This is a genomic window from Nostoc sp. (assembly GCF_036917235.1).
In the GTDB taxonomy this organism is placed as follows: domain Bacteria; phylum Cyanobacteriota; class Cyanobacteriia; order Cyanobacteriales; family Nostocaceae; genus Nostoc.
Genome location: NZ_JBALDU010000058.1, coordinates 1 through 57,671, shown reverse-complemented (window position 1 = coordinate 57,671; position 57,671 = coordinate 1). Strand labels below are relative to the sequence as shown.

The following is a 57,671-nucleotide window of genomic DNA, read 5'->3' as shown; positions in this document are numbered from 1 at the left end:
TCTATTCGCCAAGAAATTGCCGAAATAGAAATTGGCAAGGTGGATATCCAAGATAACGTTTTGAAGAACGCACCCCACACCGCCGAAAGCCTCATCGCTGGAGAATGGCAGCATCCTTATTCTCGCGAACAAGCTGCTTATCCCGCGCCTTGGACTCGTGAGTATAAATTCTGGCCTGCTGTCGGTCGCATTGATGCAGCCTTTGGCGATCGCAATTTTGTTTGTTCTTGTCTGCCAATGGATGCTTATTAAACTGAAGTGAAGAGTTAGGAGTTAGGAATTAAACTCCTAACTCCTACATTCGATAAAAACTGATGATTTACCTGTTTCTATCTGTGATTGTCTGGTTCTGATACCTGGGAATTAGACATATTAGGCTTGTTGTATTTCTGGACGACCATCTTCAACCACAAATGAAGCCCGCTTACTAAGCGTGCCATTCGGGGTTGTGACGTTTGATAAAACTAGATAATCTGTCTTGCAGGTTGTGGGAGTCAGCGCACAGCGAACATACCCCCGTTGACCGTTGAAGAATTTAATGTGTGGGTTATCGGGTAAGTAAGCTTCAACATTTGGGCTGGTATCTGCCCCATCTCCACCGGAGGTTATTGAGGTACAGACAAATTCACTTCCGACCGTAGCAGATTTTGGGTTATTAAAGTCAGCCTTTAAATTTATTGCCCAATTGGAATGGATATCGCCTGATAAGACTACTGGATTAGATGGTTTGCGCTGTTCTAAAAAACGCATGAGGCGATCGCGGGAAGCCACATAACCATCCCACTTATCCATGCTGTAAGTTTCGCCAGGCCCTGCTTTTGTGTCTATCTGAGCAACTACAACTTGCTGGGCTAAAACGTTCCACTTAGCCTGTGAGTTATTTAAACCATCATATAGCCAATCTTCCTGACGCTTGCCAGTAATGGTTCCATTGGGATCTTCTCCACAAGGACGTTGTTTAGTACCATCACCGCAGGGCTGATCGGTGCGATATTGGCGGGTATCTAAGACATGGAAGGTCGCTAAGTTACCAAAAGAAAGCCGTCGGTAAAGTTGCATATCGGGGCCAACGGGACGCGATAAGGGGCGCAGTGGCATGTGTTCGTAGTAAGCCTGATAGGCAGCAGCCCTTCGTTGCAGGAAAATAGCCGGATCTTGATCTGGTTCAGTATCGACTTCTGAAATATAGTTGGCGTAGTTGTTTTCTACTTCGTGGTCATCCCAGGTAACAATCCAAGGAAATGCTGCATGGGCTGCTTGCAGATTGGTATCGGTTTTATAAAGGGCGTGACGGTTGCGATAATCTTCTAAAGTCAAAATTTCTGCACTGTTGTGCTTTCTGGGGCGATTATTTGAGATTCCTCCTTCGTAGATGTAGTCTCCAACATGAACTACTAAATCGAGGTCATCCTGGGCTAGATATTTGTAAGCAGTAAAGTACCCTTGCTCGTAGTGCTGACAGGATACAAGGGCAAAGTTTAATTTACTTAAATAGCTATTTGCTAAAGGTGCTGTACGAGTGCGACCAATAGGGCTAGCGTCTTGACCGACAAGAAAGCGATACCAGTACAAAGTATTAGATTGCAATCCTTCTACTACAACTCGCACTGAGTGAGCTAATTCTGGGGTTGCCAGTACCGTACCTCTGGAGACAATGCGCCTCATATCAGGATCGGTAGACACTTCCCAGCGAATTGGCACATTTACAGGTGGCATTCCACCTCCCTCTAAGGGTTCAGGAGCGAGACGAGTCCAAATCACTACGCTGGTAGAATCGGGATCGCCCGATGCGACACCTAATGTAAAAGGATAATTAGAAAATCTGCCTGTAGCGTAGACGCCTAGCGGCTTGTCGGCAGACATCGCTGTTTGATGAGAAAATTGGTTAGCGATCGCCAAACCAGATAATGCTCCTGCCCCAATAATTAAGTTGCGTCGTTTGATTCGACTGTGCAGGAACTGCTCAAAATTCCGGTAATCTACCATTCTCTACTCCTGGCTAACAGGTAAGTTAAAGTACAGCAACAGCTAACACAAAGAAGGTGGAGTAATCGTAGGATAATTTCGTAATTATTCCCTTATAGCAATTCTTTATTAACACCCATAGAAATAACCCCACCACCCTTGTTAAGGAGAGGTTGTGAGGGGTCTTAATGTGCAGCTTCATAGAAAATTGCCATTATCAAAATTAGATTTTAATTTCCAATTTTTCCCTCTGCTATCAATGTGTTAGATGTTGTTTTCCCACATAAAAGCCTACCAATAAGAGATTAATCCTTGGCAAAGAAATTGTTAATATCAGCTTAACCAAGGTTAGATTTTAATCTTTTTGATTGATGCTACCTTTCTCTTCATCATTGAGCCAAGGCTACAAGCAAAAATAACACCAACTAAAGGTGTAGGTTCAGGTACTTGTCTATAAGAAACTGTACCTGATATAAGTTCAGCATTGGGAGAATTTTTAGAGTAAATTGTAAAATCCTCACCAATAATTTCATAACTGATAGAACTGGAAGGATTAGCTTTATCATTAAACTGATAATCTAATCCAAAATACGTTTGTCCTGTTAAGGATGTGGTTTTAAAAACAAGAGGAAAATCTGCGTAATTTGCATCATCTTGTTTAGTGTAAATGGTAGAGTCGCCATCAAAGTTGAAAGAAAGTGACTTAATGGGAGCTTCGGGATTATAGTCATCGCTGAAGGTTGAGTCATCAAAGCTAAAAAAGCCATTCCCCTTTGTTAATGGACTATCAACGGTGAAAGCGTAATTAAGAATTGCAGCAGATGCAGATTTTACATCTACGGTAGCAAAACCTAAAGCAATAGTAGCAGCAACCAATAAATTTGGAACCAATTTCATCTCAATTTTCCTTACCATCAACTTCTGTAAGCAATGCAATTACAAGCTACAAAAATAGCTTTTCTCTAACTTACTTATTTTCCAAATTGAAATTCATAACTATTAGATCCAGTTATGAAATCAATATTTTTCTCTTCAATTAAGAAGCAAACAACTGCCCAAATTGTTTTGAGACACCCTATTTTAAAATTAGGAGTTTAAGCAGACTTTAATCAAAGGTAAAATTGAAGAAGAATTCAGAAGTCAGAATCGGCTTACGCCCCGCTGCGCTAACAGGAGTCAGAATCAAGACGCCCGATGATATCATGTTCGCTTGATTACTTATTAAACCCGAAGAACCCCACCCCGCCAAAGCTACGCTTCGTCTCCCCTCCCGAAGAGCGGGGAGGGGATTAAGGGGAGCCAGCGCGGTCTTCTCCCAAGGGGAGACGCCAAGGGCGATGGGGGTTTTCCCCATGAGCGACTGGCGTGTGGGGTGCAATGACTGTGGAAATCAGAACTAATTATGCGAACATGATATGACTTGCCAACGTTGCGCAATCAGTCGGGGATTCAGACCCGCGACTGATTTAAGACCACTAAATTTTCACTTTTACAGGGATAATTCTCATTTAGGAGGGGAGAAAGTGATAGCAAACCGTCCCTTGCCTGTTAAAGAAGGGCGAGGGGAAATTATCAATTACATTACTAAATTCTCAATAAAACAGGTTTTTCCGTTGCGATGCCTACGGCGAGTGAGTAACGCCTACGCATAGTGTACCAGAGGTAATCGCATTTCAAAATAGCCTATTCCTGTTTTTAGTTTTAATACTTAGTCTTAACTGAATTGTATTGCCTCTAATTCTTCCCTTACAGATAAAGGCTGATACCCCAATGCAAAAGCTTTGGAACTATCCAAAGAAACATCTGTTGGTCTAGGTGCTGCCATTTTCACATCTTGTTGGCGGCAGGATTTAAGTCTAGTGGCGGGAAGCTGAAATACTTCTACTAATATCTGTCCAAAATCATAACGTGAAAGCCGCTCTTTGCCACCTAAGTGAATGATGCCGTTAACTTTTTCTAACGCTAATAAAAGTCCTTTGGCAGCAGTTGTTCCACTTACGGGTGTGCGAAATTCATCTATAAATAAACTTAGTTCTTCTTCGGCTTGTAAAGTTTGAATAAATGGCTGAATAAAGCTTTTCGCTGTGGGTGTTGCTGCACCAAACATCAACGGCATTCGACATACTGCGGTCATGGGATACCTTTCTAGCATATCTGCTTCTGCGATCGCCTTTTGCTCACCGTAAAGATTTACAGGACACACGGCATCTGTTTCTTGATATGGAGCATTTAAGCCATCAAAAACTAAGTCGGTTGAGGTAAAAGCACAAGGAATAGAGTTATCCGCGCAAATTCCGGCAATATTGCAGGATGCGATGACGTTAATTGCGTGCGATTCTTTGGGGTTGCTTTGACAAAAATTTGGTTGCGAATGTGCAGCAGTATGAATAACTGCTTCTGGTTTGACATCATTAAAGATACTTTTCAATTCCTGAAAATTTGTTAAGTTCGCTTTTAAGATTTTCATGCCAGGAATTTCTAAAGGATGGGATAAATAAGTGCCATAAATCTCCCATTCTTGTTTGGCAAGCTGGCAAAGATGCCATCCTAAAAAACCACTTGCTCCGGTGATTAACAATTTTTTCATGTCTAATTGTAAACCGCTCAAAAAAAAATCCTTTCTACAGCAGGCTTATATTCTACCCTGAGTGCTGGCGATCGAATACTATTGGATTAATTCCTGAAATTGCTTTTCACTACGCACTTTGCTAAAGTCTGGGTCAGTTTTTGCTAATTTCTTGTATTTATCAGGAACAAGCTTGATTGCTTTGTCTAGGTTATCAATTGCTAATTCTAGATTGCTTTGTAAAGCATAAGAGCAAGCTTTGTTGTAATATGCTTGGTGCAAATCTTGCTTGATGGCGATCGCTCTATTATAAGATGCGATCGCATCTTGGTAGCGGTGTAGCTTTGTCAGAGCTATGCCTCGGTTAATTAAGGCTTCATATTTGTCGGGTTTGATCGCGATCGCTCGATCATAGGATGCAAAAGCATCTTGGTAGCGTTGCAATGATGTTAAGGCGATGCCACGATTATACCAAGCTTCATATTTGTCGGGTTTGATTGCGATCGCTCTATCATAGGATGCAAGAGCATCTTGATAGCGTTGCAACGATGTTAAGGCGATGCCACGGTTAATCCAAGCTTCAGGACTCTCAACTTTGATGGCGATCGCTTTATCATAAGCTTTTATGGCATCTTCATAATTTTGTCTATCTAATAAATTGTTACCTTGATGAAAGTAATCTTCTGCTTTTTGCGTAGCCTTCGCTTCTATAAAAAGTTGGGTTACATTGGTTTCTTGGACAACCTGTGTAGTATTTTCTGCCGATGAGTTTGCCCCACCACTACAGCCAAATGCCAAGAAAGCTATCAAGCCAGATGCAACGAAGCAGTGCCGAAAAACCATGCTGTACCTACAAAAATTATTAGATGATGTGTAAGAATTCAGGAGTCAGAATTCAGAATAGTTAAAGAATTAGGAGAAAATTTGATACATAAATGTACTAATCATGCTGCATTCCTTTTAAATTCTGACTTCTGACTTCTGGGTGCTGAATTCTTACGATGATGTTAAAATTTGTTAGTTTTTTGAGTATTCTCAAAATACACTAGTTTTTACCCATTAATTTACTTATATTTATTTTCCCAAAGAGCCTTGTTGACGATGCACAAAACTTTATTAAAATCAAGCGCGTATAATATTATCATATTAAATACACATAAAGCAATCGCTTGTAACCTACTTTACTCAAAAAACAATTATTTGTGTTGCTATATATATTGCGTAACTGTGACTCGTCGTAAACATCGCACTCGTGTAGTAATTCACCCTGATAAAAACTTTATTCAATCCGCCAATGCCGACGATATAAATCAGTCAGGATCGTAGAAAGTGAGTCATAGGGTTGATAACAGAAGTAATCTCAGAATAGCTAGATTTCCCAATCTTTCTCTCTATTAATTAGTTTTATTTTCCTGAAAATAAAATTTAAATTACCCTCTACATTATTGATAAATCGTAGAAGAAATTTATATTAAATATATGGCGATTCATAGATTTGATATTACTTACAAGTTTAGCGATAGTAAAACATTATTCAGATAAATTGCTGCTGAGAGGCTCATGCCATGAGCTAATTTCTAGCATTAAAGTTGGATATTTTGTATTCATTATTTTCTATTAAGGATCTAAAACTATGTCTATTTTCTCCCCTGATGGTCGCACAAAAGTTAGCAACACCACAACTTTTCCGTTTAGTGCTGTAGGAAAAATGAGAATACATTGGAAAGGCCCAGATGGGGTTATTGATACTGCCGATGATATTATCCTCAACGGCTCTGGTGCTATGATTTCTCCCTACCACTTTTTAACATCAGGGCACTCTGTGTATGACACGAGATATGGGGGTTGGGCAGATAAAATTGAGGTGATGCTTGGTTCTAAAGGAAATATCATTGCTGGTACAAACCGGGCTGACTACGAGTACTATGGTGAAGCCAAATCTGTTAATACACGTTCTTTTGAAGGATGGATTCAAGGAGATCAGACGAAAAGCGAAACTTTTCAATACGATATAGGATTGGTTACTCTTGACCGCAATATTGGAAACTTCACTGGCTGGTTTAACTATGGATATGACGATAATCTCAGCAGTGGAACTTTAATGAATGTTACTGGATACTCTTCTGATAAGTTTGATTCCAATAACGATGGGAAATTTGATAACTATGATATGTGGACTCAGAGTGGAAAAATTACAAGTACAACTGACTCGATCTTGCGTAGTAATGAACTAGATATCTTACCTGGAAATAGTGGAGGCCCTCTCTGGCTTAATAATTCCAACACAAATAAACCAACTATTTATGGAGTAGCTTCAAATGAGGCAACCACCAACGCAACTCCGCTTTACAACGAGTTTGCCCGAATTACAAGCACTCGATATAATGAGATTCAAAACTGGATCGACGAAGACACTACTACACGCAAACCCACTGACAAAGCTGATTTAGTAGATTCTGATGTGTGGTTTAACACCACTCTTGGAAGTTTTAGTAATAACATTATTAAAAATGGGGAAAATTTCAGCATCACAGTTTATCCTCGCAACAATGGTACAGCCGCGACAGGTAATTTCTCGGCTTCTTTTTACGCTTCTACTGATGCCAATGTCACTGATAGTATTGGCTCTCATTACTTAATAGGTAATACAACTATTTCTTCGATTAATCCATTCAATTCGGGAACAGCGACTTGGAACGGTGCGTTTCCTGATATCCCAATTGGAAATTACTACGTTATTTCATTTCTAGATCCAACTAATTCAATCCAAGAGTTTGATGAGAGTCTAAGCAGCAACCAAAAGGTATTTAGAACTTTACTCACTGTTACCGATAGTGCGCCCATTTCGACACCTCTGACTGTTTCATCAACCGTTAGCTCTCCTTTAACAGCCCGTGAAGAAAATCTCACCACAGGTGCCAATATTAATGAAACTGGTAATAATCAGCTAAATGGTGAAAATAGCAATGACATCCTTATAGGGGGAAGTGGTAACGATACTTTCGTTGGAGGTTTAGGTAATGATACCCTAACAGGAGGAACTGGATCTGATGTTTTTATTATTAATACCCCTGCTGAGGGAATTGATAACATAACAGATTTTTCGTCTTTAGATGACACGATTTATGTTTCTAAAATAGGGTTTGGAGGTGGACTTAGTGAGGGTATACTTCAAGCCACGCAATTTTTGATCGGTTCAGTAGCACAAGATAGCAGCGAGCACTTTATCTACAACAATAATACAGGGGGTTTATTTTTTGATGCTGATGGTACAGGCGCATCCGGTCAAATCCAAGTTGCTCAACTAGGAATTGGTCTAGCCATGACTAATAGAAATATTTTCGTGATTGCCTGATAAATAAAGACGCGATAAATCGCGTCTCTACATGAGGGTTTTGGGTTGATCTGAACTGTATTACTCTATTTTATCTGTGCAAAGCTTAATTAATGCCAAACACTGACTCGACAGTTGACTTAATCGAATCCCGCGCATCCTTCAAAGTTTGGCTAATTGGGTGTTTTGCCTGCAAAAATACCCGCGCACAATTGCGTCCCGGCATTCCCGAAATTGAACCACCTGGATGAGTCCCTGCACCAGTCAAAAATAGATTATCAATTGGCGTTTTGTAATTGGCTATTTCTGGCAAGGGACGGAAAAATATCATCTGATCTAAAGTCATGTCAACATGATAATAATTTCCTTTGTACGCACCTAATCTTTCTCCTAGTTCTGCTGGACTTTCTACCCGACGGGCGATAGTTGCATTTTTGACATTGGGTGCATAGTCTGCCAATTTATCAATCACCCGATCTGCGACTTTGTTTTTCAATTCATCCGTCCAACCAGTACCTTTTAAACCAGTACCTTCTGCACCCGCAATTTGATAAGGGGCAAAAAACTCAATCCATACAGTGTGTTTACCTGGTGGTGCTAATGTGGGGTCTAAATAACTAGGCATAACCACATACATTGATGGGTCAGCATCAGGAATTTCTCCCAAAGTGCATTTACTATGAGCCTGTTCTACATGAGCCACAGAATCAGCAATCAAGATAGAACCAACGAGATATTCATCTTTGTGAGCGTGGTGTGGAAAGCGCAGTGGTTCGTCTAAAGCTAAATCTATTTTGAGGATGGTTTCGTTGTTGTTAACGATGCGGCGTTCTAATCTTTCCCATAAATTGGGGTCGGCTGCGTTAACATCACTTTTATCTGTCATTTGTAAGAACAACCGCTTGGCATCAATATTAGAAATAACCCCGTGTTTAGCGCGATATTCTTTACCACCAGCAACCCGCACACCTACAGCTTTGCCATCATCAATTAAAACTTTTTCAACATGTTGGTCTGTGAGAATAACGCCACCTTTACTTGTGACCAAATTCACCAAAGCTTGCACAAGTGCGCCAGTTCCGCCGCGAGGTCTGGCCATCCCTGGATTATGACGCATTGCCATCATAATTGCACCAATGGCAAGGGTTTTTTGTGATGGCGGCGCACCAAGTTCTGCTGATAGTCTGGCTAGTGGTGCTTTTAGAAATTCTTCATCAAACCACTCGTTAAGTAAATCTTCAGCACTGGTTAACATCGTGCGAATGAAATCCAGCGTTTTGTTAGGGGAACCAATAACTGAAACTAAATCTTTTATTTTGGTGATGTCGTAGTTACCAAGGATGTCTATAACTGATTTTGGCGGTGCATTAAACATAGGAATCATTGCACCTAGCGCTCGCTGCCAAAAATCTACAAATTCTGCATATTTTTTGGCATCACGTTCATTGTAACGGGCGATTTCTGCACAAGTCTTTTCTACCGACTTATGTCCTAAAAAATACTTACCATCAGGATGAGGACAGAAAACAACTGGATCGCACTCCAAATAATGCAAGCCGTATTTTTCCAGTTCTAATTCTTCAACAACTGGCCCTAAGTGAATAAATTCATGGTCAATAGCACACAAATTGAATTTAAATCCAGGAGCTTCTTGGGGTAAGCATTCTTCAGTTGTAGCTGCGCCACCTGGTACAGAACGCTTTTCTAGTAACAGAACGCTATAACCAGCTTTTAGCAAATAAGCTGCACAAACTAGCCCATTATGTCCAGCACCGATTAGGACAACATCATACTCTTGCATAGTTGGAATTTAGAAATAATCAGTAACTTTCCAAAGTTTAGAAAAATTTTATTACATTGACATCATCCTTCGGTAACAAAAATTATCTTTAAATAGTGTCAATCCTACTAAGGAGAGATTAAAGTTGATAATGAGGGTATTTGTTTTACCTGAGCTTCTAACATAAGTATTAAAGTACCTTTTTGTACTTCTATATCTTTGATAGAAAACGATATATCCTCCCATTTAAAAGATGGTATATTCATCAGTTCTTTAGCTTTCTGCATGAATGCTGTAATTAATTCTATGGACATCCCCTCTCCCTCAGTGCAGTTAAAACCCTCTAGCATAGCGGGTTGTGAATTAGTGCGTGGACGAGCGATCGCAGTGTAAGCTAAAGGGCGAGTATTTCCCATTTCCTTTAACAGCACCTTTCCCCTAGATTCTATTTTGCCATTACCAGGTAATAATACCTGAATTTCTTCTGGCTCAAAACTGACAATTTCCCCATCTACATTCAACTCAAAGTTTTGCATCTGGCTACGAACAAACTCTGAGGTCAAGGCGCGGTTAATATCTACTTCTGTGAGTAGAACCCGAATGATCGTATTTACTGGCTCATTAAGTTCTATTTGACCAAAAAGAGCGCTAAAGGGATTGATGGCTATACTATCTGTTTGCAGTCTTATTTCCTGTATGCGGATGTCTTCTTTAATGACTAATCCTTGACCTGCAACTGAAACTCCATCCGACTGTCCCTGAAGTATTTTTAACAGATCGGTTTTTACATCTATTTCTATTTGTTCTACTTCATCTAGCTGATTGGATATTTGTTTTTCAGCTTCTTGGGATAGAAATTGTTCTTCTAACCGATGCTCATCAGGCATGAATTATTAATTCTCCTAAATGTCCTCTTACTCGTAACTGTAAAGGCTAATTCTGGAGAGTAAATCTATATTGGGGTATAGGTAATTTGTGATTTGATTTATAAATAGGGCTGCGATATTGAAGCAGCGATCGCAATTGTTCTCTCCTCTATCTCCTTCTCATGCAGAGTATGGGAATGCCCCTCGTTGAGGCTCTGCCTCCGGTCTGGCATTGAGTCTCTGACTCAATGAATGCATTCCCAGTGGGAGACTGGGAACGAGGAAAAACGAGGAAAAATTTGCTGTTGCGCTTGGGGGTTGCTGACAATCACCAAAGGAGGTAGATTGTTGTCTAATCTGAGAGTAAAAATCTCGCCATAGCTTTTGGCACAAGCCTCCATAAATGACATCGGATTAACAATCCAGTGCAGCATCTGTACAACTGCTGGAGTTTGCGGCCCATTTGGGAATTTCATAAATTTTTTTCCTACTTAATATTTTTTTTCTACTTCAACTAATTGAAATCTTGGTTGCGTGACCATTTAAAGTACTTATTCTAACGTTGCAAAAAAGCAATAAACTGTTACAACCTCGAAGATGTAAAATTTTGGTTAAATTCAACGTGCATCTACAGTTTCACCTCATCGTCAAAAGGTACTCAGCATGACTGCAATCTCCGCAAAGGCATCTTCAGCGCTTCCCAATTTTTCGGAAGGGATTCAATATTTTGGTGAAGCTTTACCAGATTTTGAAACTTATGGTGCAACACCTGCTATTGAGTCGGGCAAAATCGCGATCGCATCTCCCACAGATAAAGCAGCTGTATATCAAACTTTACTGGCTGCCGATGCCTTACGCTACCTGACTTTGCAAGTTACCGCTAGCAAAGCTTCTGGGCATCCCGGCGGATTCGCCAGTCAAGCAGAAGCTTACGCATCTCTTGTCATGCTGGGATACAAGAACATTATTACTGAAGTGGGACACCATGCCCCCGGATTTTATAGTGCCATGTTCTTGGATCGTTCGCTAGAGGACATGGAAATTTTTACAGTCCAACAATTGCGCGATCGCTTCCGAGAAAAGCACGGATTATTAGGACACCTTTCCGGTTTCATTCCCGGTATTCTTGCACCTGCGGGGCCTTTGGGACAAGGGCAACACTTTGCAATGGCGGCTGCACTGTTGCACAAAGATAAGTTGTTCCCCTTTACAGTTGGGGATGGTGGATTGGGTGAGCCTTATATTGTAAGTGCGATCGCACATTTTCATACTGCTTTTCCTGCTGTCACCAACTTCTTGCCGGTGTTGGTGTGGAACGGTTACAGCCAAGAACATCACAGCATGGTTTCTCTCAAAACCAATGAACAGATGCAAGCATATTGGCAAGGTAACGGTTTTGATGAAGTGGTGTTAGTGGATGCCAAAGATTTTGACGATCGAGATCAACCAGGGGATTACGTTGATAGTACCGCCTTTTCCTTTGAGAAACGCCTAGCATTCACTCAAGCAGTACTTTCCGGTGTGGATAAAGCAGCGCGATCGGCATTGGGTGGTAAACTTACCGTCTTCATTATTAAACAACTTAAAGGTGCAGGAGTCCACGCGCGGGGAGCAAAATCTCACAACCTTTATCCTAAAGATACGCTAGATGCGCCGCATATTATCAGTGCATTGCAAACCCGTGCTTTATCTGCGGAAGCTTGGCAATTAGTCAGAACAAATGCCGAACGCGCCGGTGGTGGCCCAGCAGCAAAAACTGTGGTGACAGAATTTGAATTTCCATTACCAGAATTAGGCGAATTACCTTTAGAAGAATATGCAGTTGGAGGTGAAGCCAAAGTTTCCACAACCGCAATGGGACGATTGGTAGGAATAGTTGGAAATAAAGATCGAAATTTCCTCGTCACCAACGCCGATGGTAATGAAGCATCGGGAATTGCCAACATCAACCAAGCATTAAAGATTATCCATCCCACAACCGACGACTTATATAATCAAGCGCCAAACGGACAAGTTTATGAACCATTGAGTGAAGATGCTTGTGCCGGTTTAGCTGCGGGTTTAGCGTTAATGGGTGCGAGAACTTTGTGGTGTTCTTACGAATCTTTTGCCATCAACGGATTACCAATTTGGCAAACTGTAACCCAATCAATGGCAGAATTGCGCCGTCAAACTCCTTCGACTATTACTTTATTCACAGCAGGTGCATTAGAGCAAGGGCGTAACGGTTGGACTCACCAACGTCCAGAAATTGAAGCTTACTTTGCTTCGTTGATGCGAAATGGAAATGTTTTTCCATTATTTCCCCCCGATGCTAATAGTATTCAAGCTTGTTATGACTGGGCATTGAAAACTAAGAATAAGGGAATTGTAATTACAGCAAGTAAATCGCCGTTACCAATTCGCACAACTTTAGAAGAAACTCGTCAAGGGTTACGCGATGGTGCAGTGTTATTACATGAAATTGCTGGTGATAAACAAGTTGTATTTGCTGTAATTGGCGATATGACATTAATACCAGTATTTGAAGCTGCGGCTTTCTTAGAAACTGAAGGTATTGGTGCGAAGATAGTTTCTGTGATCAATCCTCGGCAATTGTATCGTAGCCATGATACTGCATGGGATACCTGTTCTGAACCCGAAGGCGGTTTCCTAGATGATGCGAAATTTGCCGAATTATTTGATGGTGATGCGCTAATTGCGGTGACAGGTGGTGCTGCGGGGATGCTAGAACCGATTCTGTTGCGGAGTACGGCCAAGCGCGACACCTTTGCATGGAAGCGTGGGGAGACTACAGCCAGTGCTGGTGAGTTGATGGCGTTTAATGGATTGACAGCTGAAGCGTTGACGAAACGTGCGATCGCATTAGTGCATTAAGGCTGCGTAGGCGTAGCCAGCCGTAGGCATCGTCTTTTATTTTATCGCAAATATACGTATGGGAATGCTGAAAAATTGCGTTTAATGCGTATATTTGCGTTTTTTTATGAGAACTTCTAAGGCATTGAGATTAGTTTATAAATAAATGTGGTTAGATTTGCTGAAATTCTTTAACATTAACAGGTTTTTAAGTCACAAAAGCTGCTTTTTAAGTCGCAAAAGCTACTTTTTAAGTCACAAAAGCTACTTTTCAAGTCGCAAAAGCTGCTTTTTAAGTCACAAAAGCTACTTTTCAAGTCACAAAAGCTACTTTTCGAGTCGCAAAAGCTGCTTTTCAAGTCACAAAAGCTAGTTTACGAGTTCAAAACTTGATTCACAAGCCAGGATGAAACCGATATTTTTATGGAAAACATGGCGTTTAATGGATTCACTGTGGAAGCTTGACGAAAAGTGCGATCGCATTAGTGCATTAAGAATTTTCAAACCGCAGAACGCAGTTAAACGCGGAGACTTTGGCGTTTAATTGCGTAGATTTGCGGTTTTTATTTTGTAGCTTTTGATGTTTCTATAAAATATAATTCAAAATATATATTTTTTATTTATTCATGGGTGTCTCATTTTGCTAGAGAAAATCAAAATATCTGAATTACCATCAGTTTATTTATTGGACAAAGATCGTCTTCCTAATTGTGCAGCTATTTACTTTGTATTTGACAGTAAAGGTCAAATCATTTATATAGGTAGAACTATTAATTTAGTTGAAAGATGGAAAGCACATCATAGATTTAATCAGCTAAAAAGATTTAATCGGAAAAATACTCTTAGTATTAGTTGGTTGATTTGTAGTAGTGATATAGAAAATTTATCAAATCTCGAAAATGAGTTTATCAAGTTATACAAACCACCCCTTAATTGGTCTAAAGTAGTAGTACCCATTAGAAAAATAACTCCAGCCGAAACTGCTTTGCAGCAAAGTCTTCAGCAGCTAGCCAAGTTCAATGTTATGATAGTTGGTTTTGATCCGATATCAGATGGACAACCACCAACCATATATTTAGTATATCCTGTTTATGGGATGAAAGGATTATCTGGAAGTATTAGAACTGCATTAAAAAACATTAATAAAAAGGCTAGTTCATTAAAGTGGAGAGAATATAAAACTTATCCTAAATCTTACGGTAGATTCGGTTTATGGGAGACTGAATACAACGGTTTAAGAATAGATTTATCTCCATTTGATAGTCTAGTTTACTTCATGGAACATTCAAACCGTCAGACTCTAGCTGGAATAGAAATTATGGCATTTAGTAGGGAACAGCTAGAATTAATTTTAGATAAAAAAGAAGAAACCGACGAGAATACATCAGGTTTAGAAGCATTAGAAGATGATCCTATTCCAGTAGAAAATATTTATAAAAATCAACCTTTAAATGGTAGTTATAAAAATAAAGTTGAAGTTGAACCTTGGGAGGAATTAGAACCAATGTCTGAAGGTGAAGTTAGAGTAATGACTCGTCAGTTTGTTTATGTGGATGATATAGAAATAGAAGTATGTACTAACGACAATGGAAAGCATTTTGTTAGACATAATGTTTACTGGTGGATAATGCACAATCATAAAAATCCTAATCGTCAGTATGATTGTATAATAGAAAATACCAAAAATTCAGTTGATAGACTACCTACTATCAGATGGTCTGGTTATAAATTTAGATTTGAGATGATTAGGTTTAGTGAAGATGATGTAGAAGTTGAGAGTATACTATTTCCACTAGCTATGTTTGAAGACCTCATGAAAGACAAGTCAAGGTTTAATAGTCAAGCTCTAGAACGAATTTTAAAGGGTGAGTATAAATCAACTGACTATGATAGAGGAAGTGTAAAACTATTTATATGGCTACAATCTAATTTTATATCTTCGCTGCTTCAAACCAATAACAGTTAAACAAATACAGCCATTACAGGAATCAGTTGGTTTTTATTCCATAGACAAATCACTTGCTGCTTCCACACAACCAATGTATTTTTGAGCCAGAGTCAAAGCCGAAACCCGTGAATTTTTATCTTGAGAAGATAACTCTTGCTTTTGCATTTTCACAAGTAAAAATTCTACAAAATCTAACGCCTCTTGTTGCTTATCAGGAGGTAATATTCTTACCTTGTCTATAATAATTTCTTCAATGCTTATTTTCTCTAGCCTTTCGCATCAACTAAATATATTTTAAACTTTAAAGTATTATTTTGCTGTATGCCTTTAGCTGCGACTTCAATCATTAGGCACTTGAGAGGATAAATTTAGGAAGTATACATCGCACTGTTTACATTAATTTATCAAGCGCGATCGCGCAATTTCTCTTCTACCAATGGGACGCACTTGTATACTGTGAAGTGAAACAATTGCCACAGTCTCGCCATCCAATGTGACAAATTCAACCTCATATCCCTTGCCACCCTGATGTACTAAAACAACTGTACCTATATCACCCTCTTCTAAACTATATTCTGGGATATTACTAGTCAGAATAACTCTATCAAGTTCTTGAATCATTCTTCTCTCCGTTTCAGTGGGTATGAAGTAACAAACTTAGGAATAGTTTCCTCTATTTCAATAAACCAAGCCGAACGAATCAAAGGGTTTCTACCATCCGGTGAAAGCAGTGTACCTTCTACAGCATATCGAGTTCCAAATGGTGAATCTTCAATTTTTGTAACATCGTTATCAGCAACATGATTTAGTAATGCTTTAGCAAGAGTTTCCCAATCCTCTACTGAAAAACCAAACGCAGTAAAAAATTTTTCCTTGCTGCTTCCATCGGGGTGAGTTAGCGACAACAGATACTCAGTAATTTTTCGCCGTGGCACAACTGCTAGTTCGTAATTCGGCAGTTTCAACCCGCCTCTCCTACATTCTTATTTTCTCTAGCGTCTCGCATAAACTAAATATATTTTAAACTTTAAAGTATTATTTGACTGTATGTCTTTAGCCACGACTTCAATCGTTCGGCACTAAAGAGGATAAATTTAGGACGTATACATCGCACTATTCACATTAATTTATCAGGCGCGATCGCGTCACCTCAGCCAAGTTTAAAATTAGTTTATAATAGGATCATCCCGAAAAATTTCCTCAATTTAGAAGTTAATTATGCTTATAAAATTTGAAGAGATATATAAAGATATTGATACTTTACCAGAAGAAGCTCAAATATTGCTACTAGATTTTATTCAGTTACTCAAAAAGCGTTATCCTCAACCAGAATCAGAAAATCATAGTCAAGAAAAAAGTCTCTATGAAAAGTTTGATGAAATTGGATTAATTGGTTGTTGTTCTGTTGACGAAAATTTATCAACAACCTATAAAGAAGTTTTATCTAATACATTAGACAATAAATATGATCGTAGTTGATACAGGATTTTGGTTAGCTCTTATTGATAAAAAAGATACTCACCACGAAAGAGCAAAACAAGCTTTAAAACAATATAACGAACCTTTAATTACAACATGGTCTGTTGTTACAGAAACTTGTTATCTTTTGCTAACTCGCAAGGGAGTTGACGCTGAAATTATTTTTCTAAATAGTCTGCAACAAGAATTATTTACGATTTTTAATTTAGAACTTCAGCATACTGCTCGAATTATTGAATTAATGAAAAAATATGCTGATCTTCCAATGGATTTGGCTGATGCTTCCCTAGTAATTTTAGCAGAGCATTTAGGGCATGGACGCATTTTCTCAGTAGATCAGCGTGACTTTAATACCTATCGTTGGAAGCAAAGTTATCCTTTTGAAAAGCTTCTATGTTGCAGAAAATTACACTTTAGTAACAAACAATACTCGTCACTACAGCCGCATTTCTAATTTGCAGTTGGAAAACTGGATTTAACCTAAAAATATTAAGTATTTTAAACTTTTGATTTAATTGCTTGCTGTGATGCTTGTAAAGTCTGAGGCAAACTCCAGTCGGGACGCAAGCTAGCGGCGTTGCGTAAATAAATATGATGAATTGAGGCGGAGGCTGGCAGATAAGCATGGATTAAAAAGCGAATGCAGCGCTGTAAGCTGCCTTCGACGTGCATTTGCTGTACATCCAACATGGCCACATTATCCCAACCAGGACGTGCTCTTGCGATCGCAGCTGGAAAAACTGCATCCAAATCGCGTGTCACAGAAAAAGTCACACTAATAATGTCCTTTAGCTGGAATTGATTCCGGTTTTCCAGTTCATTTAGTAGTTCTGTAACTACCTCTTGGATTGTCTCAACAGTATTTTCTGAAGCGGTTGTTGCTCCGCGAATAGCCCGCATTTGCCAGTCCACGCCAAAATCCTCCTTAAAACACAAAAGTAAGGAATTAGGAGTTGAGAATGAGAAGTTAAGATTTTTAACTCATAACTCCTCACTCATAAACGCCAGTTGCTCCACTTGGGGAAACCCCAAGACCGCACTGGCTCCTCCTAACTCATATTTAGGGTCGATATAACCACAGAGGTAAACCACTAGTAGACATTTCAAATTCGAGCCAATCAATACCAGCCCCAATTCCTGATGAAAATTGACGACTCCCTGGTATAAAACGACTCAATAAGGGTTTACGTTCTTCTAGGGTATAGCAGAGAGTTTTTTCTGGATCGAGACCAACCAGTTCTGCTGTCCAACGACGGGCATCTTCTTCTGTGCCCAGGCGGTCTACAACACCCAAAGCTAGGGCTTGCTGTCCAGTAAAAATCCGACCATCGGCGAAACTTTTCACAGCTTCTACCGTTAAAGAACGGCCATCAGCTACCGTTTCGACAAACTGCTGATAACTTGTGTCAATCAACTCTTGCAGGATGTGTTCTTCTGGTTCGGTCAGTTGCCGATCGAAAGCCAAAATGTCTTTGTAAGGGCCTGACTTAATTACCTGGAAGGAAACACCGATTTTTTCTAGCAAGCGTTCCAAGTTATTCCCACGCAGAATCACACCAATACTACCCGTAATCGTACCTGGGTTAGCAACGATGTGTTCGGCTCCCACGCCGATGTAGACTCCTCCAGAAGCCGAAATATTGCCAAAGCTAGCGACGATTTTGATTTTTTCGCGCAAACGCTTCAGGGCACTGTAGATTTCTTGAGAATCTCCGACTGTACCGCCAGGACTATCGATACGTAACAATAATGCCGGAAACTTTTTTTCTTCTACAGTTTTCAGCGCTTCTAGGACGCGTTTGCGAGTAGCACTGGCGATCGCACCAGTAATTTCAATCCGCGCAATTTGTTTTCTAAACTTGGGCTTAAACGGCCAAACCATGAGCTGTCAACATACCTCGTAATAAATTCAATATAAGATCCCCGACGGTCAGACGACCTGCTTTCCTCTGTTAAGAAACATGAGTAGGCATTGCGATCGTCAGAATTTTAAGGAAATTTTTATATTTTTCAGTGAGTTTTATTTGATATTCTCGGTTAATACTAATCAAATCCTCAAAGATAACAGCTAGCATAAAATGCCAAACTCTAGTTTAGCGTTAACCTGATGATTTAGAAAGACTATTTTAGCTATTTTGCAAAATTAAAAGCTCTCAATGCCTTGTTGTTCTGGCTTTTTGAATGTTTGAGGACTGGTTTTACTAAGGTCGCACACGTTTACTAGTTGTCAGTAATTAATAACTAATAACTAATGAATATATAAATATTTAATCAATTACTTCGACACTCAATTTAATTAATACAAATTCATTCAGCAACACTAATCTCTATTTAGGTTAAGACTAGTACCGCAAGGCGGAAGTCAAAAGTTAACACTGAGCGACTTGCCTTGACTTGTGCGGAAAGGAGTCGAAGTGTCAAAAGTCAAAAGTGTTATGGAATAAGCTCTTTAAAGATTTTAAATGGTTGCTCTATTTCCGCTGTGTTGTACTAATAGTACTTTCACTCTGGGAAATATCACTTTTTCCTGTCTTCTACAGCCCAATAATTTCCTGATGAAGCGATTCCACTACTCAAGAACCTATACGTAATATTTGATACCGATAATATGCGAACATATCAAACAGTGCGCCAACGAAACTAAAGGTCAAGCTAATTACAAATAATCCGCGTAGGGGAGTTCCACTGCCGAAGGTGGCGAGAAAATGCATAATCTGAGTTGCGATCGCCTCGGTTAAGTTTTGTAAGCCAGGGATGTTACCGATGAGGGATAGAAAAAGGAATCCGCCGCCAACGAGGAACATGGGAACGACAAAACTAAAAATGATTGTAAGTAGTAGGGAGCGGAGAAAGTTAGTAAAAATAGCCATTTAAGACAAACTCCGTGAGTAGAGGTGACAAAAGCAAGATAGCGGTTTGTCATTTTCTACAATACGAGCGATCGCCCCAGAGCAGCGAATCTGTCAAAAATCTTAAGTTTTCATTAAAATAAACAGATAGCAGTTACAGCCTATGCTCGGAATATATAAAGAAACTTTAAATCTACAAAAGCCTTGCACAATAGAGATTATAGCCAAGTCTACTACTTATTTATTGCTTTGCAGCACGTTTAAGAATAGCTTTATTTTCTGAGAACATCTTTAATTTAAGTTAATATTCGGCCTTCTTTGGGGAGTGGGGAGATGAGAGCAGAGGGGCAGAGGAGCAGGGGAGCAGGGGGGAATTATTGAACAAGTCTCTCCCTTGTCTCCCCGTCTACCTTGTCTCTTCTTAATGCCCAATGCCCAATTCCCCATTCCCCATTCCCCATTCCCATGACTTCCGCTATTCTTAAGGCAGTTACCCAGTTAGCTACAGAACATTGAACCAGACTACATCCAAATCCAGTTTAGGGGAATGGAGTCAGCGTTTGCTGGCAGCGATTTTTCTGGGTGGGCAAGTACTAGTTCACCTATTGAGAGGCAAAATCCATCGGCGTAACACCTTAGAACAAATGGCAGCAGTTGGGCCAGATTCCTTATTTATTGCCCTATTGACGGCTATTTTCGTTGGTGCGGTGTTTACCATTCAGGTGGCGCGGGAATTTATCAACTTTGGCGCCGGAAACATTATCGGCGGAGTGCTTTCTATAGCGTTGACACGAGAACTCTCTCCTGTGTTGACAGCAGTGGTTTTGGCGGGACGAGTCGGTTCTGCCTTTGCAGCAGAAATCGGTACCATGCGAGTCTCAGAGCAAATCGATGCTATGTTGATGTTAAAAACAGACCCAATAGATTATCTAGTTATTCCCCGCGTTATTGCTTGCTGTTTAATGTTACCAATTTTAACCCTCCTATCTTTGATAACGGGGATGTTCGGAGGATTCATCATTGCGACAAATGTCTACAACCTATCTGATACAGTATTTCTAGACTCAGCCCGTAACTTTCTTGGTATCTGGGATATTTTAAGCGCCATGATTAAGGCGTGTTGTTTTGGCATTTTAATCGCTGTAATTGGTTGCAGTTGGGGGTTGACGACAACAGGAGGTGCTAAAGGTGTAGGACAGTCAACTACAACTGCTGTTGTGACTGCCTTGCTGATTATATTTGTGAGCAACTTCTTTCTTTCTTGGTTAATGTTTCAGGGGACTGGTAGTGCATTCATAGGGCTATAGAAGTTATGAGTTATGAGTTATGAGTTAAAACTCCTCACTCCTAATTCTTAACTTCTAACTCCTGACTCCTAAAATAGGAGAGATGCCTACTAAACAAAGCAGGATTTAAGACTGTGACCAGTTCATTTGCTTCTAACTCCACATCAACTGTGGAACTCAAGCCTAGTTACAATATACCCATCGTGTTGGTGATTGCCGCGATTCCACTACTGTTGGTACAACCTTGGGTAGGCTCAGTTTTCACGCTGTTTGGTTTGTTTCTCATGTTTCAGGCGTTAACGTTGCGTTTGCAATTTACCGTTACCGACTTAGATATTTACAGAGGCGAAAAATTGATTCGGCGCTTTCCCTACCAGGAATGGCAAAACTGGCGGATATTTTGGAATAGAGTCCCCATTTTGTTTTACTTTAAAGAAATTAAAAGTATTCACTTTTTGCCGATTTTATTTGACCCTAACACCTTGAAAACTTGCTTAGAACAACGTTGTCCGCGTATTTAGTGCTGAGTGCCATCTGTGCTGAGTCGTTTTGATATAGACTCAGAACTCAGCACTCATGCTCAGGACTTTTATGGCAGGTCAATTGTAATATTTCTGAAAGCTATTTATTCGCATCATAGGAATTACACTATTGTTTATGAACCCAGAGGCATCTCAAACCCCAGAACCAATTGATGAGCGGTTGGCAGAGAAACTAGAAGAGAACAATGCAGTTGAACATCCAGTAAATCCATCAGTTGAGTCAGTGGTAGATACAAAAGCCATTAGCTCATCAGAGGACTACACAAATTTTGAGCCACTCATTTCCAATGCAGAAGTGGTAGATTCTACAGTAGAGCTAACAGAAAATTCAAATGGCGAGTTTGTAGCACAGTTAGAAGCGGAAAATGTCGCGCTGGGGTCGGAAATAGGAACGGTAAATAATTCATTATATGCAGAAGCAGAGCAGCGAGTGGCAGAGTTGCAAAGCGCTGAAGCATCTCTTAAGGAAGAAATAGCCAAGCTGCAAGCTTCTTATGAAAACCTGCAAGCACAGGTGAGTGAAACTCAAACCTCACTGGGACGAATTGTACAAGAGTCACTTTTGCAGTTGGAACAACGCAAGCAAACTCTGCAAATTTCTGTCGAACAACTAGAACGCCGTCAAGAACGTATCCGCAACGAGATGCGAACCACTTTTGCTGGTACATCCCAAGACTTGGCAATTCGGGTGCAGGGTTTTAAAGACTATCTCACGGGTAGTTTACAAGATTTGGCTGTTGCCGCTGAACAGTTGCAACTGACCCCAACTGTGGTAGAACGAGAAAAACCAGCTGTAAAAGAGGCTAAACCAGTTGAATCCCAGCCTGGAATACCCCAATTTGCCCAACAGCAGTTTCAAGATACTACCAAGCAAATTCGCCGCCTAATTGACCAATACCGCAATAAACCAGATTACTACGGCCCACCCTGGCAACTACGCCGTACCTTTGAACCAATCCACGCTGAACGAATCTCTAACTGGTTTTTTACCCAAGGAGGAAGGGGTGGTTTGCGGACAATGGGTAGCCGCTTACAAAATATTCTGATTGCCTCAGCTGCAATTTCGATATTACACAAGCTTTATGGCGATCGCGTCCGTACTTTAGTCTTAGCTAATACACCGGAGCGATTAGGCGAATGGCGGCGTGGCTTGCAAGATTGTCTAGGAATCGGTCGCCCAGATTTCGGCCCAGACCGGGGTGTGGTATTATTTGAGGCATCTGACGCTCTCGCTCAAAAAGCAGACCGATTGACGAAAGCCAATCAATTGCCTTTGATTATTATTGACGATTCAGAAGAACAAATTAGTCTGTCACTGCTGCAATTTCCCCTGTGGTTAGTCTTTGCTCCTGACCCCAAAATAGTGAGAAACTATGATGATGACTTTTAAATAAGTCATTGGTCATTGGTCAAGAGGTATTACTCTTGACTTTTTTAAATTTTGAATTTTGAATTTTATTATGGCTATTTGGTTAACTCTGTGCGGAGCAATTGTGGTCATAGCCTACCTGCTAGGTTCTTTTCCCACTGGCTACATTGCTGTGAAACAGTTAAAAGGTATTGATATTAGGGCAGTTGGTTCCGGTTCCACTGGCGCAACTAATGTACTAAGAACCTTGGGCAAAGGGCCAGGAGCATTGGTTTTAGTACTTGATTCCTTAAAGGGAGTATTAGCGATCGCTCTAGTTTATTGGTTATTCAACTTTGAACCAATTAAAAATTATATCCCTACAACGGTAGATGCACAACTGTGGCAACCGTGGCTGGTAACAATATCTGGGTTAGCTGCCATCCTGGGACATAGTAAATCAATTTTTTTAGGTTTTACTGGTGGTAAATCCGTTGCTATCAGTTTGGGGATTTTGTTGGCAATGAGTTGGCAGGTAGGTTTAGCAACAGCGGGTGTATTTGCCGCCGTTGTGGCGATATCGCGGATTGTCTCTTTGAGTTCAATTGCAGGTGCGATCGCAGTTCCCATTTTCATGGTAATTTTGCATCAACCCTTACCCTATATTCTGTTTGGGATTGCCGGTGGATTGTATGTGATTTTGCGCCATCGCACTAATATTGAACGACTGTTTGCGGGAACGGAGCCGAAAATTGGGCAACCTGTAGCGACAGAACCCGAACAAACTGCATGAATAGGTAATCGGGAGCCAAACTCAAAACTCTTCTCTCAGAAGAGGAGAGCTTCTTCGAGTATTAATGTTTTAGGCTTACGAACGAACATTGCCTTTAATTAAACGGTGGAAAAGACGGCAAGGCCACAAAAAAGCTCCACAAATACTGACTGAGGCGATGGCGGCCACAACTCGCCAACTTGAACTAGACCCAGTGTTAGACTCTGAAGGATAAGCTTGTGTGTTTTTAGCTAATTCTGGCATTGAATGAGATAGCTGACTGGCTGTACTCACCCCTTCAATCGCTGCTCCAATTAGATAAGCTACTAGGGCAATTACTAGCCAGTTATTCATAATATTCCACTGTTTAAACTCTGAGCGTATGCTTGGCAGCGAGCAATAATTTTATTTTTCGGACTAATGATTGCCGCTTTGCTCTCAAGATAATCGGCCTTCAGCCGTATCGCGAATTAGGGGCAGTTTAGATTTTATATAAGTATTAAGGGTGCTATCTGCCTGGGCATCAAGCCCCTGCTTCGCTTTTAACTGCTGGAGAAGCAATTGCACTAAAGCAGCATCGTCAAACTGGAGCAGAGTGTTGACCTGGGTAGACTCGATTACAGCCCAAAGCTGTTGCATCATTTTCGCTGTCACCATGAGTCTGTAACCTCTTAAGCTTTTCTTTATATTTACACGGATTTAGAAATTGTGGTTAGTTTTTATCTGAAGATTTATAAAGATATAGGCGTAAAAATGCCTGAGTCAGTTAAATCAGTTGAGTTATAGCGTTTTATCAATTGATTGAACTAGAGGACTAGCCCACAGCTTATCTTAACCGTGCTATGTAATGAAAGAAAACTACCCAAAGACTTAAATCCTCCCTAACCGTTTTTTATAGTGAGAGAATTATAGCAAGGCTTGCGATCGGCCACAATGCAGACATACGTAGGCATCAACGCTTTTTGTCGAGGGGAAACTTCTGTGGTTATTGGGTAATTTTGCTAGAACTTTATTGTAAAACTTTCGCACAAGCTCCTTCCTGACCAGAAGGATCGGGAAAAATTGCTAAGGTGTGATATTCAGGATTATCTGTTTTATATATCACTCGAAAAGTATACAACTTGTTTTTACCTTGCGCTTCGGTAACAACTGTTAAAAGTGTATTGCTAGTGGGAGGAAGTCCAGGAATGTCCAGTTTTTGAATTCGTCTGAGTTGAATTACATTTGCTGAGGAGTTTTTACAATCTCCTGAACTACTATTAGCTTCTTGACCAAACTGCATACATACTGGCCCATCAAAATCCATAGTTACCTGTGATGGGTCATTTAACCAAACTTTTTTAATTATTTCTCCAGCCGGAATAAAACTTAAGTTTGTTCCTTGTTGATACCAGATATCAACCGTCGGTACTAGTCCCCCTAAACCTTGTGCTTGACAGGAAAAGATGGAACGCAGAACGGCGTTATTAGCTACGGCGCGACCTACCAACCAGAACATAGCAACCGAGAAAATTAAGGAAGCTATAGGTAGGAAATAAGAACGTTTTAGATTATTTCCTGACAATTTGATATTCTTTTTCATGGTTGCAAATATCTAAAATTGGTATAAATATTACCCCTTAAAACTGAGTTGCTTGATTAACATATATTTCAATATTTGTGCCTGCTGGCAAAAACCAAACACCACCTTGTTGAGACATTTGGGCGATCGCCTGTTGATTACGTTGGGCAATTTGGGGTACTACAGAGTTCATACCACCTTCTGCAACCCCAGCTAAAAGGTTGCGTTTGTTCTCAGTGATAGTAGTATAACCAAGGGGGTATCTAGTGCCGTTGGTGCCGTTGGTGCCGTTGGTGTCGTTGGTGCCGTTGTCGATAGGATTGCCGTTAGAGTCGAGGCCGCCAGTGCTATAGAAAGGCACAACTTTGGTATCAGGGCGATTTACTAACTCTGCTGCTTTAGCAATACCTCCCAAAACGAATAGTCCTGCATCCATCGAGGCTATAGACGAACTTTGACCAGGAAATTTATTTGCGATTAAAGGCTTACCTTGGGTACCGCGAAGAATAATTGAATTGCTGGGTAAGCTTCGTTCTGTGGGGTTGCCATTATTTTGCGAGATAACTTTGACTACGTTCATCTGCAAAAGACCTTGTTCAGAAAGCGAACCAATTTCAGCTAGGAATTCGGTGTTTGCAGGTAGAGCGATCGCACCATCGGTAGATTTTAGTGCTTCTTTCAATCGGATCACAAATACGTTTTTCGCTTCATCTGCATCTCCACCACCACCACCTGACTTATTACTAGTTTCTCCAAATATTGCTGTCGCCAACACAGCTTTGGCACTACTCCCAACTGCTACAGATTTCTGTCCCTGTGGTTGGGCTTGACTGACCGCAGGATTGTCCTGTTGTGGGGTTTGTTCGGGATTGGGATTTGTCGCCTCTTGCTGCGGCGGCGCATTGGTTGCAGGTTCCAAAGTAGCTATATTACTAGTAGGTTGATTGCTAGCATTAACTTGACCATAGCTACCCAATTTTGCTAACCTTGCCCACTCTTCAAATGGGCTTGGTGGAGTTGGTGGAGTTACATTAACTACTGGTTGAGTGGGGTTCACAACTGGTGGCTGGGGTGATAGCGAAGGTTGAGAAGCAGGTACTCTAATGATGCGCTCAACTGTCACTGTCCGAGGCACGTAAGCTGTTGGTGGGGGTGTTGGAATCACTTTCTGTCTAACTGACGGTTGTTGTAAGGCTACTGTCGGCGTTGATTTGGCAATTCTCAGCTGTTGTTGGGCAGCTTTCACCATCTGTGCTTGTTCAGTCAGAGCTAATTTCGTTTTGAGAGTATCTACTTGGGCTTCCATCTGTTGAGATATGGATTCATCAGTAGGCTGTTCTTGCACTGGTGGAGAAACAATATTTTTTGGCTTTTGATTGCTGCTACTCATCAATTGGGACAAAAACACACCACCCACCAAAACGATCGCTAAGGTAGCAGCCCCTACCAAGCCTAACTTGGCAAAGGGATTAGATGAGAGTGCTTGCTTAGTCTGAACTTCTTGTGGTTGAGAAAGAGGCTCTGGCGGCGTTGCAGAGTCTTCCGATCCTTCGGTGTCACTAGAAGAAGATTCTTCTTCAAAGCCGACCAACCTTGACATCCGCGATTCCCAATCTACAGATTCTACTTCTGGTTGGCGATCGTCGGTAGTTAGAGTAAATCCATTTTGGGGAGGCGTTTGGGCAGGAATTGAGTATCGGGTCATGGTAGAGCCTTGTTTGGATTTCCAGAACAATTATTATCTTTAATTTCACATATATTATAAATTTCTAATCTGGCTTCTCCAAGGCGGTAAGCTGCAAACTGCGACGGTAGTGCTGCATTTGGTAGTGAAGTTACAGGTTGATCTATTGCTCTAACTAAAATTTGTTTATTAAAGGAAACTGATTTACCTAATTTATCATAACTGTTAAAAATTAATTGATTGGCAAGTATCTCTACTTTCCATTTTCCATTACTTATTGCTTTCGGTTGAGAAACTTTTTGGATTACTAAGACATTCTCGGCTCCTCTATTAACATTTTCAAATTGGCTATCTGGATTTAAATTAGTAATTTCTGATTTAAGTTTTTCTTTAAAATCATCAGCTACCAGTTGGGAGGTAATTTCCCAGACTTGGGTTGGTGGCTGTTGTTGTGACCAAGTAAGCATTAAACTCATAGTTTCACCCACAAAGCGCCGAATAGTCTCTGGTTGCCGCTCTAAATTGGGTTGGGGGTCTACCGTTATAGAATGACCATCAACAAGTTGCACTAAACTTTGAGGTGTGAGTTGTCGACCTAACTGTTGTAACATAGACCCGTGAAATATTAGTAACAGCAAGGTAAATAGGTGTAAACCAAACGTTCCTACTGCCAAAAGGGGTAAGGGACTATTTTTCTTATTTTCTGGTTTGAGTAATTGCATTAATAATTGATCGTATAAATTGAACTATCTTTAACATAAAAAAGCGATTATCTGATAAAACTATCAGATGTTTGTCCAGTTCCGCATGGTTTTGATTTATCTTCGTTCGGGTTGTAGTCATTTAGCAAACATAAGTTACGAATTTCATAAATTTCTAGTCTATCTGCGCGGACACTATAAATTGCTTTTTGCAGGTCGGTGCTATTGCTGGCTTGGGGATTAGCGAAATAATCTGCTGCACGTACCAGGAAATCTTTATTAAAAGGAGTTATAAGTCTTGCACCACCAACTCGATTTTTTTGAATTAAGTCGGCTACCATACCCACTTGCCACTTCCCTGGTGCAATTTGTTTTGGCGGATAAACTCTCTTAATTACTAGTTGTGAAGTCATCGCTTGGTTGGGATTTTCCGAGAAAACTTCTGGCGGTGTCATTTCTGCAACTGTGCTTAAGAAACCTTTACGAAAGTCTTCTGATAAGGCAAAACTAGCTACCCAACTGCTGGTACTAATTTTTTGGCTACCACCTTGAGGTGTGTTAATAAGTATTCCTAAATCTGATTTGGGGCTTGCGACTTCTTCAATAGTCTGTGGTGGTAAGGTTCCAGACCAGCTAAACATTGATATCATCGTTTTGCTAATAAATTGGCGAATTGCTTCTGGTTCTCTTGCTAAATCATCAATATTAGCTACCGGTTTGCCATTGATTAATTGTACAAAGTTGGGAGGTTTTCTCAAACTGAGTTGGCGAATATTTAGCCCTTGTAATAAGAATAAAAATAAAACTAATATATGTAAACTGAAGGTTGCGATCGCAAAAAATGTCAAAACACTTCCCGTTCTTTGTCTTTTTTCTAGTAAACGCACCATTTCCTCACCTCTTCCTGCAAAAACTTCAGCTATTATATATGATGTTTTGCACATACTTACTAGTTACAGGTGTTGTAACTAGTTTATTAATGTTTAATTTTTAATTTTTAATTTTCTATATCCTCTCCTTTACTAAAGAAGCCGTACTGCTGATAGCGCTGAAAACTGCAAAACCACCAGCAGCAGCTACAAGTAAAGATAAAATTGGTGCTAAAATTCCCAGAAAAATTATGAACCACATTAAATCTGGATCGACATTAGCATTTTGACCTGGGCCATTGACAATCACTGCGGCAGTTAGCACAGCGATAATATTGAATGAAATTTTGGCGATTCCAATAGATAAAAATCCAGTCAGCCATGCAAAAATCGGTTTACCAGCTACAGGTAGCAAAGATCCACCTACTGCTATTGGCCCTAAAGCTGCTATTAACAACATAGTAGCCTCTATCAAATTCTGGAAGGCATATTGTAAGGAAACTAAAAAGTTTTTGATGCTCGTTTGGACTGTAGAACCTAACAGAGAATTAAAAGAGGTTTCTGATACAATGCCAGTGCCATATCTAATATTATCTACTTTTGTTTGTAGTCTATTTATCCAGCTTTTATTTCCATAAGTATTTCTATATTTCTGCCAGAGAACGTTAACTTTTTCAGCAGCTTTCACAAAACATTGACTTTGTTGTTCGCCAGTAAGAGATTGACAAGGACGTAGTAAAGAACCAGCTATTTCTTCAGCAACACTCATATTCAGTGCTTGCTGATATATTTTATCCGCATCTGCTGATACCACTACTTGCTGATTCACAGTGTTTAAAAAATTCCGCACTCCCAGTGTCAGATTAGAAAGTATACTTCCATTGCCTGAATTACTTAAAAGTACTACCACAATAAAAGGCCAAATTAAAGCTGATATAGGACGGCTGTATTCGTAGGATATTAAGTCTTTGAGGAATTGTATCATAAAAAATAACAAGGTTCCTACAGCAAAAAAAATACCCAGATTTGTCAGCGCTCCATACAAATTATTACTAGTGTTATTTTGTAATAAATCCAGCCATTGTTTGTCCCAACCTTCGGCAATACTTTGGGAAGTTGCAGCACCAGTATCAAGAATCTGATCGATGCCTACTTGGGCAAAAATTAGTTTAATAGCAAGTTGCATTTTAAGTTTATCGGCTGTTTTCTTCGATTTAGTAGGATACGTTAGGAAGGTAACGCCCTCTACCAAACTTTTTTTAGATTTTTTGTTGGCTTGTCATCAGTTTAAGGATTTTAAAAGTTTTTTGGAAAGTTAAAGTTTTTTTAGCTTCAAATCCTTATTATTAACGTTTCTGCCAAACAAATCTAGTTGAGAAGTTGCTCGTAAAAGTCGCGCAGCTTCTGTAGATGTTTCTACTCTGCGAGCGCGATTAGCTTCTTCCGCTTGCTGAGAAATATTTGCTAAATTTAAATTGGAATATTGCAAAGCCTGATTTGTTTGTAATGTTTGACCAAATGTTTCAGCTACAATTTTTATTTGTTCCTGTTGAATTTTCATCATTTGCACTTGACTAACACCTAGCAATTCCGCCAACCCAGAAATAGCACTTACTGTTGGATCGGTTTTTCCAGCTACATTAATACCGCTTTTAATTTGTTGGATAAATGCATCATTGCTAGTCTCTGTTGCCTGGGCTAATGTCTCAATATCTTCTAGACTTTTCTCTGTATTTTCTAACTTCGTTTTTGTCCGAATTTGTCCATTTTTACCAAGAATACCTACCGCTACCCCACGGGTAATTATACGATTAAGTTCATTGCTAACTAAATTTCCCCGCACTGCTGAATTATTTTCAAAACGACTTGATTTAGAATCTGAATTATAAGAGTAGTTAATTGAATCATCACGAATTTTTTGCCCCGCAGCGACGGGGTTAGGTATTTTCAAATCTCCGTTAGCATTATTAATAGCAATTCGACCCTGACCTTGTTCTAAAGGGTTTAAGGTATCCTTCAAATTATATTGAAAGTAATCTTGCATATCTTTAGAATATGATTGGAAGTCAGTCCAAACCTGACCTAATCCGCCCGTCTGAATTTGTGCAATTGCTGGTAGTATTGCAAGGGATAGCAAGATGAAAGTAAAAATGGTAGTTTTTCGCATCTGTGCCTAAAAAAGGTAGACTACATTATTATAGTGAGATAAAAATTTAGCTTTTGAACCATGCTAATTTAGATTTTGGATTTTGGATAATAGAATTAGTTTTTCGGTTCAACCCCCGACGCTATTCTAAAATCTAAAATCTCTAAGCTGCAACGCAGTAATGGGTGCAGTAAATCTAAAATACGTTGGGAACTAGCTAACATTACGCTATCGGAAATCTAAAATCCAAACTTGTTTGATTCACTATTAACGACTTACATAACTCGATTAACTACTACGCAGATTCGCCACTAATTGACGTGCAAAGGCAGAAATTGCTTCATATTTATCACTGTGAAGTTGCATCATTTGGCTACGTGCAGTTTGTTCATAAGGGTTATTAGCAACTGCTGCCAATTGTTCGTAACCTGGGTAGTAACGGCAGAATGTATAAATACCGTTATCATCTAGTAGCCATTGGCTATAAACACCTTCTTTGCGGGGAAAAAAGCTTTCTGAGGCATTACGAGAAATAACTTGGCGGGGATATTTCAAGATGTCTGCAAAACTATCCACTGCAACTGGCTGAATGCGTCCAATCAACCGTGTTGTCAGGTTTTGCAATATTTTCGATGCAGCTTTAGATTTAGCAATGGTGTCAGGATCTTGTCCTGATAGGATGACTCTGATACCGGCTTTAGCACCGTTGGCACAAATTCTACCAACTAAGTCAGAAATTTGCTCGAACTCAAACAAAATTGGTGCTTCGTCGATAAAGAATATGGAAGCTGGACTACCTAATGCGCGTCGGAGTGCGGCTGAATAAGCACTCAAGGAGAGTACGGCTGCATCTTCACTATCTGATAAGTTTCTGAGAGCAAAAACTAAAAGTTGTGCATCGGTAGGAAAGCTGGATGGTGCAGAAATGGCTTGTCCGACGCGGCTAGAAAGCCAAAAGCGTAAGCGTAACTGAATTTGACTGAGGGCGTCTTCGACTCTTCCAGTTAAAGTACTTAGCTGCAAGTGTTCTGGCGAGCAGAAAAAGAGAAAATCTTTTAAAGTGGGGGTTTTTTGCCAAGCAAGAGTGCCAAATCCCCCCGCCATCGCCTGTCGATATCGTTCTTTGATGCCCTCATCTCTAAAAAAGGCTTCTAAAGCGAGGTTGAGCAGCGATCGCACGGTTTGCGATAAAATTTGACTTTCAGTGGACGATCCTAAAACCATTGTCATTAACGCTGATTCCAGGAAGGCGGTATAATCGTTAAAGCGATCGCGCTGCTGTTCTGCTTCTAGCGATCGTAAATCTGGCTGTTCAAATAAGTTATTCGATTGTTTGGAAATATCAAAATAGGCTCCATTCCTCTCCATAAACTCTGTGTAGTCAGTGAAAGTAGATGTCCCATCAGGTTTCGGGAAATCTAATGCCACAACTGGAATCCCATGCGCTAAAGCCTGGGTTAAAATCCCTGACACCAACACCGATTTACCAGCACGAGTTGTCGCAAACAAAGCTAAATTTTTGTGCTGATTAAATAAATCTAAATGTATGGGTGTTCCGCCTTCTTCAGCAATCAACTCAAAGCCTTGTTTGTCACCTTTTTTGGTTAAAACTAGAGGCATTAATCCCGGAACTTCACTTGTTAAGTATAGCTGGCGACGGTTGAAGGGTGTTGCTAATAAACCCTCCCAAACTATTGGTAGAGTTTGCAGCCAAATTTTCCAGGCATATTCAGTTTCCCTAATTACTCTGGCTGGACGTTGAAAACAGTTTTCAATATATCTTGTCGCCTCATCTAATTTTTCTAAAGTTGGACGATGTACTAAAATAGCGACACTCGTATAAATCGGGACTGCACCTTCAAATAACTGCTCTTGCGCTGCTACCGACTTCTTCAACTTTAATTGAGCGTTGACATCAATAGTTTTACTTTTTTCTTGAGCCATGATGGTTGTCATGTTTGACTGCTTCAGCACTCGTTGCAGAGTAGTTTTTACCAATGCTGGATTGGCAGCAGTCAACTCACAAAAAATTTCTGTATCTACTACTGTTTCTCTGGCCAACAGTTCCCATAAATAGCGCAGTTGAGACGATTTATTAACCCAACCACCGGGTTTTTCCAGAAATGACAGTGCGCCAATATAACGATTATTAACATTAACCCAGCGGCGATCGGCACAAGGTACACTAGATTCCATCAGCAAAGTTGTGCCGTGGATATTGTCTAGAAGTAATTTAGTACTAGCTAAATCTGAATTAACTTGTTCGTGTAATCCTTCTTCATCTAAAGTCATTAACTGGGGAATAGCTATTGGCTGCGTATCATTAAACCTTTTCCAGATTTCCCCCCAAAGTTCATCAGCAGTCAAAGGTTTGACATCCAATCCCATCTTGTTAGATAAGATTTGCTCCCAGCGGAGAAAACCCTGGTTGTAAGCATTTGTAATCAGGGTTTCGATACGTTGATTTTCTACTTCTAAAAGATCGCCTTTAAATTTCAACCACCAGGATTCAGCTTTGACTAAAAGCTTTTCTATCCAATCATCTGCGTGTTGCGAGTTAGATTCAATGGTGTAAGTTACATAAATCCGCAAAAATTTAGGTTTACGAATCCCAGAAATAGTCAGTTCTTTAATTCTGGCTCTTTCCGCCATCAACAAATATTTTATGTCTCGCGATGGTGCATTTTTGATTAATGTAGCTAACTCTTTTTGGCGCTCTTTATCCGAACTAAAAGAACCCAAGTGTAGCGTCATCCTTTCACCACTAGGAATGTCTTTTAATCCGGCTTCAATGTTATTAAAAAGTGTATCAATTTGTTCAGGTCTTAAGGTAGTATGAATTCCTTTACAATCAAAACCAAAAACAAAGCAGAACCGATCTTTTTGAGTACCTTTTGTCAACAGGTAAGCGCCAATATCACGTCCATTCATTGCAACACGCAGCATTGTCGCCAAGTGCAAGGCATCTTCAAATGGTGTTAATCTACCTTCATTTCCGGCGATGCCGACGCTTTGTTTTCCGATTTTTTGCTTCATGGTTTACTTCCAATAAGCTTTGATAACGAGCAAAGCCTCTTGTCCAAGCGGGAACGCCAATAAATTTGCTTAAAAAACTCCAACTCCTACCACCAGTTAAAATCCACCAAGTTCCTATTCCCCAACCAGTCATTAGTACTGTCCACAACCATTTTTGAAACTCTTCTTCAAAAAGACCTCCAAAAATCCCATTGATAATAAAATAGGAGGCTAAGGCTATTACCGTCCAAGGAAGAATTTGATCGGCAGGAATTGGTCCTAATGAAGGTTGGCTTCCCAGAACCTGATTGACTGGACGAAATTCTTGTTCCCGCTCTTGAGACATTTGAAATATTTTAATTATCTACTGCTATCGCCGATTACAAACCGTGTGAGTACATCAGCAATGGTAACAGCAACAACCACTAATAGGGGAGTTCTGGCGATGCTTTGCCAATCTTCATCTTTACGCACTGCATTAATCACACCAACTAGGGAGATTGCAATATAAAGTAAGTAAATTGCCCGTAACACATTAAATATCAGGCTTACTGGTGTGTCGCTAGCACCAGCGTTGTTTGTTGTTAAGGTTTTTTTGAAAAACTTTTCAGCTTCCCCAAAAAACTGTGCTTGTGCGGGGGCTGCAAACCAGTCTAACCAATATAAACTCAGAACGATCGCTGCTGCTAAAATTTGTAATAATATTAGCGATCGCTTTGGTAAATTCACTTGCTGACCAATTTGCTGGGTGATGACTGCAATTAAACTACCAACAAGTAAACAAAAGAGCAAGATCGGACTTTTGAGACTGATAACGCTAACCAATACAGCACAAGCAATCAAAAAAGGTACAGATTCAAGCAGAATAGTCAGACAGGATTTAAATGCCAGTCTTAACTTGTGAGATTCTTTCGCCGCACTAACAGTTAAAGCTTTGAAAAAGTTTCTCTCGTGAGAACTTTGTCTAAACATTTGCTAATTTTCCTATGGTGTACTATAATTTGCCCTTGTTTGTATCAAATTTTACAACTACTACAATTCAACATACTTTAACATCATTTCATTATTAATCAAATTATCAACCTGTAGTAAAGTTCTATATTCTACATCAGTATTCTGAAGTTAAGTTAACATGATATTAAGATTTATCTAAAACTAAATTTCTCTGATTTGAGAAGCTGGATTGCAAATATCGAGATTAAACTGCTAGATTCCTCTGGACTTTGAGAATTTTCTCAATCTTCTCATACAGATAGCCTCTATCAACCAACTTCAAAGCCTTGACTTTCTCTACCTCACAGGTATCTGAGCGAACTGCTATAAATATTTCAGACTTATATGTAGACCGTAGGCTTGCTCTTAGTGCAGACTAAGGCTAATTTTGGCTCTTTAGGGTTCTTCGGAGCGAACATGATATGAAAGAGTATTGAGTCACCAAAATTCAAATATCTGTCTTGAAAAGTTTACATCGATTGTAGAAAAATGGTAGACGTTCAAATGTACGTTTTACCATTTTCTACACGCCGATTAGATTTGGAACTAGATTACAAACTTAAACACAGTTCCTAGATTAGAACTACCACCAAAAGAGGCAGTACCGTAAAAGGAACCATTTGAAATCTGAATTAGTGTGGACTCTGGCGTTGCCCCATTAGTACCATTAAAACTAATTAAGCCGGTGATGGTTGCCCCAGTCAGCTGATAGATAACTCCTTTGTTACTTGCCCCACCAGCAGAAGCTGTGCCATAGAAATTACCATTGCTTGCTTTGATGAGGGCAGCCGTTGGGTTGGCCCCATTGGTGCCATTAAAACTGGCAATTAAAACGGGTGTACCGCCACCTACCTGAACCTTGAATATAGCTCCTTTATTGTTGACTCCACCCAGTTTAGTAGTGCCATAGAGAAATCCATCAAATTCAATTAATCCAGACTGTGGATTGGCCCCATTGGTGCCACTAAAGCTATATGAACTCAATATTCCTGCGGGAGTTAACTTGAATACAACTCCTTTAGCACTTGCTCCACCGCCAGAGGCGCTGCCGTAGTAGTTTCCATCGGTAGCCAGTTGCAATCTTGCTAATGGAGTTGCTCCATCAGTACCGCTGAAGCTTCTAATGGTGGTGAGTGCTCCGGTGGTGGGCGAAACCTTGAATATAGTTCCTTTATTATTGGCCCCACCTGTAGAGCTTGTCCCCCACAAATTGCCATCAGTACCTGTAATCAGTCGGCCTGCTGGGTTAGCCCCATTAGTGCCTGTGAAATTTGTAAGAGTTGTCAGGGTTGTAAAAGCTGTTTTCGCCAACTTAAACACACTGCCGAGGTCACTTGTACCACCTGTAAAGGTTGCCCCATATAAATTGCCATCGGCTGCTTGGAATAATCTAGCAACTGGATTAGTCCCCTTGTTGATTCCAGAGGTTCCGGTGAAGTTTATCAGTGTAGTCAGAGTAGTGAAAGCAGTAGGAGTTAACTTGAATGCAGTTCCTTTGCCAGAAGTGCCACCAGCAGAAGTAGTTCCATAAAGATTGCCATCAGTACCGTTGCCTTTAAGTACACCAGCTCTTGGTGTAGCTCCGTTAGTGCCGTTGAAATTTACAACAGTAGTCAATGTTGCAGCAAAGGCTTGTTGGAAGGGTAGTACTAATGAAGAAGCCAAAACAGTCAAAGAAGTAAAAATCAATACCCTATTTTTGGTCTGGTGTTGTTTGTACAGATTAATCTTGTTCATTGAATACCTCAAAAAAGGTTTGTTTAGTTTAGTGGAGACGGAATAGTAGGTAGTTGTGACGGATTTTGTGATGGATGCTACTCATGACTAATACCAATTTGAAAAATGATTGCTACAAAGTAGGTTAGGAAGCCACTGCTGTCGAAGGGTTTCCCAGCTTTTCTGCGTTTAAGCAAGCTACGCCTAACCTCTGCCTTTGGGTGAAGGGAGAAGCAATTGGCGCTAAAAGGACGAAACCCAAAGCCCCAACATCTTGTATATGTTGAGTTTTATCCCGTAATCTACGAGATATTGCTACGACTCAATCTACGTATTGAGCGCATTTTTATCTAAAATTGGTATAATTTGTCAGATCAGGCATTAACGAGAAAATGCCTTAAATGTTGGTATAGCCCTATTTGAAAAGGACTCAGAAAGCCTGTTTTACATACACCACAAAAACCGTACTAGCACTGAGTCAATAACGTGAATGGCACGATTAATGATTTCGTTCGGTAGCATAAACCATTATTTATGTTTTGGATGTCGTGAAAAACACAAAAAACAGTGAAAAATCCACGATTTTGACAGAATATAGTCACAAGACTCGACTCAAAAACTTTCATATAGTGGTTTTTTTGTCAATCAATTAGTAAACTCTATTAAATACTGATTAAAACCTCTAAAAAATCTTAATAAGCAAAATCACATATTAAGTGAAAGGTTTTTATTTTTCTCTGAAGAAAGTAATACAAAATGCTATAAAAACCACTTTTAAAACACCTCTAAATTGCCAAAATATATTTAAGCTTTTTAATCATTTCATAATGTAATCATGACTTAAGCTTTACCTTCACATTCTACTATTTATTTCGTTGGCAAATTTAACAGCTATTACCTGTAGCAGTTATAAAAAAAATCGTGGGTTCATAAATTTCTTTACTTCGCACTTAGCGGGAGTTTGTAATAAACTACTGCATATCTACATTAAAGAAATTGATCTCCATAACTCAGATAAAATTGCCATCCTCAATAAGTAAGTGGGTAAAATTAAACATGGCTTTTTAAAAGTAAATAAGAGACTAATAATGGTAATTGAAGGATATTACCTAATAACTGCTCTCTTATAGTAAAGCCACTGAATATTTAGACAAACTTACTTTATGAATATAGAGTTTTTAACTAGCAAACAATCATGTATTAGAGTGGATATGCAATAGCTTAATGCCCTCTAATCCTTGAAAAGCTTGCCTTGATTTTGCTCTATTTTTTTCAGATTTTTGTGCCAATTTGTAATTTATTAATAACCTTTAGGATGCTAATTATTTATGCAGACATAGGGTTGTTTGTAATCGTCAATTTGATACTTGATTTTGATTTTATAGGCGTTGAACCGGAAATTAATTTGAAGGAGCTTGACATGACTTTTTATCCTAATCGTCAATTAACCTATTTAGCAAGTTCAATTTCTGTACTTGCCATAGCAACTGGTTTAGTAGTAGGTCAATCTGCTACTCATAAATCTCTAGCTCAGACCTCTACCACTCCTCCACAAACTGGAGTAACTTCCATAAATGGTGCAGGTGCAAGCAGTATAACTACTTTGTTTATAGGTACAGGAACTACCTCTCCTTTTGATCCGAAAGGCTCATGGTTTAACACTTACGGTGTTGGAAATCCTTCAAGCCTCAATCCTCCCGGCCCAGTAAATGCGGCTGTCACATTCAGATATGCTTCGGTTGGTAGTGGTAAGGGCTTAACAGCTTTTTTCACTCAAACCGTACCAGATGGTAGTCCTACTATCAATCGCCCTGTCTCTTTTGCAGCTAGTGACGACCCCGTAGTAGGAACAGAAAAAGTTAGTGGCAGTCCCAATAACGCTGGCACGCCCGCAAATGCATACGTCCAAGTACCTGCAACCACCGTTGGAATCGCCTTAGCTTATAACCCCACTGGTCTAAACGTGCCAGTTGGTGGAATTAAGCTTTCACGAGCTACTTACCTTGGTATTCTTCAAGGCAACATCATAAATTGGAATGATGCCAAAATCAAAGCAGATAACGGCGGCGCAACAATAGCAAATAAGCCCATCGTTCTAGTGTATCGTAGCGACGATAGCGGTACTACTTTTGCTTTAAGCAGTCATCTCAAGGCGGCATTTCCTACATGGAACAGAGGAGCTGGTAAAAAAAGTATTGTTGGCTCTGTACCCTCAACAATACCAGCCGATACAGTTATTTGGCCAGTTGGTTCCAAAGGTGCTACAGGAGGTGGAGGTGTAGCCACCACGATCGCTACCACTCCTGGTGCAATTGGTTATGTGGATAGTGCTACGCAGTTAGCTAAGAATCTGAAAGCTGCTCTCTTGCAGAACAAGGCAGGTACTTACAATGCCATTTCACCAACTACAATTTCAAATGCTTTTGTCGGTGCGAGTGACCAAGATGCAAATGCTCAACGAATTAAACTCGTAGTTACCGATCCAACAGCTGCAAATGCTTATCCCATTGTTACCGCAACTTACGTGCTATTTTATAATAAATACGCAGACGCTAAAGTAGCAGCTGGTATTAAAGGATTGATCGGTTGGGCTTTCGGAACAGCCGGGGACACTATCGCTAAAAATCGGGGATATGCTCCTCTTCCCGCTGCCATTAAAACTCTGTCTCAAAATGTTGTGAATACTTACGTCAAACCATAATTGGGTGAATACTGTTTTTGGTATTATCCTCCCTTGTATCCTTTAAATTTTTACATATCTTGACAAAGATATGAAAGTTATACCCCAGGATTATATTTATAATCTTGGGGATTTATTAAGGCGATGATTTTATCTCAATAAGTGCTAATAATGCTCTGATTTAGCAAATTTCAGGCATTCTTAGTATTAATAGTCAAGCGTTTTAGAAGTTTATCTCATTCAACTAGAGATAGGAAATTGAGTACCGTTGAAGTTTATAAGTTGATGGGTATAAATATTTAGATAGTTTGCGATCGCGATCGCTTTTAGGCATTCACCAATGCTGTCAGGTAGAGCGATCGCAGAATTTGGCGTCAACTATGTTATGATTTTATTATGTTGAGAAATATTTTCGGTTATATAACTGACTATATAGACCCCTCTCCGAATCTAAATCTCTACACCCTTTGATTCTGAAGGTGTTTGATGTCATAAGTATTTCAAAAATTGAAATTTTAGTTAGTCGAAATGTATTGTAATGTCTCGCTTGACACTGATACATCTAACTTTCAAAAAAATGTGCTAAGAAGAACGGACAAGTCTAGTGTGTCACACACGCAGACAACATACTGATAGTACTGGAACTTATGCCCACGGATATAATTACTCGTCCTGATTCCCTCACAGAAGATTGCTTTTTTACTTACGCCCTTGGAACTGATTTGCACGATACTAATTTAACAGCCAAATATTTACGCCGAATCAGAAAAGAAGATAAACCATATATCGACATAGCTGTTTCTCCCAGACCTGGCTATCGATTTGAGGTTTGTCTTATCCCTGTCGAAGGGTTTGCTCAAGAAAGAATATTGACAAAAGACGGGTTCGCCAAAGCTTTAGCGATTATTTGTGCTGTCTCTAATAAAGCTAGGAAACGATTCCCTTCAGGAAATGGACAAGAAATAGTCCGGTGTCAATTTAGTAACTTAGCTGATGCAGTCGCTGTAGCGAATAGACTGTCTGCATTACCCTCTGATATGTATGAAACTCTCGTCAAGGTACCAAATTCTTTGTAATATATATTGCATCCGCTGAAATATTTATTATTAAAACTGACATCTGGATATTTTAATGGTAAGTAGCTAAATGGACTTGAGACAAAACTTCAATGGGTCATATTTTGTCTGTGAGAAAAGACTTGTCATACAAGACTTTTAACCTTAATGTACAATTTTAACGTTTTTGTACGCTAACCTGTAAATTCAAAGTGAGTTTTTTTTATGCCTATAAGCCCTCTGCGTGAAGAACCTCGTAACCAGCGAGCGCCTGTAATTCGTACAAGTAATGAGTTTATTCTCTTGGAATGGCTGAAGTCAACTGGTCGCTTAATCGAACGCGAACATCAAGAATCTGAGTATCTAACTGAAGTAGAAGAAATTTCCGAAATGATAGACCTTGACGATATCCCTTACGATCATGATGATGATGATGGTGAAATGGATTTGGAAGCCTAGCAGACTAACTTCATTTTAAAGCCAGGGCAATAGAATTCGCGACTACACAAACTCTCGTCCTTAAAAATTTCGGGTTTTGACTGTGTAGACGCGGTTTCTAACCGCCGATTTCATTTGAGTAAGAGATAAAATAATTGTCCATTGCTGACTGTAACACCAGCGCGATCGCCTGCTATTTTCCCAGTACCTAAAAAATAATCCACTCTACCTGCACCTTTAATTGCACCTCCGGTATCTTGGTCAAGAACATAGCGGGTGATAATGCGCTCTTGCATTTTTCCGGTAGGATTAACGAAGGGAATGGAAGCGCGAATCAATGCTAAAGCACCAGGAGGCATCAGAGATTTATCTGTAGCAATAGAACGCTCTGCTGTTAATGGTACGTTGATCGAACCTTGGGCTGGCTCACCATGATTTTCTTGAAAAAAAACAAAGCTGCGATCGCGCGGTATATAAATATTTAATTCTTGGGGATGTTTTTGGAAATAGTTGAGAATAATTGGCAGAGTCATACCTTCTAGTGGTAATTTGCCATCATTCGCTAATTCTCGCCCAATGCTTTTGTAATTATAAGCAGTATGACCCGCATAGCCGATTGTTGTTTGAGTCGCGTCGGGAAGCTGAAGTCTCGCCGAACCTTCAATTTGAGCTAAATATGGTTCGAGGCGAGAGCGAAACCAAAACAACTCTAATCCTCGCAATTTTCCTTTTGCGCTTTGTAAACCATCTGCTCCTTCTAACTCCTCGCGTGTTGGATGAGGCTTAGTCCAGGAGTTGAAATCAGGAGGTAATCGATAAACAGGATAGCGATATTCTGTTGTGGGGACGCGACTAGCTGCGTAAAGTGGCTCATAATAGGCGGTGAATAAAACGGAACCTTTGTTATCTTTACCGACTGACTGGTAAAGAACAAATTCCCGCTCAATGGCTTGATGTAATTCTGTTGCAGAATTGGTTTTTAATAGAAGTTCGTGGAATCTTTGCAAGCTTTTGATGACGCGCGAGCGCGTAATCCCAGCCACCGGATAGTTTTGATAAGCAGACGCAGCATTAGCCGTTTGCAGATATTGGAGACTGCGAGCGATCGCACCGATCAGTACCTTTTTCTCTGGTATTTTGCCATAAATTACTTCATCTAAACAAGAGGTATCATTTTGACAACAAGTAATTGGTAGTCTCTGAATTAAGGGTAATTTTTGTTTTTGCGGAAATGCATCTTGATTTTCAGCAGTCAAGGACACTGGTAGATCCCACTTTTTTACCTGACATTCTGGCGAAATGAGTTCCTGATGGGTGAAAGATTCTATCCGCACCAGTAAAATCGATAAAACTACAGGTAAACTGATGGCAATAATTTTGTTAAACTTTCTTAACCCAGTAAGTGTCTTTTTCATTAAAATTCAAAATGTTTAAGATTCTCCTACCTCGCTCAAATTCCAAAATTAAAAACCAAAAAATTTTCTAATCTCCAATCCCTTATTCATTCATATTACGGTAAGTCGCAACAGCAGAAGGCGATATCCGGTTCAAATATCGGAAGATCCAATACTTAAAGATAGTATCTAAAATCACCGGGAATGTAGCAATAAATAAGAAGATAAAATCTCTATTTGCTGGTAATCCCCAATGGCGTGACACTCCTTCTAGCAGTACTTCCCAGCCATGAGGAGAGTGGAATCCTACAAAGATATCAGTAAACAAAATAATGATAAATGCCTTCGCACTATCGCTCAGTCCATAGACAATATTATCAAAGAAATCTTTGAGTACAGCAATAGAAGACTTACTAATTAGCAAAAGCCAGATAAAAGCAACCACCGAGAACATATCAGCAAAAACATTTTTGATAGCACCAGAGCTTTCGTGACGAAATTCTTCAGCCAGTTCTTTCGCCTTCTTTTTCATTTCAATCTCCATCTGCTCAGGTAACAGTGGAGGAGCTTTGATAATGAAATTTTCAAACTTGAGCTTTTCTTCAAATCTTTGTAATTCTACAAGAGCTTCTTCTTCCATTTCGGAATTGAGAAATATCTCCATTTCCTGAGTGCTTCTAAACTTCTCAATAATTGGGCCGACTACAAAAGCTTTTGCTATCTGATGTGTTAAAAGTGGTATGATAATTAATAGTAAAATAAACCTGAGAGAGATTATTGTTCTTTTTTGAGTTTGACGAAAATTCTGAATTACTTCTTGTTCCGAATTAGGGTCTAATTCAACTTGCAGACGACTGATAGTACTTAAAATAGAGCGAGGTAAAATACCCGTTGTATCGGTTTTACTCTTGGCTTTTGGTTTATTATGTAAGTCTCGATTTGGTATTTTGGGTGGTAATGTTGGAGTGTTGACGAGCAGGGATTTGTCGTCAGATGCCACAGAGTTAACTGGGAGATTTGGAGGTTGTACTACTAAAGCTTGGGAAGTTGTTTGAGCGGAACTTGTTGTGTATTTAGATATAACTTTGTCGATATAGTTTAGCTTTTCTAAAACTAAAGAAGGACTTAGGTACTCTATACCTGCTTTCTCGGCAGCTTTTTGATTCTCTTCATTTAGAAACCAACGGCTTCCTCTAAACTCCGTCAACCGCATCCTGGCAATTTTTAATAGCTTGTTGAGGTCAGACTCAAAATAATCCATCACACTGTTACTGTACATGGCCGAGTCAATGTCTATTTTATTACCATTGAAATGCTTATTTTCTATTTCCTGAATTTTTAATGCTGCATTGTAAGCTTCATTTAAAGAACGTTCAGGAGTCTGTAAGTACCATCGATAAGCAGCAAGTAAGAAAGAATAGATTTTTTGACTAAAAACAGAGTTTTTCATTGCAGACAATCATTCAGCATTGTTTGATGACTATTAACCTTAAGTTAACGCACGAGGTATACTAACAAATCTACAAGGAGAAAGTTTGTGGTTTCTCATTCGGTTTGGATTGTTGGCACTAGCCGCAGTGGTAAGACAGCTCGCTTGGTAGAGCAATTTTGTAATTGGGTAACATCAGAAACACAATATACTGAATCATTTTATACAAAAAAAACAGGACGTAAAAAAACTGGTCATGTACCCGAATTGTTATATCTTAAACAAACAAAGCCGGGAGTTTTAGTTTTAGCTGCCAATGACGATAATCGTCGAGAATTAGGAGATATAATTGTTACCTCTACTTTAGGTAAATATCCGGTTCGTGCCAAGACGCCACTAGGTTTTTTTCAGGATGAAGTCATTTTATTTTGGCCGTTGCTGATTAACTCGTTGAACCTGAAAGCACAGTTTCCGGTAAGATTGCGACCAGAAACCGAACAAGAGTTAGCAACCAAACTTTGGCGTCCGCAATTAGACGAAGAAATTTTACGTCTGGCGGGAGTGAATGAATCTCGCTTGGTGCGTCGCATCTTGGACTTATTACAATTAGCAGCTTACAGTGGTATACCTTGCGAAGATATTGCCCAGATTTTGGCAAAGGGTTTGGGGGAAAATCCCACAACTTTAGAGCCGGAATTTTTGGCATCTTTGCTGCTAGATTGGCGTAACTGGTGTTTAGAGAGGGGGTTGCTGACTTATGGGATTATTACCGAACTTTATAGTCAGCACTTATTAAGCGATCGCAATTACCAGCAGCACCTAACTAAACGCTATCAGGCAGTACTAGCAGATGATGTCGATGACTATCCTAGCGTAGCGCGTCTTTTGTTTGAATTGCTATTAGATCGAGGTGCAGTTGGCGCGTTTAGCTACAATCCTGACGGTGCAGTGCGATTGGGATTGGGAGCAGATCCCAACTATCTAGAAGGGTTAGCAGAACGTTGTCGGGTAGAAATCTTGAACGGGCCGCCTCCAGAGTCTCTGAGCGAGCAACTGACTAAACAGATGGTGGAATTAGTCACAGAACCGATGGTAATGTTGAGTTTACCAAAAACAGTGTATTCAATTCAAACCACCTCCCGCGCCCAATTATTGCGGCAAACAGCAGAGGAAATTGCTAATGCCATCCAATCGCAGCAAGTGCAACCGGAAGAAGTGGCGATTATTGCACCAGGTTTAGATGCGATCGCTCGTTATACTCTAGTAGAAATCCTGATCAAGCAAAATATCCCAGTAGAATCGCTCAATGATCAACGTCCCCTAATTAGTTCGCCCATCATTCGCGCTTTACTCACCATGTTGGCACTAGTTTATCCCGGCTTGGGCCGCCTCGTAGATCGGGATGCCGTCGCAGAAATGCTGGTTGTATTGAGCAGAAAACAACAACCACCAGAAAACTCTACAGACGCGATGAATCGGGTATCTACAACAGACGCGATGAATCGCGTCTCTACAAATATTGATCCGGTACGTGCTGGTTTGATTGCAGATTACTGCTTTGTACCCCATCCCGATCGCCCCAACTTGCTACCAGTATCAACGTTTGAGCGCTGGGACAGAATCGGCTATGCAGCTACTACAGCATATAATCAGATATTAGAGTGGTTAGAACAGCAGCGATCGCAACAAGAATTGCGGTTAATTCCTAGTCCCATTTCTCTGTTAGACAGAGCAATTCAGCGCTTTTTGTGGAATGGGAGCAATCTCCCGTACGAACAACTAGCAGCACTGCGGGAATTATTAGAAACTGCCCAACACTACTGGGAAATTGACACCAGACTACGACAAATTGACCAAGTTGAGACAACACCTCATACAACTATTATTGAATTCATTCAACTACTGCGACGTGGTACGATTACCGCCAACGCTTACCCTGTGCGCCCCATTGGTGGAGCGAGAAAGGCTGTCACCTTAGCAACTATATTTCAATATCGATCTAGTAGGCGATCGCATCAGTGGCATTTTTGGCTGGATGCTGGTTCACCTCTATGGGCGAAAGGTGGTGCAGCGACTTTATTCGGTGCGCCATTTTTTCTGCGAGACAGGTTAGGCGAACCTTGGACAGCAGAAGATGAGAAATTGGCAGAAGAACAACGACTGCAAAGAATTTTGACAGATTTATTGTCTCGTGTATCCGAGAGAGTTTATTTGTGTCATAGCGATTTAGCAGTGAATGGACAAGAGCAATTAGGGCCACTGTTACCTTTAGTAAATGCCTGTGTAACGGTTATTTCTGAATCTACAGAGAACCTCAGATCCCCGACTTCTTAAAGAAGTCGGGGATCTAGTTATTCACGAATGATTGAGTCGGGCTATAGCCTTCGGATTGTTATACAGTCTGATTGGCGGATATTTATAAATCAATACACTTTCAGTTATGGCCAAAAGCCTTAAAATTCAGGTTGCTAAATCGTTACTATCGTCAAAATAGCCTGTATTAATACTTCTAGCTCAATTGGTTTAGAAATATGGTGTTGAAATCCGGCGGCTAGTGCTTGTTGTCGATCGATTTCTCCCGCATAGGCAGTCAGGGCGATCGCTGGAATTTCTCCACCTTGTTCGGGTGACTGGTTTCTAATTTGACGAATTAGGGTGTAGCCATCCATATCGGGCATACCAATATCACTAATCAACAAATCAAATTTGGCTCGTCCCAAGCTGTTCAGAGCATCATGTGCTGAGTCTGCTTCAGTAACTTGCGCGCCGTACTGTTGTAGCACGAAGGCAATGAACTCTCGTGAATCTGTGTCATCGTCTACAAGCAGCGTTTGCAATCCATTGAGATTTAAATCTGAGCGATCGCGATCGGCTGTATTAACTTGATTTAATGTTGAAGTAGCGATCGGTGGAAGTTTAACTTTAAATACTGCTCCTTGCCCTTCTCCAGGACTGTCTGCTTGAACAGTTCCGCCGTGCAATTCAACCAAATGACGCACGATCGCTAACCCTAACCCCAACCCGCCAAATTTTCGCGTCGTTGTCCCATCGGCTTGGCGAAAGTAGTCAAAGACGTAGGGCAGAAACTCATCAGAGATGCCCCTACCAGTGTCGCTGACAGTGATTTGAGTGTATTCTGCAGGATGAGTATCTACTTCATCCTCGATTGTTTCTAACCGCACCTCTACTCGACCACCCTGTGAGGTAAATTTAATCGCGTTAGAAAGTAGATTCCAAACAACCTGTTGCAAACGACCAGAATCACCCAACACTGGCCCAACATTCGGTTCAAATATTGTTTGAATCTGAATGGATTTAGCTTCAGCAGCCAGCCGCACGGTTTCAAGGGCAGCTTTGATGGTATAAGTTAGACCGACTGGAACTGTATTTAAAGCCAACTTCCCTTGGAGAATACGCGACACATCGAGCAAATCTTCGATTAGTTGGGCTTGCAGTTTCGCGTTGCGCTCGATCGTTTCCAGGGCGTACTGAGTTTTGGCTGCATCTTGGTGACTCTTTTGCAGAATTCTTGCCCAACCCAGAATCGGATTTAGGGGCGATCGCAATTCATGAGACAGCACTGCCAAAAACTCATCTTTGATGCGGTTGGCTTGCTGTGCTTGTTCGGTTTGTTGCTGCAAAGAAATCATCAGTTGATTGAGGCGATCGTTTTGCTCTTGCAGCAATGCTTCTGCTCGTTTACGTTCGGTGATATCTGACAGAATAAAAACGGCGCCTGTGAGAGTCCCATGTCCATCAAATACTGGGTCGATGGTTTTGGCAAACCACCGTTCTTTCGACTGAAATTCGATAACTTGCCGTTGGTGAGTTTCTTTCGCACGCCGAAAACAAGTGCCATCGCCGATTCCCAATTCTGCGCTCATCAACTCATGGTGGGCATAACCTAAGATTTCGTGAGAGGGCTTGCAACAAAGCTGCATCATCGCTCGATTACAGCGCAAAATCATCCCTTCCCCGTCTACCAGAGATACGCCGTCGTTCATGGAGTCAAAGGTGGTTTGCCACTCCCGCGCTGAGGACAAAGCAGCTTCCTCCGCCCGGCGAATTCGCAGCAGCGATCGCACGGTGGCAAGCAGTTCAATTGGTTCAACAGGTTGCACCAGATAAGCATCGGCACCGCTATCCAAGCCTTCTGCTTTATCCTGACTTTGGACAAAACTTGCAGAAAGTTGTAGCACTGGGATAAAAGTCGTTTCCGGGTTTGCCTTAATTTGGCGACAGACTTCAAAGCCGCTGATATCTGGTAATTGGACATCTAAAATTACTAAGTCAGGCTGAAACTTAGCCACAGCTTCTAATCCTGTTGCTCCAGTCGCCGCTTCCACGACACTAAAGCCTGCATTTTGCAAAATCCGGTTAACAACATAGCGATTGGCTTCGTTATCGTCAACATGCAGGATTGTAACCCGTGGCTCAGACATGACTTTTCCCTTAAAATTCTAGAACGAGTCCGGCTTTGACGAGCGCATCTTGAAGTTGAGCAATCGCCGTAGTTTGAGAGCCTATTTCTTTAGAAACAATGGCTATGCTTTGTTTTGCTAATCGGCTTTGCGCTTCTGCATCCAGTTGAGCAGATGAGTGAATAATCACCGGAATCGACTGAGTGACGGAATTGTTTTTAAGTTGCTTAAGTACATCAAACCCGCCGATCTCTGGCATCTCCAAGTCCAGCACGATGGCGTTTGGCTGTTCCTGTTGTGCCAAATTTAATCCTTCCTGTCCGTTTGCGGCTTCTAAAATGCTCAAAGGTGTATTTATCAACAACTGTTTCACAAGATACCGATAGGCGGGATCATCGTCAATTAACAAGACTTTTTGAGGCTTGTTCTCAGTAATTAGCCTATTAAGTTTGTTCAACAACGGCAATCTGTCTACCGGCTTAATTAGAAAACCGTCTGCTCCTAAGGCCAGTGCTTGCTTCTCATTATCAACGATGGTAATAACGAGTACAGGGATCGTGCGGGTTGTTTCATCTCCTTTAATTTCTCGCAAGAACGTCCAGCCGTTTTGCCCCTCCAGCAGAATATCTAGCATAATCGCCGCCGGTTGAAGTTTTTGTAAGGCCAGCCTTGCTTGAGCTAAGGTGCGGGTAGCAATCAATTGATAGATTGATTCCTGAAGGTGCTTTTCGTAAATAAATAGAGTTTCTGGATGATCTTCAACCACCAGAATGGGCAGGCGAGTTAGCTCAACTGATGCGATTGGTTGCAGTACGGTAGTCAATTCGGTGGCATTTGGGTAGACGATGGGAATCAAGGCTGTAAAGGTAGAGCCTTCACCCAGCTGACTTTTCACCGAAATGCTGCCTCCGAGTAGTTCCGCTAGCTTGCGCGATAACGGCAATCCTAACCCGGTTCCCTTCACCTGCTTTTGCAAAGAGGAGTCAATTTGCATAAAATCCTCAAAAATCCGTTCTCGATCGGCGGGAGCAATGCCGATGCCCGTATCAGATACAGAGAAGGTGATGGTATGACCCGTCTGCACAGCGCTGACGCGCACCTCTCCCTGCTCGGTAAATTTGAGGGCATTGGAGACAAAGTTTCTCAGAATTTGAGCAATTTTGCCCTCATCGCTATAGAGCGGTGGAATGCCTTCAGCTTCCTCGACAATCAGCGTCACAGAGGAACCTTGAACCAATAATGGGCGCAGCATCCCCCGCAGCGTGGCAAACAAGTCACTGACTTCAAAGGAACTGGGATGCACTTCAATTTTTCCAGCTTCCACCTTTGCCAAATCCAGCAAGTCGTTAACTAGTTCTGATAATCCGCTCGCCGCCTTTTGGATGAATGTCACCTGCTTTTCTTGCTCGATGGTCAAATCGCCATCCATCCGGGCCAACAGCATCCGAGAGAGGGACAAAATCGAGTTGAGCGGCGTGCGAAACTCGTGGCTCATGTTCGAGAGAAAGCGGGTTTTTAGATCGTTTACCTGTTGCAGAGAGTTGGCTTTCTCATCCAGTTCTGCATAGAGGGCAACCACACCGCGATTGGTATCTTCCAATTCCTGATTGAGTTGGTTCAGTTCTTCCTCGCGCTTGCGTAGCTCTGCCATAGCCCGGAGTAATTCCTGGTTTTGCTGCTGAATTTCTTGATAGGGATTTTCAGGCGATCGCCCAATTACGGTTTCTCGAATCTGCTGCAATTGCGAATCGGTGAAAGTAGGTGTGCGCTTCGACAACCTTTTGCCGATTGTTACCGTTGTTCCTTGCTCCGGCAGCGATTCAATCTCAAATAAATCCATCAACCTGCGCGTGCCCACGATACCTAGCCCCGCTCCCGTATCAGAGGTGTAGCGTCCTGCCAAAACATCTTCTAAATGAGGAATGCCCCCACCCCGATCTTGAATCCGAATCAGAAACGCTTGCGGCTCTCCTGCCACAGAAAATTCAACCGTTCCGCCTTCGGCATATTGAAAGGCATTACGGGCAATTTCGGAAACTGCCGTTGCCAATCGCGCCCGATCTTGAGCATCAAAGCCCAACTGCTCGGCGATCTCACGAGTTCGTTGCCGAGCTTGCACAACATCCTGTTCGTACTGGATGGCGATCGTGAAAACAATTGTCAAGTCGCTTCACTCCATGAGTAATGAGTAATGAGTAATGAGTAATGAGTAATGAGTAATGAGTAATGAGTAATGAGTAATGAGTAAATACCCATTACTTATAAAGTAAATTTTCAGAGGTTAAAAATTCATGCACAATCCAAGGCTTGAGTAAAATTTGCAGTGGAAAAAGTTATTTTTCGCATTTTGTGAGTAATGAGTAATGAGTAAATAGCCATTACTTGTAAAGTAAAATTGAATTGCCACATTCTTTTTTTACTCGTGATTAATTATAACGCAAATATCATTATTCAAGAAAGAACAGAAAATTTTGCAATAAGAGTTATCAAAGCTTATTCTGAGCTAAACAAAAGACCTTTTGACGACGCTGGTAAAATCTTGTCTAAACAATTTTTAAGAAGCGGGACATCAATAGGTGCAAACTGTTCAGAAGCTAAATATGCACAATCAAATAAAGACTTTGTCAACAAGTATTCTATAGCCTTAAAGGAAGCCAATGAAACCCTTTTTTGGATAAAAATAATGATAAAGTCGGAGTTGGTGTCAAAATCAAAATTTCAAAATCTGATAGAAGAAAATGAAAGAATTATTAAGATACTAACAACTTCAATCAACAAATTGAAAGAAAAATAATCCACTCATCACTCATCACTCATCACTCATCACTCATCACTCATCACTCATTACTCCTTACTCATTACTCATTACTCCTTACTCATTTACCTTAACTGCCCATTCCTTTCGCAACTAACACCGTCACATCATCCCGCTCTCGGTAAAAGTCTCGGTATAGCACACCTGCAATCAGACTGGGATGTTTTTGCATCAAGCCGGGATAGCGATCGATCTGCCACTTAGCGCTTAATCCGTCAGAATGCATAATTAAAATTCCGTTGGCATACCAGGGATAGCTAAACTCTTGAATTTTGCGGATTTCATGTCCGACCGTGCCATTGTGAGATAGCAGATGGCGATGCTCAGTAAAGGAGAAAATGCTGGCAGCGATATTGCCAATTCCAGCAAAGCGGATAGACTGTTGTTCAAAGTCAATTTCGGCAATGGCGAGTGCTGCGCCTCGCGTACTTCGCAAGGCGGCGTGGGCAGCTTCGACGATCGCACCCGGAGAACGATGAAGATTTTCTTGAAACATTTTCACGGCTGCTTCTGATGCTGACGCAGCCGCAGGCCCGTGCCCTAAACCATCAGCTACTAACAACAGACTACGGCAACAATCGACTTCCGATGCCCAGGTATCTCCTGAAACCTCTTCTCCTCGTATGGGCAAACAGATCGCTCCAATTTCTAAAAACTTTTCAGGTTGATGGGGTGCTGAGTCTAGCCAGATATGGGCGAGGAGCGCTGTTCCTTGGTTGGGAACGGAGTAAATTTCCAATAAACCAGAAAGGCGAAGAATTGCACCCATGCCATTGCCCAAGGTTCCGGCTGTGGAAAAGCCATCTTGCAAACACTCATCCACATCAACCATTCCCCGTCCCTTATCTAGCGATAAGATTTCAATGCCAATTCTGGAATCTTCCTTGAGCGATCGCATTAGCACAACTCCACCGTGAGCGTGCAGCAGCAAATTGTTTGCAATTTCTGTCACCACAATCCCAACCTTGCCCCGTTCTGTTTCCTGAAAACCGAGCTGAGTTGCCAACGCCATCGCTACCCGTCTAGCTTCCCCAGTTTGGCTAGATTCAGTAATTGTGACGGCGACAGATTCTTTCATTTTATTTCCATCGTACAATTATTATCCGTGTTCCTTCTCCCACCACAGATTGAATCTCAAACTCGCTGGCAAGTCGTTTGGCACCACCCAGACCCATACCTAAGCCGTTGCCCGTGGTGAACCCATCCTTTAGGGCCAGTTCGATATCGGAAATTCCCGGCCCCCGATCTTCAAAGGTCAGCCGGAGTCCTCGTCGTCGCCCTTCTTGAAGCGTTTCTAGCTTGACTGTGCCGCCCCCCCCGTAGTCTAGGGTATTGCGGGCTAACTCACTGGCTGCGGTGATAATTTTAGTTTGGTCTACTAAGCCAAAGCCAATTTTCACGGACAGCTGGCGCACAGACTGGCGAACTAAAACTACATCTGTAGAAGATTGAATGTTAATCGTTTCAGTCTTCTCCATCATCATCTGCACGCCATTTAGTGCTAGTGATTTGATTTGTGGTTTCATTGAATGACGATGGCGTCCCGCCCGCTGGAAGCGATCGCAACAATGCCATACCCTTTTCGACGTTTAAGGCAGTGCGAATCCCCGTCAGCGACATCCCCAATTCCACTAGGGTGATTGCCACAGCAGGCTGCATCCCGACGACAACTGTCTCAGTATCCAGCACCCGTGATATTCTGGCAATGTTGGCTAAAATCCTCCCAATGAAGGAATCAACAATATCTAATCCCGAAATATCAATCAGGACACCGTGAGGGTGAGTTTGAGTTATGCGGTTGCTCAGGTCTTCTTGTAGCGTCATGGCGAGGCGATCGTGCATATCTACCTGGATTGTCACAAGTAGAAAATTGCCCATTTTAAGTATAGGGATGTGTTCCATTGCTTTCTTCCAGCTATTTGGATTGAGAGCGGTTAATGGTCGTTCCCAACCGTTTTAGCGCTGTCAGAAAGGCATCGGCTAAGGTTGCTTTTGTGACTACATTTGTCAAATCAATGCCGAGATAGACGATTGTTTGGGCAATTTGAGGACGAATGCCACTGATCATACAATCGGCTCCCATGAGACGGGCGGCAGTAACAGTCTTGAGCAGATGTTGAGCAGTGAGTGTATCGACGGTGGGAACCCCGGTAATGTCAATAATGGCAACTTCTGAACCAGTTTCGACAATCTTCTGCAATAACGACTCCATCATCATTTGAGTCCGGGTACTATCCAGAGTACCGATTATCGGCAATGCCAAAATTCCCTCCCAAAGTTTCACCACTGGGGTAGACAGTTCCATCAACTCTTCCTGCTGCCGCAAAATTACCTCTTCTCGCGTCTTTTGATACACTTCAATTGTCAGCAATCCTAGCTGATCCAGTAAGTTTGTGGCTAACCAGATATTTTCACCCAACTCAATGGAGTCTTTCAATTGGTGACGCATTCGGTTGAAGAGGGGTTGCTTGAACGAAAAGACGAATGTAGCTATTTCTGAGGGTGTGAAGCCATTTTGCGATCGCGATCGAGAAATGCTGTTGAGCATCTCCCGCATCTCCTGCCACACACCTGCCTGAATATTGGTAAAGTTGCCCCGCCCAACGGCAATCCGAAACAAACTAAGAAATTCCCGGCACTCCTCCTTTAGCTGTGCTTCTTTAATCAAGCCTCTGCGAATATTCACAGTGGCTAGTTCTTGAGTCCACTCCGACAGCAAGTCTGCCTCGAAGGTTTCTAATATCTCTGATATCTTACTTTCGCTCATCGTTTCTTTGAGGGCAACCACTTTCATTAGTTCAAAATCAGTGTATGACGATTCAGCCCAAGCTGAAAGCGACGATTACAAAAAGTCTAAAAGCTTGCGAGATATCAAGTACGATAAATCCAAGGGGTGTGGGAGGATGGGGAAGAAGTCTTACTCCCCACACTCCGCACACTCCTCTTCTATGCGTGAGAAATCCGGGCTGGGTTGGGCTACGCCTACCCTAAGATTGATTGAGGATCGGCAAAAAAAGTTACAAAAAATGCGATCGTATAAAAAGTGTATTCTGGCTCCTGAATTCTGGCTCCTGAATTCTGACTTCTGCTGTATTTAATGCAAATTTCGGGACTGTGGTTGAATGGGAAGCGGAGAACGAGAAGGTACTTTATCGCGCCTTAAGAGTAAAGGAAGACTGAGAAACCCCAAAATAATTACTACTCCAGTCATTATCCAAACCATTAACCGATTTGGTCTATAGTTCCCTGCTTCAATTTGCCAGAAAACTTGGTTGTATCGCCATGCAGCTAAGGCAATAGTCGAAATTCCACAAATTACCAAAGCAACACCCAAATTTTCCGAGTTAGATAATGGATTTACCGGAGGTTCTTGTTGGGTAATAGCAAGATTCAATTGGCGCAGAAATATACCAAATCGGGCGATCGCAAAGCCAAAGCTAATCAATGCAATAGAAGTGCGTAACCAAGCCAGAAAGGTACGTTCATTAGCTTGATGCTCCCTTTGACGGTCAATTTTCGGTATTTTATCCATGAGTAGCTTTTAACACCAAGTTCTTCTTTAAAAATATTCGTAATATTGATGAAGTTTCGTAAAAGTCTAATGCAAAAGTGTCCTTATATTTTGGGAAAACTTATTCTATATCTATAAAAATATTTACTATACTTGATGACAACGATTTTGCATTAGCCTCGGCTGTTGACACCTCAGTTGTGGTGCTTGAGGAGCTATCTTTACATCCTCAGCCAGAAGTTCGTGAGGCTGTGGCTAGAAATCCGAATACGCCTACTGAAGTGTTGCTGAAATTAGGTAAAGAGTTTCCAGACGCAATTACGGCGAATCCAATTTTCAATCTTTTGCTGCTGGAAAATCCTGAGAGCCATTTTGTCAGGCTCTCTTTAGCGCGTAGCACAACAACTAGTGAAAGTGCGATCGCTCAGTTATCTAAAATCGAGGATGAGGAAATTCTTTGTGCTGTTGCTAGAAATCCAAAGACACCACTTGAACTCCTAGAACAACTTGTAGAAAGCCCTCCTGCTTTTTATGATCGAGATAATGATGGTCAATATAAGGTTGATAATCGCCTCTTTATCGCGATCGCTCGAAATCCGAACACTTCTGAATCGTTATTGCTTAAACTAGCCGAGAGTGGAATCAGCAATATCGAAATGGCGATCGCTGAGAACCCTAAAACACCCTTATCTCTGCTAAATAAGTTTGCAAATTGGAGAGATTTTTCGATGCATAAAACAATTGCTCGAAATCCTCAAGCACCAAGCGCAATATTAGAAAAACTAGCGGGAGAAAATGAGAAAGAAATTCGCGATCTGGTCAAGAATCATCCAAATGTTTCTGAAACTGCGATCGCTATCATCAATTTTATCGAGGGAAAACCTGGAACATCCATCGACTTGCTAGAGCAGTTAGCTAGCGATCGACGAGCCTCTGTCCGGCGATTGGTTGCCGCACATCCCTCAACCCCTGCAAAGGTTTTAGAAAAACTCGCGCAGGATACAGATGAATATGTGCCCTTCAAAGCCGTAAACAATCCCAATGCAACCTCTACCGTTCTAGAGTTTTTTGCAGAGTTCTTGGTTAAGCAACATCAACTAGTTTCGCGATCCAATCAAGCCATGTATGAAAGAAGTGCAGTTCAATTGGTGAGACGTTCTGACATCACTCCAAAAGTGTTAGAAAATCTGTTGCAAATAAATAAGTATGATGTAGTAAGCGCGATCGCATCATCTTTGAAAACCCCACCAACTATGCTAATTGCACTTACAGACTATCAAGCCCCATCTAGCGTACAAATTCATTTTCTCATAACTCTCGCTAAAAACCCCAATACACCTTCCGAGGGGCTGGAGAAGCTTTATCTAAAAATCAACCAAATGCGACATCCAAATACAATGGATGGTCTACGCGCTATTGCTACTCATCCCAATACCCCTGTTCATTTGCGAGCACAATTGTTCTTTTTCTAGAACAATTCGCAGTTCATTGCTGTGACGATCTCCGCTCAAAAGTTGCCAGAAATGTCAATACACCGATTTCAATTTTGGAGCGGTTAAGTAATGATTCGCAAGACTGGGTTAGTAGGATTGCAAAACAGGCGCTCAAGGAAAGAGCTTGATTACAGCACTGTTTTTGTAAAGATCAACACAGTCCAAGGCTGGCTCTGAGAAAATCCCAAGCGATGCCAGAATCTTTACAATACAGGACTTACGCACTGAAAACTTGAAAGCTTGATCCCCCCTAGCCCCCTTTTTAAGGGGGGAATCTTAAAAGCCCCCTTTTTAAGGGGGTTGGGGGATCTCTTCTGCGTAAGTCCTACAATAGTAAGTAAGGTAAAGATATATATCAGAGTCAAAATCAATGGCACTATTCGGATTTGGCAAAAAAGCAGTTATGCCCACACCAGAGGAAGCTTTGTCAGGAAGGGCACAATCTATGTCACTACCCGCCGCTCATTATGTCAACAAGAATCCCTTAAAACCTCCTTTTCCCGATGGATTAGAGAAAGCAATTTTTGGCTTGGGCTGTTTTTGGGGTGCAGAACGCAAATTCTGGCAACTTAAAGGAGTTTACACTACCGCAGTCGGTTACGCTGCTGGGTTAACACCCAACCCCACTTATGAAGAGGTATGTAGTGGGCGAACCGGTCACAATGAAGTGGTGTTGGTTGTGTTTGATCCCAAAGTAATTAGTTATGCCGAACTGCTCAAAGTCTTTTGGGAAAGCCACAATCCCACCCAAGGAATGCGTCAAGGTAATGATACTGGCACTCAATACCGTTCGGGAATTTATGTATATTCCGAAAATCAAAAGCAGCTAGCAGAAGCATCGCGGGAAGCTTATCAGCAAGCCCTCAACAGCGCAGGTTATGGCAAAATAACCACAGAAATCTTGGATGCGCCGGAATTTTACTACGCCGAAGCGTACCATCAGCAATACCTGGCTAAAAATCCCAATGGATATTGTGGTTTAGGAGGGACAAACGTATCTTGTCCCGTAGGTGTAGTTGAATCGCAAGTTAGTAGTTAGAAATTGAGTTAGGTGGGGTAGTCAACTTCACGTGAGTTCGACGAACCTCTCCCTGCCTTGAACTTTAGTTCAAGTCTGTCCCTCTCCGACTCGGAGAGGGATATGTTTTGTCTAGTTAAGACTATTTGTAGGCTGGGTTGAGGCTTTGCGTTCGCCCTTGGCGTTTCCGTTCGCGTAGCGTCTTCGTAGGAGAAGAGTAAACCAACAAACCCCGTAAAAAGTTGGGTTTCGTTCCTCAACACAACCTACTAGCGCGGCAAGCTTAAAACATTGGGTTCAAAAAATCTAGAAATTCCCAAAAAAAACATTACTCAAGCCAACAAATTAAGCTTGCCGCGCTACTACACACTTTTATTTTTTGGATTTAACCGAACCGTATTGCATTATAGTTCAATAATTTATGAACGCCAGCGAAATACCTTTCTCATTATAAATATAGCTATACTTGCACCTATTGCTCCTGATAACAGAATCATAATGAATAATATGAATAATGTAGTATTACCAGTGAACTCTAAATTTGAATTTTGATGAGCAGAAATAATGAATTCAAGTATTTTATTTGGATTCTTGTCTTCAAGATTACAAAGAAAAAAGATTACGACACCTTCATACCCTCCTATAGCCCCAATTAATAGTCTAAATATTTCAATATAAAAATTCCTTTTCTTTGTGATGATTAGAGTAGCTATTCCAGCAATTGCTCCTCCAAAAAAACATGATGCAATTATTAGTATGAGAGATATTAGCAATTCTTGAGGGTCTGGCTACCACAAAATATTCAATTATTACTAGATATAAAAATTTTCCGCTTCAAAACATTATTAATTATTTACATCTAAACAATTTAATAATAAATCGCATGGCGATGACAATTTATTAGAGTGGGTTATAGCGATCGCGTAAAATACCGAAAGTATTCGGATGGTGCATTAGCCAAAAGCATAACGCACCCTACTGGCGTGTCAAGCCTTAAATGTTGCAATAAATTTTCTTGTAGTGTAAGCTCTCTAGCCCGCACCGGACGGGCGAGACGCCATTGGTGTCAAGTTAAGGCAGAAGCCCAAATGTCAAGCGACCTTGCAGCGTTACGTCGATGTCGTTGGCGAACAGCTTTAAC

General features: G+C 41.0%; 55 protein-coding genes (1 of these 55 running past the window's edge). 18 read left to right on the top strand and 37 right to left on the bottom strand.

Going from position 1 to position 57,671, the window contains the following annotated elements; all coding sequences use genetic code 11:
* A protein-coding gene (gene gcvP / locus V7K44_RS17685; RefSeq protein WP_334933235.1) for an aminomethyl-transferring glycine dehydrogenase crosses the window boundary here: on the top strand, nt 1-252 show its end. The gene continues 2,661 nt to the left of window position 1, outside the view; only the last 252 of its 2,913 coding nucleotides appear in the window; the start codon falls outside the window, past its left edge; the stop codon is at nt 250-252.
* A 120-nt stretch (nt 253-372) separates the two neighbouring features.
* On the opposite strand, the gene V7K44_RS17680 is transcribed toward gcvP, so the two are convergent.
* From V7K44_RS17680 to V7K44_RS17665, 4 genes are all read right to left on the bottom strand, one after another.
* Nucleotides 373-1,986 (bottom strand): alkaline phosphatase D family protein, encoded by a 1,614-nt coding sequence (locus tag V7K44_RS17680; protein ID WP_334933234.1) that lies wholly within the window; start codon nt 1,984-1,986, stop codon nt 373-375.
* 327 nt (nt 1,987-2,313) lie between these two features.
* Complete coding sequence (locus V7K44_RS17675; protein ID WP_334933233.1) at nt 2,314-2,862, bottom strand: PEP-CTERM sorting domain-containing protein; 549 nt, start codon at nt 2,860-2,862, stop codon at nt 2,314-2,316.
* A gap of 817 nt (nt 2,863-3,679) precedes the next feature.
* Nucleotides 3,680-4,552, bottom strand: a complete 873-nt coding sequence (locus V7K44_RS17670) for an SDR family oxidoreductase (protein WP_334933232.1) — start codon at nt 4,550-4,552, stop codon at nt 3,680-3,682.
* Between the two features lie 78 nt (nt 4,553-4,630).
* Entirely contained in the window at nt 4,631-5,374 is a 744-nt protein-coding gene (locus tag V7K44_RS17665; protein ID WP_334933231.1) for a tetratricopeptide repeat protein, read from the bottom strand.
* Between the two features lie 790 nt (nt 5,375-6,164).
* Between V7K44_RS17665 and V7K44_RS17660 the strand changes: the two genes are divergently transcribed.
* Nucleotides 6,165-7,886 carry a trypsin-like serine protease gene (locus V7K44_RS17660; protein ID WP_334933230.1) on the top strand — a complete coding sequence of 574 codons (1,722 nt, stop codon included), beginning with the start codon at nt 6,165-6,167 and terminating at the stop codon, nt 7,884-7,886.
* A gap of 85 nt (nt 7,887-7,971) precedes the next feature.
* Here the strand turns inward: V7K44_RS17660 and crtO are convergent, their stop codons facing one another.
* From crtO to V7K44_RS17645, 3 genes are all read right to left on the bottom strand, one after another.
* A complete protein-coding gene (crtO, locus tag V7K44_RS17655) occupies nt 7,972-9,666 on the bottom strand; it encodes a beta-carotene ketolase CrtO (protein WP_334933229.1) in 1,695 nt (564 codons plus the stop codon).
* Between the two features lie 107 nt (nt 9,667-9,773).
* Nucleotides 9,774-10,532: an LmeA family phospholipid-binding protein gene (locus tag V7K44_RS17650; protein WP_334933228.1), complete on the bottom strand. Its 759-nt coding sequence runs from the start codon at nt 10,530-10,532 to the stop codon at nt 9,774-9,776.
* A gap of 224 nt (nt 10,533-10,756) precedes the next feature.
* The gene (locus V7K44_RS17645) at nt 10,757-10,987 is read right to left on the bottom strand and encodes a hypothetical protein (protein ID WP_334933227.1); all 231 of its coding nucleotides are present in this window, start codon (nt 10,985-10,987) and stop codon (nt 10,757-10,759) included.
* 187 nt (nt 10,988-11,174) lie between these two features.
* Here V7K44_RS17645 and V7K44_RS17640 point away from each other — a divergent pair, with 187 nt between their 5' ends.
* The 3 genes from V7K44_RS17640 to V7K44_RS17630 all read left to right on the top strand — a co-directional run bounded on the left by V7K44_RS17640 (nt 11,175) and on the right by V7K44_RS17630 (nt 15,333).
* Nucleotides 11,175-13,388, top strand: a complete 2,214-nt coding sequence (locus V7K44_RS17640) for a phosphoketolase (protein ID WP_334933226.1) — start codon at nt 11,175-11,177, stop codon at nt 13,386-13,388.
* 385 nt (nt 13,389-13,773) lie between these two features.
* Complete coding sequence (locus tag V7K44_RS17635; RefSeq protein WP_334933225.1) at nt 13,774-13,911, top strand: hypothetical protein; 138 nt, start codon at nt 13,774-13,776, stop codon at nt 13,909-13,911.
* 96 nt (nt 13,912-14,007) lie between these two features.
* Complete coding sequence (locus V7K44_RS17630; protein ID WP_334933224.1) at nt 14,008-15,333, top strand: GIY-YIG nuclease family protein; 1,326 nt, start codon at nt 14,008-14,010, stop codon at nt 15,331-15,333.
* 33 nt (nt 15,334-15,366) lie between these two features.
* Here V7K44_RS17630 and V7K44_RS17625 read toward each other — a convergent pair whose 3' ends face one another.
* From V7K44_RS17625 to V7K44_RS17615, 3 genes are all read right to left on the bottom strand, one after another.
* A complete protein-coding gene (locus V7K44_RS17625) occupies nt 15,367-15,555 on the bottom strand; it encodes a DUF2281 domain-containing protein (RefSeq protein WP_334933293.1) in 189 nt (62 codons plus the stop codon).
* Between the two features lie 156 nt (nt 15,556-15,711).
* On the bottom strand, nt 15,712-15,936 hold the full coding sequence (locus V7K44_RS17620) for a DUF4926 domain-containing protein (RefSeq protein ID WP_334933223.1): 225 nt from the start codon (nt 15,934-15,936) through the stop codon (nt 15,712-15,714).
* The gene (locus V7K44_RS17615; protein ID WP_334933222.1) at nt 15,933-16,280 is read right to left on the bottom strand and encodes a DUF6883 domain-containing protein; all 348 of its coding nucleotides are present in this window, start codon (nt 16,278-16,280) and stop codon (nt 15,933-15,935) included. The genes V7K44_RS17620 and V7K44_RS17615 overlap by 4 nt, the downstream gene beginning before the upstream one ends.
* Before the next feature lie 253 nt (nt 16,281-16,533).
* Between V7K44_RS17615 and V7K44_RS17610 the strand changes: the two genes are divergently transcribed.
* Together V7K44_RS17610 and V7K44_RS17605 are read left to right on the top strand one after the other, a co-directional pair.
* On the top strand, nt 16,534-16,794 hold the full coding sequence (locus V7K44_RS17610) for a DUF2281 domain-containing protein (RefSeq protein ID WP_334933221.1): 261 nt from the start codon (nt 16,534-16,536) through the stop codon (nt 16,792-16,794).
* Entirely contained in the window at nt 16,781-17,248 is a 468-nt protein-coding gene (locus V7K44_RS17605; protein ID WP_334933220.1) for a type II toxin-antitoxin system VapC family toxin, read from the top strand. Before V7K44_RS17610 ends, V7K44_RS17605 begins: the two co-directional genes overlap by 14 nt.
* 44 nt (nt 17,249-17,292) lie before the next feature.
* Here V7K44_RS17605 and aroH read toward each other — a convergent pair whose 3' ends face one another.
* The 4 genes from aroH to V7K44_RS17585 form a co-directional block, all read right to left on the bottom strand.
* Complete coding sequence (aroH, locus tag V7K44_RS17600; protein WP_334933219.1) at nt 17,293-17,706, bottom strand: chorismate mutase; 414 nt, start codon at nt 17,704-17,706, stop codon at nt 17,293-17,295.
* A 148-nt stretch (nt 17,707-17,854) separates the two neighbouring features.
* Complete coding sequence (gene sppA, locus V7K44_RS17595; protein WP_334933218.1) at nt 17,855-18,676, bottom strand: signal peptide peptidase SppA; 822 nt, start codon at nt 18,674-18,676, stop codon at nt 17,855-17,857.
* Nucleotides 18,677-18,746: 70 nt separating this feature from the next.
* On the bottom strand, nt 18,747-18,869 hold the full coding sequence (locus tag V7K44_RS17590; protein WP_334876454.1) for a hypothetical protein: 123 nt from the start codon (nt 18,867-18,869) through the stop codon (nt 18,747-18,749).
* Between the two features lie 498 nt (nt 18,870-19,367).
* Nucleotides 19,368-19,664 carry a hypothetical protein gene (locus V7K44_RS17585; protein WP_334933217.1) on the bottom strand — a complete coding sequence of 99 codons (297 nt, stop codon included), beginning with the start codon at nt 19,662-19,664 and terminating at the stop codon, nt 19,368-19,370.
* Nucleotides 19,665-20,155: 491 nt separating this feature from the next.
* Here V7K44_RS17585 and V7K44_RS17580 point away from each other — a divergent pair, with 491 nt between their 5' ends.
* The 4 genes from V7K44_RS17580 (at nt 20,156) to plsY (ending at nt 23,612) form a co-directional block, all read left to right on the top strand.
* On the top strand, nt 20,156-20,950 hold the full coding sequence (locus V7K44_RS17580) for an MlaE family lipid ABC transporter permease subunit (protein ID WP_334933216.1): 795 nt from the start codon (nt 20,156-20,158) through the stop codon (nt 20,948-20,950).
* 113 nt (nt 20,951-21,063) lie between these two features.
* Entirely contained in the window at nt 21,064-21,450 is a 387-nt protein-coding gene (locus V7K44_RS17575; RefSeq protein ID WP_094350673.1) for a DUF3119 family protein, read from the top strand.
* 136 nt (nt 21,451-21,586) lie between these two features.
* Nucleotides 21,587-22,861, top strand: coding sequence for a DUF3086 domain-containing protein (locus tag V7K44_RS17570; RefSeq protein WP_334933215.1), 1,275 nt, complete (start codon nt 21,587-21,589; stop codon nt 22,859-22,861).
* Between the two features lie 70 nt (nt 22,862-22,931).
* Complete coding sequence (gene plsY, locus V7K44_RS17565; protein WP_334933214.1) at nt 22,932-23,612, top strand: glycerol-3-phosphate 1-O-acyltransferase PlsY; 681 nt, start codon at nt 22,932-22,934, stop codon at nt 23,610-23,612.
* Nucleotides 23,613-23,687: 75 nt separating this feature from the next.
* Here plsY and V7K44_RS17560 read toward each other — a convergent pair whose 3' ends face one another.
* From V7K44_RS17560 to V7K44_RS17505, 12 genes are all read right to left on the bottom strand, one after another.
* Nucleotides 23,688-23,945, bottom strand: a complete 258-nt coding sequence (locus tag V7K44_RS17560; protein WP_334933213.1) for a hypothetical protein — start codon at nt 23,943-23,945, stop codon at nt 23,688-23,690.
* Between the two features lie 84 nt (nt 23,946-24,029).
* A complete protein-coding gene (locus V7K44_RS17555; RefSeq protein WP_334933212.1) occupies nt 24,030-24,248 on the bottom strand; it encodes a hypothetical protein in 219 nt (72 codons plus the stop codon).
* Between the two features lie 352 nt (nt 24,249-24,600).
* Nucleotides 24,601-25,173 (bottom strand): hypothetical protein, encoded by a 573-nt coding sequence (locus V7K44_RS17550; protein WP_334933211.1) that lies wholly within the window; start codon nt 25,171-25,173, stop codon nt 24,601-24,603.
* 37 nt (nt 25,174-25,210) lie between these two features.
* A complete protein-coding gene (locus V7K44_RS17545; RefSeq protein ID WP_334933210.1) occupies nt 25,211-26,857 on the bottom strand; it encodes a hypothetical protein in 1,647 nt (548 codons plus the stop codon).
* Nucleotides 26,854-27,558: a hypothetical protein gene (locus V7K44_RS17540; RefSeq protein ID WP_334933209.1), complete on the bottom strand. Its 705-nt coding sequence runs from the start codon at nt 27,556-27,558 to the stop codon at nt 26,854-26,856. Before V7K44_RS17540 ends, V7K44_RS17545 begins: the two co-directional genes overlap by 4 nt.
* Before the next feature lie 47 nt (nt 27,559-27,605).
* Nucleotides 27,606-28,427 (bottom strand): hypothetical protein, encoded by an 822-nt coding sequence (locus V7K44_RS17535; protein ID WP_334933208.1) that lies wholly within the window; start codon nt 28,425-28,427, stop codon nt 27,606-27,608.
* A gap of 115 nt (nt 28,428-28,542) precedes the next feature.
* The gene (locus V7K44_RS17530; protein ID WP_334933207.1) at nt 28,543-29,592 is read right to left on the bottom strand and encodes a hypothetical protein; all 1,050 of its coding nucleotides are present in this window, start codon (nt 29,590-29,592) and stop codon (nt 28,543-28,545) included.
* A 129-nt stretch (nt 29,593-29,721) separates the two neighbouring features.
* The gene (locus V7K44_RS17525; protein ID WP_334933206.1) at nt 29,722-30,573 is read right to left on the bottom strand and encodes a hypothetical protein; all 852 of its coding nucleotides are present in this window, start codon (nt 30,571-30,573) and stop codon (nt 29,722-29,724) included.
* Nucleotides 30,574-30,840: 267 nt separating this feature from the next.
* Nucleotides 30,841-33,588, bottom strand: coding sequence for a hypothetical protein (locus V7K44_RS17520; RefSeq protein ID WP_334933205.1), 2,748 nt, complete (start codon nt 33,586-33,588; stop codon nt 30,841-30,843).
* Entirely contained in the window at nt 33,542-33,913 is a 372-nt protein-coding gene (locus V7K44_RS17515; RefSeq protein ID WP_099101832.1) for a hypothetical protein, read from the bottom strand. Before V7K44_RS17515 ends, V7K44_RS17520 begins: the two co-directional genes overlap by 47 nt.
* A 14-nt stretch (nt 33,914-33,927) precedes the next feature.
* Nucleotides 33,928-34,539, bottom strand: coding sequence for a hypothetical protein (locus V7K44_RS17510; RefSeq protein WP_334933204.1), 612 nt, complete (start codon nt 34,537-34,539; stop codon nt 33,928-33,930).
* Nucleotides 34,540-35,106: 567 nt separating this feature from the next.
* Complete coding sequence (locus V7K44_RS17505) at nt 35,107-36,297, bottom strand: choice-of-anchor tandem repeat GloVer-containing protein (RefSeq protein WP_334933203.1); 1,191 nt, start codon at nt 36,295-36,297, stop codon at nt 35,107-35,109.
* Nucleotides 36,298-37,696: 1,399 nt separating this feature from the next.
* Between V7K44_RS17505 and V7K44_RS17500 the strand changes: the two genes are divergently transcribed.
* Nucleotides 37,697-38,977 carry a substrate-binding domain-containing protein gene (locus V7K44_RS17500; protein ID WP_334933202.1) on the top strand — a complete coding sequence of 427 codons (1,281 nt, stop codon included), beginning with the start codon at nt 37,697-37,699 and terminating at the stop codon, nt 38,975-38,977.
* Nucleotides 38,978-39,196: 219 nt separating this feature from the next.
* Here V7K44_RS17500 and V7K44_RS17495 read toward each other — a convergent pair whose 3' ends face one another.
* Complete coding sequence (locus tag V7K44_RS17495; RefSeq protein ID WP_334933201.1) at nt 39,197-39,334, bottom strand: hypothetical protein; 138 nt, start codon at nt 39,332-39,334, stop codon at nt 39,197-39,199.
* A gap of 269 nt (nt 39,335-39,603) precedes the next feature.
* Here V7K44_RS17495 and V7K44_RS17490 point away from each other — a divergent pair, with 269 nt between their 5' ends.
* Both V7K44_RS17490 and V7K44_RS17485 read left to right on the top strand, forming a co-directional pair.
* A complete protein-coding gene (locus tag V7K44_RS17490; RefSeq protein ID WP_334933200.1) occupies nt 39,604-40,032 on the top strand; it encodes a hypothetical protein in 429 nt (142 codons plus the stop codon).
* A gap of 204 nt (nt 40,033-40,236) precedes the next feature.
* Entirely contained in the window at nt 40,237-40,470 is a 234-nt protein-coding gene (locus V7K44_RS17485; RefSeq protein ID WP_292745509.1) for a DUF3134 domain-containing protein, read from the top strand.
* Between the two features lie 110 nt (nt 40,471-40,580).
* On the opposite strand, the gene mltA is transcribed toward V7K44_RS17485, so the two are convergent.
* Both mltA and V7K44_RS17475 read right to left on the bottom strand, forming a co-directional pair.
* Nucleotides 40,581-41,864: a murein transglycosylase A gene (mltA, locus tag V7K44_RS17480; RefSeq protein WP_334933199.1), complete on the bottom strand. Its 1,284-nt coding sequence runs from the start codon at nt 41,862-41,864 to the stop codon at nt 40,581-40,583.
* Between the two features lie 82 nt (nt 41,865-41,946).
* Entirely contained in the window at nt 41,947-43,293 is a 1,347-nt protein-coding gene (locus V7K44_RS17475; protein ID WP_334933198.1) for a proton extrusion protein PcxA, read from the bottom strand.
* 87 nt (nt 43,294-43,380) lie between these two features.
* Here V7K44_RS17475 and V7K44_RS17470 point away from each other — a divergent pair, with 87 nt between their 5' ends.
* Entirely contained in the window at nt 43,381-45,606 is a 2,226-nt protein-coding gene (locus V7K44_RS17470; RefSeq protein ID WP_334933197.1) for a recombinase family protein, read from the top strand.
* Between the two features lie 134 nt (nt 45,607-45,740).
* Here V7K44_RS17470 and V7K44_RS17465 read toward each other — a convergent pair whose 3' ends face one another.
* Both V7K44_RS17465 and V7K44_RS17460 read right to left on the bottom strand, forming a co-directional pair.
* The gene (locus tag V7K44_RS17465) at nt 45,741-47,714 is read right to left on the bottom strand and encodes a hybrid sensor histidine kinase/response regulator (RefSeq protein ID WP_334933196.1); all 1,974 of its coding nucleotides are present in this window, start codon (nt 47,712-47,714) and stop codon (nt 45,741-45,743) included.
* A gap of 10 nt (nt 47,715-47,724) precedes the next feature.
* Nucleotides 47,725-49,857, bottom strand: coding sequence for an ATP-binding protein (locus V7K44_RS17460; RefSeq protein ID WP_334933195.1), 2,133 nt, complete (start codon nt 49,855-49,857; stop codon nt 47,725-47,727).
* Nucleotides 49,858-50,115: 258 nt separating this feature from the next.
* On the opposite strand from V7K44_RS17460, the gene V7K44_RS17455 reads away from it, so the two are divergent.
* On the top strand, nt 50,116-50,487 hold the full coding sequence (locus tag V7K44_RS17455) for a four helix bundle protein (protein WP_334933194.1): 372 nt from the start codon (nt 50,116-50,118) through the stop codon (nt 50,485-50,487).
* A 91-nt stretch (nt 50,488-50,578) separates the two neighbouring features.
* On the opposite strand, the gene V7K44_RS17450 is transcribed toward V7K44_RS17455, so the two are convergent.
* From V7K44_RS17450 to V7K44_RS17430, 5 genes are all read right to left on the bottom strand, one after another.
* Nucleotides 50,579-51,586, bottom strand: coding sequence for an ATP-binding SpoIIE family protein phosphatase (locus V7K44_RS17450; protein WP_334933193.1), 1,008 nt, complete (start codon nt 51,584-51,586; stop codon nt 50,579-50,581).
* A gap of 1 nt (nt 51,587) precedes the next feature.
* Nucleotides 51,588-52,034, bottom strand: a complete 447-nt coding sequence (locus tag V7K44_RS17445) for an anti-sigma regulatory factor (RefSeq protein WP_334933192.1) — start codon at nt 52,032-52,034, stop codon at nt 51,588-51,590.
* Nucleotides 51,973-52,386, bottom strand: a complete 414-nt coding sequence (locus tag V7K44_RS17440; protein ID WP_334933191.1) for an STAS domain-containing protein — start codon at nt 52,384-52,386, stop codon at nt 51,973-51,975. Before V7K44_RS17440 ends, V7K44_RS17445 begins: the two co-directional genes overlap by 62 nt.
* 37 nt (nt 52,387-52,423) lie before the next feature.
* Nucleotides 52,424-53,302, bottom strand: a complete 879-nt coding sequence (locus tag V7K44_RS17435) for an STAS domain-containing protein (RefSeq protein WP_334933190.1) — start codon at nt 53,300-53,302, stop codon at nt 52,424-52,426.
* A gap of 300 nt (nt 53,303-53,602) precedes the next feature.
* Nucleotides 53,603-54,040, bottom strand: coding sequence for a YidH family protein (locus tag V7K44_RS17430; RefSeq protein ID WP_334933189.1), 438 nt, complete (start codon nt 54,038-54,040; stop codon nt 53,603-53,605).
* Nucleotides 54,041-54,117: 77 nt separating this feature from the next.
* Between V7K44_RS17430 and V7K44_RS17425 the strand changes: the two genes are divergently transcribed.
* Together V7K44_RS17425 and msrA are read left to right on the top strand one after the other, a co-directional pair.
* Nucleotides 54,118-55,491: a hypothetical protein gene (locus tag V7K44_RS17425; protein WP_334933188.1), complete on the top strand. Its 1,374-nt coding sequence runs from the start codon at nt 54,118-54,120 to the stop codon at nt 55,489-55,491.
* A gap of 391 nt (nt 55,492-55,882) precedes the next feature.
* Nucleotides 55,883-56,551, top strand: coding sequence for a peptide-methionine (S)-S-oxide reductase MsrA (msrA, locus tag V7K44_RS17420; RefSeq protein WP_334933187.1), 669 nt, complete (start codon nt 55,883-55,885; stop codon nt 56,549-56,551).
* Nucleotides 56,552-56,949: 398 nt separating this feature from the next.
* Here msrA and V7K44_RS17415 read toward each other — a convergent pair whose 3' ends face one another.
* Complete coding sequence (locus V7K44_RS17415) at nt 56,950-57,303, bottom strand: hypothetical protein (protein WP_334933186.1); 354 nt, start codon at nt 57,301-57,303, stop codon at nt 56,950-56,952.
* Between the last annotated feature and the right edge of the window lie 368 nt (nt 57,304-57,671).

Bases quoted from the DNA above. Each gene is read 5' to 3' on its own strand.
- V7K44_RS17670 (WP_334933232.1), bottom strand. From the start codon at position 4,552: ATGAAAAAATTGTTAATCACCGGAGCAAGTGGTTTTTTAGGATGGCAT.
- V7K44_RS17530 (WP_334933207.1), bottom strand. From the start codon at position 29,592: ATGCAACTTGCTATTAAACTAATTTTTGCCCAAGTAGGCATCGATCAG.
- mltA (WP_334933199.1), bottom strand. From the start codon at position 41,864: ATGAAAAAGACACTTACTGGGTTAAGAAAGTTTAACAAAATTATTGCC.
- plsY (WP_334933214.1), top strand. From the start codon at position 22,932: ATGGCTATTTGGTTAACTCTGTGCGGAGCAATTGTGGTCATAGCCTAC.
- V7K44_RS17440 (WP_334933191.1), bottom strand. From the start codon at position 52,386: ATGGGCAATTTTCTACTTGTGACAATCCAGGTAGATATGCACGATCGC.
- V7K44_RS17540 (WP_334933209.1), bottom strand. From the start codon at position 27,558: ATGCAATTACTCAAACCAGAAAATAAGAAAAATAGTCCCTTACCCCTT.
- V7K44_RS17635 (WP_334933225.1), top strand. From the start codon at position 13,774: ATGAAACCGATATTTTTATGGAAAACATGGCGTTTAATGGATTCACTG.
- V7K44_RS17505 (WP_334933203.1), bottom strand. From the start codon at position 36,297: ATGAACAAGATTAATCTGTACAAACAACACCAGACCAAAAATAGGGTA.
- V7K44_RS17435 (WP_334933190.1), bottom strand. From the start codon at position 53,302: ATGAAAGTGGTTGCCCTCAAAGAAACGATGAGCGAAAGTAAGATATCA.
- V7K44_RS17620 (WP_334933223.1), bottom strand. From the start codon at position 15,936: ATGATTCAAGAACTTGATAGAGTTATTCTGACTAGTAATATCCCAGAA.
- V7K44_RS17525 (WP_334933206.1), bottom strand. From the start codon at position 30,573: ATGCGAAAAACTACCATTTTTACTTTCATCTTGCTATCCCTTGCAATA.
- sppA (WP_334933218.1), bottom strand. From the start codon at position 18,676: ATGGTTTGGCCGTTTAAGCCCAAGTTTAGAAAACAAATTGCGCGGATT.
- V7K44_RS17535 (WP_334933208.1), bottom strand. From the start codon at position 28,427: ATGGTGCGTTTACTAGAAAAAAGACAAAGAACGGGAAGTGTTTTGACA.
- V7K44_RS17490 (WP_334933200.1), top strand. From the start codon at position 39,604: ATGCCCACGGATATAATTACTCGTCCTGATTCCCTCACAGAAGATTGC.
- V7K44_RS17450 (WP_334933193.1), bottom strand. From the start codon at position 51,586: ATGAAAGAATCTGTCGCCGTCACAATTACTGAATCTAGCCAAACTGGG.
- V7K44_RS17485 (WP_292745509.1), top strand. From the start codon at position 40,237: ATGCCTATAAGCCCTCTGCGTGAAGAACCTCGTAACCAGCGAGCGCCT.
- V7K44_RS17465 (WP_334933196.1), bottom strand. From the start codon at position 47,714: ATGTCTGAGCCACGGGTTACAATCCTGCATGTTGACGATAACGAAGCC.
- V7K44_RS17520 (WP_334933205.1), bottom strand. From the start codon at position 33,588: ATGAAGCAAAAAATCGGAAAACAAAGCGTCGGCATCGCCGGAAATGAA.
- V7K44_RS17610 (WP_334933221.1), top strand. From the start codon at position 16,534: ATGCTTATAAAATTTGAAGAGATATATAAAGATATTGATACTTTACCA.
- V7K44_RS17645 (WP_334933227.1), bottom strand. From the start codon at position 10,987: ATGAAATTCCCAAATGGGCCGCAAACTCCAGCAGTTGTACAGATGCTG.
- V7K44_RS17680 (WP_334933234.1), bottom strand. From the start codon at position 1,986: ATGGTAGATTACCGGAATTTTGAGCAGTTCCTGCACAGTCGAATCAAA.
- V7K44_RS17660 (WP_334933230.1), top strand. From the start codon at position 6,165: ATGTCTATTTTCTCCCCTGATGGTCGCACAAAAGTTAGCAACACCACA.
- V7K44_RS17585 (WP_334933217.1), bottom strand. From the start codon at position 19,664: ATGGCTATTTTTACTAACTTTCTCCGCTCCCTACTACTTACAATCATT.
- V7K44_RS17550 (WP_334933211.1), bottom strand. From the start codon at position 25,173: ATGAAAAAGAATATCAAATTGTCAGGAAATAATCTAAAACGTTCTTAT.
- crtO (WP_334933229.1), bottom strand. From the start codon at position 9,666: ATGCAAGAGTATGATGTTGTCCTAATCGGTGCTGGACATAATGGGCTA.
- V7K44_RS17665 (WP_334933231.1), bottom strand. From the start codon at position 5,374: ATGGTTTTTCGGCACTGCTTCGTTGCATCTGGCTTGATAGCTTTCTTG.
- V7K44_RS17555 (WP_334933212.1), bottom strand. From the start codon at position 24,248: ATGGTGACAGCGAAAATGATGCAACAGCTTTGGGCTGTAATCGAGTCT.
- V7K44_RS17570 (WP_334933215.1), top strand. From the start codon at position 21,587: ATGAACCCAGAGGCATCTCAAACCCCAGAACCAATTGATGAGCGGTTG.
- V7K44_RS17605 (WP_334933220.1), top strand. From the start codon at position 16,781: ATGATCGTAGTTGATACAGGATTTTGGTTAGCTCTTATTGATAAAAAA.
- V7K44_RS17515 (WP_099101832.1), bottom strand. From the start codon at position 33,913: ATGTCTCAAGAGCGGGAACAAGAATTTCGTCCAGTCAATCAGGTTCTG.
- V7K44_RS17640 (WP_334933226.1), top strand. From the start codon at position 11,175: ATGACTGCAATCTCCGCAAAGGCATCTTCAGCGCTTCCCAATTTTTCG.
- V7K44_RS17675 (WP_334933233.1), bottom strand. From the start codon at position 2,862: ATGAAATTGGTTCCAAATTTATTGGTTGCTGCTACTATTGCTTTAGGT.
- V7K44_RS17510 (WP_334933204.1), bottom strand. From the start codon at position 34,539: ATGTTTAGACAAAGTTCTCACGAGAGAAACTTTTTCAAAGCTTTAACT.
- V7K44_RS17475 (WP_334933198.1), bottom strand. From the start codon at position 43,293: ATGAAAAACTCTGTTTTTAGTCAAAAAATCTATTCTTTCTTACTTGCT.
- V7K44_RS17650 (WP_334933228.1), bottom strand. From the start codon at position 10,532: ATGCCTGATGAGCATCGGTTAGAAGAACAATTTCTATCCCAAGAAGCT.
- V7K44_RS17430 (WP_334933189.1), bottom strand. From the start codon at position 54,040: ATGGATAAAATACCGAAAATTGACCGTCAAAGGGAGCATCAAGCTAAT.
- msrA (WP_334933187.1), top strand. From the start codon at position 55,883: ATGGCACTATTCGGATTTGGCAAAAAAGCAGTTATGCCCACACCAGAG.
- V7K44_RS17500 (WP_334933202.1), top strand. From the start codon at position 37,697: ATGACTTTTTATCCTAATCGTCAATTAACCTATTTAGCAAGTTCAATT.
- V7K44_RS17545 (WP_334933210.1), bottom strand. From the start codon at position 26,857: ATGACCCGATACTCAATTCCTGCCCAAACGCCTCCCCAAAATGGATTT.
- V7K44_RS17445 (WP_334933192.1), bottom strand. From the start codon at position 52,034: ATGAAACCACAAATCAAATCACTAGCACTAAATGGCGTGCAGATGATG.
- V7K44_RS17560 (WP_334933213.1), bottom strand. From the start codon at position 23,945: ATGAATAACTGGCTAGTAATTGCCCTAGTAGCTTATCTAATTGGAGCA.
- V7K44_RS17590 (WP_334876454.1), bottom strand. From the start codon at position 18,869: ATGCTAGCTGTTATCTTTGAGGATTTGATTAGTATTAACCGAGAATAT.